Here is a 57238-nt window from a genome sequence, read left to right as displayed (position 1 = left end):
AGCTCCTTGCGCCGCCAGGCGTACGCCGCACCCTCCACGATCGACCGCAGCGACGGCTTGGCCGCCTCCTGAGAGGCGGGGGAGGTGCCGAGCCGCGCGACCAGCAGCACCGACACGGCGAACGTCGCCAGGTCCACCGCGTACGCCCAGCCCAGCCCCGCGTACACGACGACCACGCCGGCCAGCGCCGGCCCCGCGATGCCGCCGACCTGCCAGCGCAGGGCGTTCAGGGCGGTGGCCGCCGGCAGATGCTCGTGCGGCACGATCCGGGGGATCAGCGAGTCCAGGGCGGGGCGCTGGATCGACACCAGCGCCGAACTGAGCGCGGCGATCACGTACAGCGGCCACACCGCGGGGTCCGGCAGCAGCGCGTTGGCCAGCAGCGCCGCGCACAGCACGCCGAGGCCGGCCTCCGTCCACAGGATCAGCCGGCGCTTGTCCAGGGCGTCGGCGAGCGCACCGCCGTACAGCCCGAACACCACCAGCGGCACCAGCTCCACGGCCCCGATCGCGCCCACCGCCGCGGCGGACCCCGTCTCCTCCTTGATCTGCACCGGCAGCGCGACGAACGTCAGAAAGCTGCCGAAGTTGGTGATCAGCCCCGACACCCACAGCCGGCGGAAGTCGCGGGAGACCCGCCAGGGCGCGAGATCGGGCAGCAGGGCGCGCAGCCCGGAGGGCGTGGCGGGGTCGTCGTCCTTCACGAGGGCTCATGCTGGGGCGCACCGGCTGCAGTGGGCAACCAGTTTTCCGGGCGAGGGCTGCCGTGGCGGCCCACGGGCCGGACCGGCGGCGCGGACCGGCGTCGCCCGCCCACCGCCCGGTGGTGCTCGGCGCAGTCACCCACCCGCCGCCGCTCACCACCGCCCCGGTGGCGGGGCCGTCAGGTGGTCGGCCAGGCGGGCCAGGCGGTCGCGCAGGGTGGGGCGGCGTCTCGGGGACGGCAGGGGGTTCTCGCCGGCCGCCGCGCTCACCAGGTGCTGGACCGTGTCCAGGTCCAGCTCGGCGCCCTCCCGCACGGCCAGCGCCTCGTGGGACAGCGAGGCGAGGTCACGGCCGGCCGAGCCGAGGGCGAGGATCGTGGCGCCGGCCCGGCGGGCGTCGTGGACCCGCTCCAGCAGGCCCGCGTCCGGGTCGTCCGGCGACACCACGAGCAGGGTCTCGCCGCGCCGGGCCGCCTCGATGCGGCCGAGGCCCACCGCGAGGTGCGCCGGGTCCGAGGGACGCGCACTGTGGCGGACCAGGGTCGGGGACAGCTCGGGCGTCCCCGACCAGGCGGCCTCGTCCGTGAGGTGGGCCGCCAGATGCCAGGGCTCGTACTCGGGGGTGCCGACCAGCAGGAGCCCGCCGCCGTGCGACACCACCGACCCGCGCAGCGCCCCGGCGAACCTGCGCGTGGCCCCCAGCCACTCCGTCCCGGCGAGGACCTCGCGCAACAGGGCGACCCGTACCGCGTCCATACGGCCGCATCCTGCCGTGAACGGGACACTCGTGACAGGAGTTCGCCGTCGGATTCCCCCGACCGGGTAAGGAGCCGCCATGAGCACCGCCGCCGAGGCCGACCCCGCCGCCGGGACCCACCCCGCCGCGGGGACCGATCCCGCCGCGGGGACCCACCCGGCCGCGGGGACCCACCCTGCTGCGGGGACCGATCCCGCCGCGCGGACCCACCCCGCCGCGGGGACCCACCCCGCCGCGGGGACCGATCCCGCCGCGGGGACCCACCCTGCCGCGGGGACCGATCCTGCCGCGGGGACCGATCCCGCCGCCGGGGCCCACCCTGCCACCGGGACCGATCCCGCCGTCCCCTTCGCCGCGGGCAGCGAGGGACACGCCAGTTACCGCATCCCCGCCGTCGTGCGGACCGCGTCCGGAGCGCTGCTCGCCTTCTGCGAGGGGCGGCTGGAGTCCGCGCGGGACTGGGGGCGCATCCACATCGTGATGAAGCGGTCCACCGACGGCGGGCGCACCTGGGGGCCGCTGAGCGTCGTCGCCGCGAACGGCCTCGACCTCGCCGGCAACCCCGCCCCGGTCGTCCTGGACACCGGCCGCGTCCTGCTCGTCCACGTCCGCTCCGCCGCGAGCGCCGCCGAGCACCTCATCGTGCGGGGCGAGGTGAGCGAGGCCGACGGACGCCGGGTGTGGGTGCAGCACAGCGACGACGAGGGGCACACCTGGTCGGAGCCGCGCGAGATCACCGAACGGGTCAAGGAGCCGGGCTGGCGCTGGTACGCCACCACCCCCGGGCACGGCATCCAGCTGACCGGCGGCCGGGTCGTCGTCCCCGGCAACCACACCCTGCCGCCCGCCGCCGGGGACCTCGGCGACGAGCCGCGGTACAACAACGCCCACTGCCTGCTCAGCGACGACCGGGGCGAGAGCTGGTACCTCGGCCACGTCGACCGGGACACCAGCGGCCACGTCAACGGCAACGAGACCACCGCCGCCGAACTCCCCGACGGCCGCGTCTACTTCAACACCCGCACCGACTCCCTCCGCCCCGGCAACCGCGCCGACGCCCACTCCGCCGACGGCGGCCGCACCCTGCTCGCCCCCTTCCACCCGCAGCCCGGCCTCGCCGGACCCGTCTGCCAGGGCAGCCTCCTGCACCTCGGCGACCCCGACGTGCTGCTCTTCTCCGGGCCCGCCCACCCCACCGGACGCGCCCGGATGACCCTCCGCGCCTCCACCGACGGCGGCGCCACCTGGCACGATGCCCACACCGTCGACGACCGGCCCGCCGCCTACTCCGACCTGGTCCGCGTCGACGCCGACACGGTCGGACTGCTGTACGAGACCGGCGACGCCGGCGCGTACGAGCGGATCGTCTTCCGGCGGATCCCCGTGAGCCGGCTCACCCGACGGGGCGCGGTCGGCGAGGGTCCCGTACCCGGACGTAAAGTCGGCCCATGACCTCTAGCGACAGTTCTCCCGGCACCGCGACCGGCAGCACGACCGGCACCGCGACCGACAGCGCGACAGGCACCGCGACCGACGGCGCGCACAAGCCCGCGAAGGCGCCCGCCAAGGACCCCTGGGACCTGCCCGACGTCTCCGGACTGGTCGTCGGCGTGCTCGGCGGGACCGGACCGCAGGGCAAGGGCCTGGCCTACCGGCTCGCCAAGGCCGGCCAGAAGGTGATCCTCGGTTCGCGGGCCGCCGACCGTGCGCGGGCCGCCGCCGACGAACTCGGGCACGGCGTCGAGGGCGCCGACAACGCCGAGACCGCCCGGCGCAGCGACATCGTGATCGTCGCCGTCCCGTGGGAGGGGCACGGCAAGACGCTGGAGTCGCTGCGCGAGGAGCTGACCGGCAAGCTCGTCGTCGACTGCGTCAACCCGCTCGGCTTCGACAAGAAGGGCGCCTACGCCCTCAAGCCCGAGGAGGGCAGCGCCGCCGAGCAGGCCGCCGCCCTGCTGCCCGGCTCGCGCGTCACCGCCGCCTTCCACCACCTGTCGGCGGTGCTGCTCCAGGACCCGGAGATCGACGAGATCGACACCGATGTGATGGTCCTCGGCGAGGAGCGCGCCGACGTGGAGATCGTGCAGGCCCTCGCCGGCCGCATTCCCGGGATGCGCGGCATCTTCGCCGGGCGGCTGCGCAACGCCCACCAGGTGGAGTCCCTGGTCGCCAACCTGATCTCCGTGAACCGCCGCTACAAGGCGCATGCGGGCCTCCGCGTCACGGACGTATGACCGCATGGGGGACACTGGTGGACGTCAGCCCAGCAGTGTCCCCGACAGGAGCCGACCGACATGCCCCGCCTCGCCCTCTACACCCTCGTCGTGTGTCTGCTCGCCACCGCCGCGGCCGTGGTCTCCTTCGTCCAGGGCAGCTGGCTGGGGATCGTCTGGGTGCTGATCGCGGGGCTCTCGTCCAACATGACCTGGTACTACATCAAGCGCGGCAAGGCCGGCTCGGCCGCCCGCGACTGACGTCAGGGGCTCGTCTCGCAGTACTCGTTCGCGCCCTGCCAGAACCGGTACAGCTCGTAGCCGCAGTAGGTGTCGGCGTCGGTGATGCCGAGGCCCCGCAGCACGGCGTCGACCATGTCGAAGAACGCGCCGTTCACGGCGGGCACCCACAGCAGCGCGAACACGAACAGCAGGCCGAACGGCGCGAACGGCTCCACCTGCCGGCGCACGCCGTACGACAGCCAGGGCTCGATCACCCCGTAGCCGTCCAGGCCCGGCACCGGGAGGAAGTTCAGGATCGCCGCCGTCACCTGGAGCAGCGCCAGGAACGCCAGCGCGTACCGGAAGTCGCGCGGCACCCCGTCCAGCGCGTCCAGCCAGAACGGGGCCGTGCACACGACGGCGAACAGGACGTTCGTCAGCGGACCGGCCGCCGAGATCAGGCTGTGCTTCCAGCGGCCCCGGATCCGGCCCCGCTCGATGAAGACCGCGCCGCCCGGCAGACCGATCCCGCCCATGATCACGAACAGCACCGGCAGCACGATGCTCAGCAGGGCGTGCGTGTACTTCAGGGGGTTGAGCGTGAGGTAGCCCTTCGCGCCGACCGTGATGTCGCCGCCGTGCAGCGCGGTGCGCGCGTGCGCGTACTCGTGCAGGCACAGGGAGACGATCCACGCCGCCGTCACGAACAGGAACACCGCGACGCCCGGCTGCGCGGCGAACCCGGTCCAGGTGGCCCAGCCCGTGACGGCCGTCACGGCGAGGATGCCGAGGAAGACGGGGCTGACCCGCCGTTCGCCGCGGAGGATGCCGGCAGTGGTCATGGAACGCTCCGGGTGGTGGTGGGCGGCGGCTGGACGGCCCGACCGTACCGGGCGCATGCGGAAAACGTCTCGCGGCGGACGCCGGTTCCTAAGAGGGTGGGCACGCATGTCCGAACACCCGTGGGGCGGCCCCGCGAACACGAAGACCCGCAGAGCCCCCGCGAACACGAAGACCCGCAGAGCCCCCCGCGAACACGAAAGACCCGCGTAGAGCCCCCCGCACAGACCCCGCGAAGGACCCTCGCAGACCCCGCGCAGAGCCCTCTCGCAGACCCCCGGAGACAATGAATCCCGTGCGTTACCGCATCCTCGGCACCGCCCAGGCGTTCCGTCCCGACGGCTCCCCCGTTCCGGTCGGCGGGGCACGGCTGCGCGCCCTGCTCACCGTGCTGGCGCTGCGTCCGGGCCGTGCCGTGCCCGCCGGGCTGCTGACCGAGGAGGTCTGGGGCGACGAGCCGCCCGCCGACGCGCCGGGCGCGCTCCAGGCCCTGGTGGGGCGGCTGCGCCGGGCGCTGGGCGCGGACGCCGTGCGTTCCGTGGCGGGCGGCTACCGGCTCGACGCCGGCCCCGACGACGTCGACCTGCACCGCTTCGAGCGGCTCGCCGACGAGGGCGCGCGAGCCCTGGCCGACGGCGACCCCGCCAAGGCCGCCGTCCTGCTCGACGACGCCCTCGCCCTGTGGCACGGGCCCGCCCTCGCCGACCTGCCCGACCGCACCGTCGAGGCCGCCCGCTGCGAGGCCCGCCGGCTGGAGGCGCGGCGTGCCCGGCTCGCGGCCGCGCTCGCGCTGGGCCACGCCGAGCAGGCGCTGCCCGAGCTGACCGCGCTGTGCGACGGGCATCCGCTGGACGAGCCCCTCCAGGCGCTGCGGCTGAGGGCGCTGCGCGAGGCGGGCCGCACCGCCGAGGCGCTGGCCGCCTACGACGCCGTACGGCGGCTGCTCGCCGACCGGCTGGGCTCCGACCCGGGGCCGGAACTGCGCGCGCTGCACGCCGAGTTGCTGCGACCGCCGGAGCCGGGTCTTGAGCCGGAACCGGAGCCGGGTCTTGAGCCGTCACCGGCGGCGGGTCTTGAGCCGTCACCGGGTCCGGACCCGCGGTCGGTGTCCGCCGCCGCACCGCCGCCGCCCGCCCGGCCGCCGGGGAACCTGCGGGCCCGGCTCACCTCCTTCGTCGGCCGTGTCGCCGACATCGACGCCATCCGCGCCGACCTCGCCGCCGCCCGGCTGGTCACCCTGCTCGGGCCCGGCGGCGCGGGCAAGACCCGGCTGTCGCAGGAGGCCGCCGAGACCGTGACGGACGCCGCCCGCGACGGGGTGTGGCTGGCCGAACTCGCCCCGGTGGACGACCCGGCGACCGTCCCCGAGGCCGTGCTCACCGCCATCGGCGCCCGCGGAACCGTGTTGCACGGCGCCGGCGCCGAGGAACTGCGCGCCGTCGCCGACCGGCACGACGACCCCGTGGAACGGCTCGTGGAGCACTGCGCCCGCCGCCGGATGCTGATCGTCCTCGACAACTGCGAGCACGTCGTCGCCGCAGCAGCCCGGCTGGTGGAGGAACTCCTCGCCCGCTGCCCCGAGTTGACCGTGCTGGCCACCAGCCGGGAGCCGCTCGGCGTGCCGGGGGAGGTGCTGCGGCCGGTGGAGCCGCTGGAGGAGCCCTACGCGCTCAGGCTGTTCGCCGACCGCGGGGCCGCGGCCCGGCCGGGCTTCCGGGTGGACGACGACCCGGAGGCGTGCGCGGAGATCTGCCGCCGCCTGGACGGCCTGCCGCTGGCCATCGAACTGGCCGCCGCCCGGCTGCGGATGCTCACCCCGCGGCAGATCGCCGACCGGCTGGACGACCGCTTCCGGCTGCTCACCTCGGGCAGCCGCACCGTCCTGCCCCGCCAGCAGACGCTCCGGGCCGTGGTCGACTGGTCCTGGGACCTGCTCGACGCCGGCGAACGCGACGTGCTGAGCCGGCTCTCGGTGTTCGCCGGCGGCTGCGACCTGGCCGCCGCCGAGGCCGTCTGCGGCCCGGCCGCGCTGGAGGCGCTCGGCTCGCTGGTCGACAAGTCGCTGGTGGTGGCCGCTCCGGCGGGCGACGGCACGATGCGCTACCGGCTGCTGGAGACCGTCGCCGAGTACGCGGGCGAACGGCTCGACGAAGCCGGCGGGCGCGAGGAGACCGAGCGCCGGCATCTGACGTACTACCGCGAACTCGCCCGCACCACCGACTCCGCGCTGCGCGGCCCCGGCCAGCTCGCCGCCGTGGAACGCCTGGAACGCGAGTACGAGAACCTGCGCACCGCCCTGCGCCACGCCCTCGCCGCCCGCGACGAGCAGGAGGCGCTGTGCCTGGTGCTGTCGCTGAACTGGTACTGGCGGGTGCGCGACCTGCGCATCGAGTGCCGCACCTGGTGCCGCGAGGTGATGGCGCTCGGCCCCGACCCGTTCGCCGACCCGGTCCGCCGGGCCGCCCCGGTGTGGCAGCGCTGCACCGACGCCCCGCCGCCGATGACCGGCGAGATCCTCGCCGAGGCCCGGCGCGGCGTCCACCTGATGCATCTGGCCTGCATGGACACCGAACTGGACGCCTGGCAGACCCCGCAGGCCCAGCGCAAACTCCGCAACGTCACCGAGGTCTACGAGCCCGGACTGCCGCAGACCTGCCGCAGCCCCGGCATGCTGTGGTTCTACGCCGTGATGCTGACCGGCGACATGGACCGCGTCCGGGCGGTGCTGGACGCGGCCGTCGACACCTGCCGGCGCACCCCCGGCTACGAGTGGGAGCTGGCCGGCAGCCTCCAGATGCGGGTCAACCTCGTCGCCGGCCGGCCCGACTGGGCGGCCGACGCGGCCCGCGACGCCGACGAGTCGCTGGAGATCTACCGGCGGCTCGGCGACTCCTGGGGCGTTGCCGAGGCCCTGATGGCGCGCGGCGAGGCCCGTGAGCAGGAGGGGCACTTCCTGCATGCGGCCGCCGACTACGAGGAGGCCATGGAGTACGCCGAGCGGCTCGGGGCGCGCGCCCAGCTCGCGGTCCTCGCGGCCCGGCTCGGCAAGGCGCTGCTGGAGTCCGGGGACCCCGCCGAGTCCGAGCGCGGGGAGCGCGTCCTGCGCGGGGTGATCGACGGGCAGGAGGAGCACGGGCACCTCAATGAGGCGATGCCGGCCGCCCGGGTCTTCCTCGCCGGCTGGCTCGGCGTCACCGGCCGCATCGCCGAGGCGCGCGAGCAGATGCGGCGGCTGCGCGAGGAGTTCACCATCGCGCACTTCGTCGTCTTCGACGCCTTCATCCTCGCCCAGGAGGCCTGGCTGGACACCGTCGACGGCCGGCACGCCGAGGCCCTCGGCAAGGTCCGGCTGGGCCTGGAGCGGTCCGAGGACCCGATGTCGCTGGCCATGGCGCCGACGCTGCGCTCCTCGTTCCTGTCCGTCGCCGCCCACGCCCTGGCCGCCGGCGGCACCGCCCCACGCGACGCCGCCCGTCTGCTGGGCGCGTCCGAGGCCCTGCTGCCACCGGGGCACCGTCCCGCCGGGGTGGAGCGCGAGTGCCGGGCGCAGGTGACGGCGACGGTCCGCGCGTCTTTGGACGCGCCCGCCTTCGAGGCGGCGTACCGGGAAGGGGCCGGGCTGACCTTCCGGGAGGCGGCGGCTCTGGTGTGAGCGGCGGGTGCGGGGCGGCGAGGGGGGCGGTGAGTGCGGGGCGGTGAGTGTGCGGTGGGTGCGGCGGCGGCGGGCGCCGGCGATCGGTGGCGCGGTGCGGTCGTGGCCGGCGCCCCCGGCGCCCCGCTGCCGGGGTGAGCCCGCCCGTCGCCCGTCGCTGACGGTAGGGCCCGCCGAGGCCGACGACGGGGCGACGGTGCCGGTGGGGCTGACGGTGCCGACGGGGCTGACGTGCCGATGGGGCTGGTGCCGACGGTGGGAAGCCTGCGGCTTCGGCCCGCGCGAGGCCGCCGGGCCGAAGCGGGCGGGCTTCGCTGGACGACGGTGGGTGCGGGGCGGCTGCGGGACGGCGGTCGGCGTGCACCGACCGCCGGGGGCCGTGCCGTGCCGTGCCGGACCGGACCGGGCCGTGCCGGACCGGACCGGGCCGTGCCGTGCCGTGCCGCGCTGGGCTGTGTCGCGCCGGGCCGGGCCGGGCCGCGCTTGTGCCGGGCCGCGCTGTGCCGGGTCGGGCTGGGCCGGGCCGGGTCGGGCCGCGCTGGGCCGGGTCGGGCTGGGCCGGGCTGGGCCGGGCCGTGCCGGGCTGCGTCGGGCCGTGCCGGGCGGGCTGTGCGGCGCCCGGCTGCGACCGACGGGGCGGGGCGCGTCTTGCGCCGCCGCCCCGGTCCGCGTCAGGTCTTCGTGCGGAACTTGTGGATCGCGATCGGCGCCATCACCGCCGTCAGCAGTGCCGACCAGCCCAGGGTGAGCCAGACGTCGTCCGCCACCGGCCCGCTGTCCGTCATCAGGCCGCGCGCCGCGTCGGCCAGGGCGGACAGCGGGTTGTACTCGGTGAAGCCCTGGAGCCAGCCCGGCATCGAGCCGGTCGGGGCGAAGATGGACGAGCCGAACTGGAGCGGCATCAGCACCAGGAAGGCCATCCCCTGCACGGACTGGGCGTCCTTCATGACCACGCCGAGGGTGAGGAACACCCACATCAGCGCCGAGCCGAACACGGCCGACAGCGCCACCGCGGCCAGCAGTCCGAGCCAGTTCGTGACCTCGAAGCCGACCAGCACGCCCACGATCAGCAGGATCGCGGTGGCGACCATCATCCGCGCCAGCTCCACCACTATCTTGGCGAACAGCACCGAGCCGCGGCCTATCGGCAGCGACCGGAACCGGTCCATGACGCCGGAGTTGAAGTCCTGGTTGAACCCGGTGCCCACGCCCTGGGCCATCGTCATGCCCATCATCGCCAGCAGACCCGGCACGACGTACTGCACGTACGCCTCCTGCCCGCCGCCGAGCGCCTGCCCGATCGAGCCGCCGAAGACGTACACGAACAGCAGCGTGAAGACGACCGGGAACAGCACGGCGTCGAACATCGACTGCGGGTCCTGGCGGATCCACAGCAGGTTGCGGCGGATCAGCGCGCCGGTGTGGCGCAGATGACCGCTCAGCGGGATACGGGCGTCGGCCTCGACGCCGGGGGAGGGGACGGTGGCGGCGCTCATACGGCGACCTCCTCGCGGGTGTCGGAAGCGGTGTCGGACCCGGCGCCGGCGCCGGGGTCGTGCTGCGGGCCGCTGGCCCGGTGGCCGGTGAGGGACAGGAACACCTCGTCCAGGCTGGGCAGTTCGGTGGTGACCGAGGCCAGCGTGACGTCCTGCGCCGCCGCCGCGCCCACCACCGCGGTGAGCTGCTCGTCACTGAGGATCGGCACCAGCACGGCCCCGCCCTCGGTGTCCACGGTCGTCGTGGCGATCCCGGTGATGCCCAGCTCGTCCAGTGCCCGGGCCAGCGGCCTCAGCTGCGCCGGGTCGGCCGGCTTCACCCGCAGGGTGCGCCCGCCCACCTTGGCCTTCAGCTCCTCGATCCGGCCGCCCGCGACGACCTTGCCGCGGTCGACCACGGTCAGCTCGGACGCCAGCTGCTCGGCCTCCTCCATGTACTGCGTGGTCAGCAGCACGGTCACCCCGTCGCCGACCATCCGCTGGACCTCCTCCCAGACCTCGTTGCGGGTCCGCGGGTCCAGTCCGGTGGTGGGCTCGTCCAGGTAGAGCACCTTGGGCCGGCCGGTCATCGACGCGGCCAGGTCGAGCCGCCGCCGCATGCCGCCGGAGTAGGTGGACGCGGGCCGCCTGGCCGCCTCGGTCAGCGAGAACCGCTCCAGCAGCTCGTCCGCCCGCGCCCGCGCCTCCTTGCGGGACAGGTCGAGCAGCCGCCCGATCATGTACAGGTTCTCCCAGCCCGGAAGCTTCTCGTCGACGGAGGCGTACTGCCCGGTCAGCCCGATCACCCGGCGCAGCTGCCGGGGCTGCCGTACGACGTCGTACCCGGCGACGACCGCGTGGCCGGCGTCGGGGGCGAGCAGGGTGGACAGAATCCGGACCAGGGTCGTCTTCCCCGCGCCGTTCGGCCCGAGCACCCCCATCACGGTGCCCTCGCGCACATCCAGGTCGACCCCGTCCAGCGCCTTGGTCTCGCCGTAGTGCTTGACCAGCCCCCGCACGGTGACCGCCGTGCCGCTGGTTTCCTTGTCGATGCGTGTCATGAGGGGCACTGTGCCAGCCCCCACCGACAAACCGCCGACAGGGCGCCGACAGCCCCATGAACGCCGACAGGGCCCCGACGGGCCCACACGGGTGCGCCCCGCGAAGAACACCGGCCCCGCCGACGGGGGATGATCGGCGGGACCGGTGTCGTATCCACAGTGGCTCTGGCGCGAGCGCGCGATGCGGCTCGCGGCGGCTCGGGACGGCCGGGAAGCCGGGACGGCTCAGTGGACGGAGTGCTCCTCCAGCGGGAACGTTCCGCCGACGACGTCCTCGGCGAACGCCTGCACCGCGTCGCCCATGACCCGGCGCAGATCGGCGTACTGCTTCACGAACTTCGGCACCCGGCCACCGGTCAGCCCGAGCATGTCGGTCCACACCAGCACCTGCGCGTCCGTCTCCGGGCCCGCGCCGATGCCGACGGTCGGGATGTGCAGGGTGCGGGTCACCTCGGCCGCGAGCTCCGCCGGCACCAGCTCCAGCACCACCGCGAACGCGCCCGCGTCCTGCACGGCCTTGGCGTCGCGCAGCAGCTGCTGGGCCGCCTCCTCGCCGCGGCCCTGGACGCGGTAGCCCATGGCGTTGACGGACTGCGGGGTCAGGCCGATGTGCGCCATCACCGGGATGCCGGACTCCACCAGCAGCCGGATCTGCTCGTGCGAGCGCTCGCCGCCCTCCAGCTTGACGGCCTGCACGCCCGCCTCCTTCACCAGCCGGGTCGCCGAGCGCAGCGCCTGCACCGGCCCCTCCTGGTAGGAACCGAACGGCAGGTCGCCGACGATGAGGGCGCGCCGGGTGCCGCGGACGACCGCCGCGGACAGGAGGGTCATCTCGTCGAGGGTGACGGGCACGGTCGTCTCGTACCCGAGGTGGCAGTTGCCCGCCGAGTCGCCGACGAGCAGCACCGGAATGCCGGCCTCGTCGAACACGGACGCGGTCATGGCGTCGTAGGCGGTGAGCATGGGCCACTTCTCGCCGCGCTCCTTGGCGGCGGCGATGTCGCGGACCGTGACACGCCGGGTGCTCTTGCCTCCGTACAGCGCCCTGCTGCCGTCGGAGGGACCCGTTCGCCCGGTCTGGGCAGCCGAAAGCTGCGTCATTGCAACGGCTCCTAACGTCATCTCGAGGCGCCCTGACGGCGTCCCCGGATCCCTTCCATGGTGGCACCTCGTGCCAGGGAGGGCCAGGGGGGCCATTCGGACAGTGTCCGCGGGGCGGTCGGTCGGTGTCCGCAGTGGCCGTCGGTCGGTGTCCCCAAGGGCCGCCGGCAGTGCCCCGGGGCCGTCGGGCAGTTTCCGGAAGGGCCGTCGGACGGTAAGAAGCCAGCAAAGGAGTTCCGATACGGTTCCGTCTCGTATCGTAATTCTTCTACGCTGGCGGACATGACCACACCACCGGCCACCGCCGCTCGTCGCACGCCCGAATCGGTGCACCGCCGCCGCTGGGCCATCCTCGGCGTGCTCATGCTGAGCCTGCTGATCGTGGTGCTCGACAACTCGATCCTGAACGTCGCCGTCAAGACGATCGCCACCCCGGCCCCCACCGGCATCGGCGCCACCCAGGGCGAGCTGGAGTGGGCGATCAACTCGTACACCCTGGTCTTCGCCGGCCTGCTGTTCAGCGCCGGCCTCCTCGGCGACCGGCTCGGCCGCAAGAAGGTGCTGCTCGGCGGGCTCGTCGTGTTCGGCGCCGGCTCCGCGCTCGCCGCCTTCTCCGGCTCGCCGGGCGAGCTGATCGCCTTCCGCGCGGTGATGGGTCTCGGCGCGGCGTTCGTGATGCCGGCCACCCTCGCCGTGCTGATGCACGTCTTCGAACGCGACGAGCAGCCCAAGGCCATCGGCATCTGGGCCGGCGGCGTCGGCCTCGCCATCGCCATCGGCCCGATCACCGGCGGCGTACTGCTGGACCACTTCTGGTGGGGCTCGGTCTTCCTCGTCAACGTGCCGATCGTGGTTATCGCCGTCGCGCTGATGGTGTGGCTGGTTCCCGACTCCCGCGACCCGAATCCCGGCCGCGTCGACCCCGTCGGCGTGCTGCTCTCCGTCGCCGGGCTCGTCCTGCTCGTCTACGGGGTGATCGAGGGCGGCCGGCTCGCCGACTTCGGCGACCCGACGGTGCTCGGCACGATCGGCGCCGGGCTCGCCGTCCTCACGGCCTTCGTCCTGTTCGAGAAGCGCAGCGACCATCCGTCCCTGGACGTCACCCACTTCCGCGACAAGGTGTTCTCCGCCGCCGTCTGCGCCATCGCCCTGGTCTTCTTCGCCCTCATGGGCGTGACGTTCTTCGCCGTCTTCTACACCCAGAGCGTGCGCGGCTTCTCCCCTTTGAAGACGGGCCTGCTCCTGCTGCCGCTGGCCGTCGCCCAGTTGATCTTCGCCCCGCGCGCCCGGCTCGTGGTCGACCGCTTCGGCAACCGGGCCACCACCACCGCCGGCATGCTGACCGTCGCCGCGGCACTGGCCGCGTTCGCCACGCTCGACGCGGACACCCCGCTGTGGATCCTGGAACTGATCTTCTTCCTGATGGGCGCCGGCATGGCGCACATCATGACCCCCACCAGCGTCGTCATCATGCAGTCCCTGCCCCGCGAGAAGGCCGGCTCCGCCTCCGCCCTCAGCAACACCTTCCGCCAGGTCGGCGGCGCGCTCGGCATCGCGGTCCTCGGCTCGGTCCTCTCCGCCGCCTACCGCACCGCCGTCGAGGACGACCTCGGCCCCGTGCCGGCCGGACTGCGCCACTCCGCGGGCGAGTCCATCGAGGCCACCCTCGCCGCCGCCGCGCGGCTCGGCCCCGAGGGCCGCGCCCTCGTCGCCCCCGCCCACGACGCCTTCCTGCACGCCATGCACCTCACGGCCCTGTGCGGGGCGGGCGTCGCGCTGGCCGGATCGGTCGTCGTGGCCCTCTTCCTGCCGAGCCGCCGGACGGCCGGACAGTCGCGACCGGAAGGGGAGTTGGCGGACGCCACGGCGACGGCCCCGGAAAAGTGACGGGAAGCGCCCGCGCCGGCCCGGCGCCTGCGAAAATCACCGACAAGCACATCAGTGACACCCGAAGCCATCGGTACACCGGAAACCCATCGGTCACACCGAAAAGCCCATGGTCACACCGGAAAGCCCATCGGTAACGCCGCCCACCGCACCGGCAACACCGAAAACCGAGCCACAGCGCGGGAGAAGAAGGAGGAGGTCGCCGTGAGCCGCCTCGCCGAGACGGGACCCGGGCCGGAAGCCGCCGCTCCCACCCGTGGCCGCCCTCGCAGCGAGGCCGTCGAACGGGCCATCGTGGAGGGCACGATGAGACTCCTGGAAGAGGGCGTCCCGCTCGCCGAACTCTCCATCGAGCGCATCGCCCGTACCGCCGGCGTCGGCAAGGCCGCCATCTACCGCCGCTGGAGAGGCAAGGAGGAACTCTTCGTCGACGTCGTCCGCACCGCCGAACCCCCCGACCCGCAGCTCCCCGGCACCTCCCTGCGCGACGACCTCGTCGTCCTGCTCGACACCCAGCGCCGCCGCGGCCTGGCCAACCGCTCCTCCACGATCCTGCACAACGTCCACGCACAGATGAAGAGCAGCCCGAAGATATGGGCCGCCTACCACGGCACCGTCATCGCCCCGCGCCGCCGACGCTGCCTGGAGGTGCTGCGACGCGGCCAGGAGAACGGCGAACTGCGCGCCGACGTCGACCCGGAGCTGATCCACGACATGGTCATGGGCCCCATGCTGGTGCGCACCCTGCTGCGCCCCGACGCCGACCTCCCCGAGGACCTCGCCGAGCAGCTGGTCGACACCCTCCTCGCCGGCCTACGCCCCGTCAGCCGGCCGGAGGGATCGGCGCGATGAGCGCGGACGGAGGATGCGGGCGGAGTGTGCAGGCGGAGTGCGGGCGGAGTGTGCGTCTTTCGTCACAGACACCGTGGCCGCCGCCGGGAGCAGGAACTGCGGGCGTGGCCGAGTTCGTCCTCGTGCCCGTACGGCCGTCCCCGGACGGCAGGAACGGAACCGATCATCCCCTAGGGTCGTACCCAGGCACGGGGGGACGACGGTATGCACGGCAGGTAGCGAGGCGACGGTATGGCGCAACAGGCGTACGTGACGGAGACGGACAACGGCGGCTCGGAGCACGAGCGGCGCGATTCCGGGCTTCGGCAGCGGGCGGCCCGCCTCGTCGGGCGCGTGAGCGACGCCTGGCGCGGCGACCCGCGGATCTGGCGGCGCGGTCTGATCCTGGCCGCGGTCGCGGTGCTGCTGGCCCTGGTGATGCTGGTCCACGCGCACATCCCGAACCGGTTCGGCAACCTCGGCAGCCTCACCGAGACCTTCCTGCCCTGGCTCGGCCTGTTCGTCCCGCTGCTGCTCCTGCTCGCCCTGGTGCGCCGGTCCGCCACCGCCCTCGTCGCGGTCCTGATCCCGGCCGTGGTGTGGCTGAACCTCTTCGGCGGGCTGCTCACCGACAAGGCGGCCACCGGCGGCGACCTCACCGTCGTCACGCACAACGTCAACGCCGACAACCCCGACCCGTCCGGCACCGCCCGCGACGTGGCCGCCTCCGGCGCGGACGTGCTGGCGCTGGAGGAGCTGACCGCCGGGGCGGTGCCGGTGTACGAGCAGGCGCTGAAGCCGGCGTACCGGTACCACGCGGTGCAGGGGACGGTCGGGCTGTGGAGCAAGTACCCGGTCAGCGACGTGCGGTCCGTCGACATCAAGCTCGGCTGGACCCGCGCCATGCGGGCCACGGTCACCACGCCGCAGGGCCGGATCGCCGTCTACGTCGCCCATCTGCCGTCGGTCCGGGTGAAGCTGAAGGCCGGCTTCACCGCCCGGCAACGCGACACCAGCGCCGACGCGCTCGGCGAGGCCATCGCCGACGAGCGGATCGACCGGGTCGTGCTGCTCGGCGACCTCAACGGCACCATGAACGACCGCGCGCTCAACGCCGTGACCGCCCAGATGCGTTCCACGCAGGGCGCGGCGGGAAGCGGCTTCGGCTTCAGCTGGCCGGCGTCGTTCCCGATGGCCCGCATCGACCAGATCATGGTCCGCGACGTCGAGCCGCTCAGCTCCTGGACGCTGCCGCAGACCCCGAGCGACCACCTGCCGGTGGCGGCGCGGGTGGATCTGGGCGACGGTTCCTGACCCGAGGGGATCACTGAGCTGCAGGGGCCGAGGGATCCGAACGGGGCCAGGCAGCTGCAGGGTGTCGTGGGAATCCGCACGGAGCTGCGGGGATTCTCGAGCTGCACGGCATTTCTTCACCTGCCGGAATACGGGAGGTGGGGGCTTTGTTCCGTCGGTGAACATATGCTGGGCGGAACCGCTCCACGTCTCGAAAGGCCCCCTCATGCCCCTGGCCCTGCTCGCCCTGGCCGTAGGCGCCTTCGGCATCGGCACCACCGAGTTCGTCATGATGGGGCTGCTCCCCGACGTCGCGGACGACCTCGGCGTCTCCGTCCCGTCCGCCGGCCACCTCGTCTCCGCCTACGCGCTCGGCGTCGTCATCGGCGCCCCGCTGCTGGCCGCGGCCACCGCCCGGCTGTCGCGGCGCACCGTCCTGATCGGCCTGATGGTCCTGTTCGTGGCCGGAAACTGCCTGTCGGCCCTCGCGCCGGACCACCACTGGCTGCTGGCGGCCCGGCTCCTCAGCGGCCTGCCGCACGGCGCCTTCTTCGGCGTGGGCGCCGTCGTGGCCGCGAGCATGGTCGCGCCCGAGCGCAGGGCCCGCTCCGTCTCCCTGATGTTCCTCGGGCTCACCGTCGCCAACATCGCGGGCGTGCCCGCCGCCACGCTCATGGGCCAGCACTTCGGCTGGCGGGCGACCTTCCTCGCCGTCGGCGTCATCGGCCTCGCGGCGATCGCGTCGCTCGCCGCCCTGATCCCGCACGACCGCCCCGACGCCGCGACGGTCGGCCTGCGCGGCGAACTGGCCACCCTGAAGTCCCTGCCGATGTGGCTGGCGCTCGGCACGACGATCGCCGGCTTCGGCGCGCTGTTCTCGGCGTACAGCTACATCACGCCGATGCTCACCGACTCCGCCGGGTACGCCGAGAGCAGCGTGACCCTGCTGCTCGCGCTGTTCGGCGTCGGCGCGACGATCGGCAACCTGCTGGGCGGCAGGCTCACCGACCGCTCCCTGCGCGGCACCCTCTTCGGCGGCCTCGTCTCGCTGATGGCCGTACTGGTCCTGTTCCCGGTGCTGATGTCGGCCCAGTGGAGCGCCGCCCTCGCGGTCACTCTCCTCGGTGTGGCCGCCTTCGTCACCGGCTCTCCCCTCCAGCTGATGGTGATGGAGAAGGCCGCCGCGGCCCCGTCCCTGGCCTCCTCCGCCAACCAGGCCGCCTTCAACCTCGCCAACGCCGGCGGGGCCTGGATCGGCGGCGTCACCCTCGCCGCGGGTCACGGCCCGACGTCCCCGGCGACGGCGGGCGCGGGCCTGGCGGCGCTGGGCCTGGCGGTTGCGGGAGTGGCGTGGGCGGTGGACGGACGCCGGTCGGCCGCTACGGCGGGGCAGGAGCGGGTGGTGGCGGGGCGGAAGCCGGGTGGCGTGGCGGCGGAGGTGGAGGCGGAGACGGCGCGGGGGTGAGACGTACGGCGCGAGGGGGCGTACGGCGTCGGGGGCGGGGTGGGACGTGCGGTGTCGACGGGGATGGCTTTCGCCTCCTGCGCGACGGTGCGATTGCGCGACGGTGGTGCGACCCCGTGCCCGGCCCGAACATGTGCGGCCCGCGGAGTGTGTCAAAACCTCATAAGGGGCGACTCGGGGTGAGACGGACGGCTGTGTGCCGCCCCGGCGTACGACTCCCGTACGTGCGGGGGCGGGGCCGTTCGCAGGACATCCGATGGAGGGAAGTCGCCGATGAGTGAGTCCGTACACACCCCATCCGGGAGCACCGGAGAGAAGGTCAAGGCAGAGACCTCCGCGACGGCCGGCCAGGCCAGGCAGGCGGCGACCCAGGTCGCCGGAACCGCTGCGGACCAGGCGCGGACCGTGGTCGGCGAGGCGCGGAAGCAGACCGGCACGGTCGTCGAGGACCTGCGCGGCCGAGTGAAGGACGAGGCGGAAGGACAGGCCAAGCGCGCGGCCGACGCGCTGCGCCAGTGGGCCGGGGACCTCTCCGACCTGGCCGCGCACGCCGAGAAGGACTCGCCCGCCCGCAGCCTCGCGGCCCAGGCGGGCGACCGGGGACAGCGCGCGGCCGACTACCTGGAGAGCAAGGGCGTGGAGGGACTCCTCTCCGACCTTCAGGGCTTCGCCCGACGCCGTCCCGGCGCCTTCCTCGGCGGCGCGCTGGTGGCCGGCATGGCCGTCGGCCGACTGACCAAGGCCGCGAAGACCGCATCCCAGGGGAATGGATCAGGAGGGAACGGATCCGGCCAAGGACGGCAGCAGGTTCCCGTCGCCCCGGCGCCGGGCGAGGGCGCGCTGACGCCGCCGGCCCCGCCGCCCGCCGCGCCGCCCACCGTCGGCACCCCGCCGGCCGGAACCGTGGGCCGCCCGTTCCCGGAGGCGTGAGATGGCGACGATGACACCCAGGACGTCGACGTCACCCGGGCCGGCGGCGTCCCGGCCGGTCGAACCGCAGCAGGTGGAGCAGGAAAGGTCCGTCGGCGAGCTGCTCTCCACGGTGACCTCGGACCTCCAGGACCTCTTCCGCCAGGAGGTCGCCCTGGCCAAGGCCGAGATCAAGGAGGAGGGATCCCGGGCGGGCAAGGCCGCCGGAATGCTGGGCGGCGCGGGATTCGCCGGCTATCTGGTGCTCCTGTTCCTGTCCCTGGCGCTGATGTTCGGCCTGGCCAACGTGATGGACGAGGCATGGGCCGCCCTGATCGTCGCCGCGCTGTGGGGCATCGCCGCCGCCGTGCTGTACACGCAGGGCCGCACCCGGATGCGCAGCGTCTCCCCGAAGCCCGAGCGAACCGTCGAGACCATGAAGGAGAACGCGGAATGGGCACGTCACCCGACCAAATGAGGGCCGAGATAGAGGCCACGCGGCACCGGCTGTCCGAGGACGTGGACCGGCTCGCCGACCGGACCAGCCCCCGCCGCATGGTCCACCGTCGCAAGGCGCGGGTGCGCGGCGCGGTGTCGGGCCTGCGGGAGCGCGTGATGGGCACGACCTCGCACACCGCGCACGGCATGGCCGAAACCGCTCGCTCGGCGTCCGACTCGGTGCAGGAAGGCACCGGACGCGCGGCCGACTCGGCGCGCGAGACCGCCGGGCAGGTGGCCGACTCGACCCGTGAGGCCGTCGGCCAGGCGGGGCAGGCCGTGCAGCAGGCGCCCGAGATGGCACGCCGGCAGACCCAGGGCAACCCGCTGGCCGCCGGTCTGGTCGCCTTCGGCACCGGCCTGCTGGTCTCGTCCCTCCTGCCCGCCTCCAAGGTCGAGCAGGAGAAGGCGTCCCAGCTGATGGAGCGCGGCGGAGAGGCGCTTGAGCCGGTGAAGCAGGCCGCCGCCGAGTCCGCGCAGCACCTGAAGGAGGGCGCCAAGGAGGCCGCCCAGAGCGCGGCCGCCGAGGTGAAGGACACCGCTCAGCAGGCCGCCCGGACCACGCAGGACGAGGCGCGCGACCGGGCCGGCCAGGTCACCGACCAGGCTCGCGACTCCGGCCGCAACCTCGCGGACGAGGCCCGCGACCGCTCACCCGGACCGGGCTGAGGCGGGCGCCCCGGACGGCTCCGGACCGGGCCGAGGCGGGATGCCTCCGACCGCTCCGGACCGGGCCGAGGCGGCACGCCCTGCCCCACCCCGATTGGCGAGAAAGAGCCTTGTCCCCGGCCCAACACGGGCCGGGGACAAGGCTTTTCCCGTGCGTCGGGGCGAGGTGTCCTCGACAGGGGCGTACGGGACGCCGTTGCAGTCCGGCCTCCCGGCCGCCGTCCGGGCTGTCATGCCCTCGTCCATCGAATGCGTCCGTCGAATGCCTATACGCGCCTCCGCACACCGGTGTACGGTCTCGGACCGATGGGCCTTGGGAGCGCTCCCATCGCGTGTTTCCGCTTCGCACGAGGAGGAACGCTTTGAAACGCTTTTTGGCTTTGCTGGCGACCGGCGCGACAGGTCTCGGCCTCATGACCGTCGCCAGCACCGAGGCGTCGGCCGCCGCCGGATGCCGGGTCGACTACACCGTCACCAGCCAGTGGCAGGGCGGTTTCCAGGCCGGGGTGAAGGTCACCAACCTGGGCGACCCCGTCTCCGGATGGACGCTGAAGTTCACCATGCCTGACTCCGGGCAGAAGATGGTCCAGGGCTGGAACGCCACCTGGTCCCAGTCCGGGGCCACGGTCAGTGCCGCCAACGTCGACTGGAACCGCACGCTCGCCACCGGGGCGTCGGCCGACCTGGGCTTCGTGGGGTCGTTCACAGGCGCCAACCCGAAGCCCACGTCCTTCACGCTCAACGGCGTGACCTGCACGGGCTCGGTCACCGACCCGCCCACGGACCCGCCGACCGACCCGCCCACGACCGGCACCCCGGTGGGCATCAACGGGCAGCTGAAGGTCTGCGGGGTCAACCTCTGCAACCAGTACGGCAAGCCCATCCAGCTGCGCGGCATGAGCACGCACGGCATCCAGTGGTTCAGCAAGTGCTACAACAACGCGTCCCTGGACGCGTTGGCGAAGGACTGGAAGTCGGACCTGTTCCGCATCGCCATGTACGTGCAGGAGCAGGGCTACGAGACCGACCCGGCCGGCTTCACCGCCCGGGTGAACAGCCTGGTCGACATGGCCGAGGCCCGCGGCATGTACGCGATGATCGACTTCCACACGCTGACGCCGGGCGACCCGAACTACAACCTCGACCGCGCGAAGACCTTCTTCGCGTCCGTCGCCGCCCGCAACGCCAACAAGAAGAACGTCATCTACGAGATCGCCAACGAGCCCAACGGCGTGAGCTGGACGGCCATCAAGAACTACGCCGAGCAGGTCATCCCGGTCATCCGCGCCGCCGACCCGGACGCCGTGATCATCGTCGGCACCCGCGGCTGGTCCTCGCTGGGCGTCTCCGACGGCTCCAACGAGAGCGAGGTCATCAACAACCCGGTGAACGCGACCAACATCATGTACGCGTTCCACTTCTACGCCGCGAGCCACCAGGACAACTACCGTGCCGCGGTGAGCCGGGCGGCGTCGAAGCTGCCGCTGTTCGTCACCGAGTTCGGCACGGTGAGCTACACCGGTGGCGGCGCGGTGGACCGCGCGAGCAGCACCGCGTGGCTCGACCTGCTCGACCAGCTGAAGATCGGCTACGCGAACTGGACGTACTCGGACGCCAATGAGGGCAGCGCGGCGTTCAAGCCGGGCACCTGCAACGGCACCGACTACAGCAGCAGCGGCGTGCTGACCGAGTCGGGCGCGCTGATCAAGAGCCGGATCAGCACGGCGGACAACTTCCCCACCAGCTGACACAACGACGGGGCTCCGGCGCTGCTGGAGCCCCGTCTCTCCGACCGTGATTGGGAGCGCTCCCAAACTCCCGACATTCCGCATGTCCCACACTTCCCCCCACGGCGCCTGCCGCCGCTCAACCTCCCACCTCCACCTCCACCCCCACCCCCCCACCCCCCCACCCCCCCACCCCCCCACCCCCTCACCCCCACCCCGGAGGCACACGTGAGCGTCTCTCTCCCGCGATTACTGGCCAGGCCCTGGACGGCGGTCCTGACCGCCGCCGTGGTGCTGGCATCCGGCTTCACGGCGATGTCCGCGAGCGGCGCGGAGTCCGGCTGCCGCGTCGACTACAGCGTGAACAAGTGGACCGGCGGCTACACGGCCCAGATCAAGGTCACCAACCTCGGCCCGTCGGTCAGCAACTGGCGTCTGACCTGGACGTACACCGGCGACCAGAAGGTGACGTCGGCGTGGAACGCGACCGTCACCCAGACCGGCGGTTCCGTCGTCGCGACCGACGCGGGCTGGAACGGCGCGCTGGCCACGGGCGGTTCCGCGGAGTTCGGCGTGCAGGGAACCTGGCGGTCGTCCGACCCGGCGCCGACCGACTTCGCCCTCAACGGCGTCTCCTGCGGCGGCACCGGCACCCCGCCGCCGACCACGCCGCCCCCCACGACCCCGCCTCCCACCACTCCGCCGCCCAGCCCCGAGTGCGGCACCGCGGTGATCTGCTCGGACTTCGAGAACCAGACCGGCACCACGCCCTCCGGCGACTGGCGCTTCACCGCCCCCGACTGCCAGGGCACCGGCAAGGCCTCGGTGGACACCACGGTCGCGCACAGCGGCGGCAAGTCGCTGCGGGTCGACGGCGGGGTCGGCTACTGCAACCACGCCTTCGTCGCCTCGACCGCGGACCTGTCCTCGGTCGGCCCGGTCCTGCACGTCCGCATGTGGGTACGGCACACCACCGCACTCCCCGCCGCCCACGTCACGTTCGTCACCCTGCCCGACTCCTCGCAGAACGGCCGCACCCTGCGCGTCGGGGGCCAGAACGGCGCCCTCCAGTGGAACCGCGAGGTCGACGACGCCACCCTGCCCGCGCAGAGTCCGGCCGGCGTGGCCCTGAGCCGCCCGCTGCCGACGGGAACGTGGCAGTGCCTGCGCTTCGCGATCGACACGACGGCCCCGAAGCTCGACACCTGGCTCGGCGACGAACAGATCCCGGGCCTGCACGCCGACGGCGTCCCCACCCACGACATCGACCAGCAGTGGCTGGCCCGCACCACCCCGCCCCGCCCCACGGCCCTGCGCCTGGGCTGGGAGAGCTACGGCACGGGGGCGGACACCCTGTGGTTCGACGACGTGGCGGTGGGCTCGTCCCCGATCGGCTGCTGACCGGCCCTCACCTCGTGACCGTATCCACTCCCGTCCGGTCGGATACGGTCACGGGGTGACCGAGAGCCTGCCCGCCGACGTGACGGACGTCCTCACGGCGCTCCTGAACACGAACAGCCCGGTGCACGCAGCGCTCCGCGCCCAGGTACCGCACCTCGGCGTGCGCGTCCCGCCGCCGACGACGCGCACGGGCGGGGACTGCTCCTGGTCGACTCCCTCGCCGAGTCCTGGCACACGGGGCCCAGCCGCTTCGGTGGAACCGTCGTCTCCTTCCAGATGGCCGATGAGTGGCCGACCGGGTGAGGGGAGCGGGGTGACATGGCGGCCGTACCGGTCTACGAGTAGGGCCGGATGGCCACCGTGACATCCATGTCGAAGACGTTCTCTCCGGCTGCGGACGGCAGACCCAGGACCCGGTCGAGCGCGCGGCCCAGGCGGCCGCAGCCACTGGTGGCCGGTGCGGCGAACTCCGCGTCGTGGGCGCCGAAGACGGCGACCAGGGGGTCCTGGGATATCAGCCTGGTGGGCTCGGTGTCCTTGAGCACCAGGTGGACCGCGTTCTCATCGCTGCCCACAGAACAGTCCGACGGCAGCAGGGGCAGCCCGTGCGCCGAACCTATGGCGAACCTGATGTCGAACTCGCCTCGCCGGCGGTCGTCGGACAGGAAGTCCGAGTAGCCGCCGTACTGCGGAGTCAGGGACAGCGGGGTGCTTCCCACCCGGATCGGCTCAGCGGTCATCTCCCCGAAGATCTGCCGGAATTCACCGCCCACCCGGCCTTCGGCAAAGGTGATCTTCATGGGTTCGGCGAGCGGCTCGTCGATGGCTCCCATGCGCAGATGCCCCGTGGCATGCATGACCTCGCAGCGCCAGGTCCCAGGGTCCCCGGCGGCGGGCAGCTCATCGGCGGTCGGGCAGGCGGAGAAGTCGAACTCGGGCAGATCCGCGGCCCGTTCTGCTCCGTACGCGGGTGCGGCGCCCAGGGTGAGTCCGGCAAGCAGGATCCCGGCAGTGGCAGTTGTGAAGCACCGGACTGCGCGACCCAAGGTCATTCGGTTCGTCGTCATGCCGTCAGCATTGCAGAGATTTCTCTGCAGAGGAAGCTCTGCAGAGAAAATTCCGCCTTCTGGATAGACTGCCCCCATGACGCAAGAGCGGAGAACGGACGACACAGGGCGGCGCACGGTCGACAGCCCCGAGGTGCTCAAGGCCCTTTCGCACCCACTGCGCCTGCGCATCCTGCGCCACCTCGGCACGGCGGGCCCCGCCACCTCGACCACGCTGGCTGCCGCCCTCGGAGAGAACACCGGAACGCTGAGCTACCACCTGCGCATGCTGGAGCGCAGTGGCCTCATCGAGGACATCCCCGAGCGCTCCGCCGGGCGCGAGCGGTGGTGGCGCGGGGTGCGCGGCCTCGACATCCGCAGACCGCCGCAGGACGAGCTGACGGACGCCGAGCGCGTCATGTCGGCCGAGCTGGACCGCCTGAGGCTGGAGGAGGACATCGAACTCGCCCGGCGGTTCACCGCCGACCAGGCGGATTCCGCAGGCTGGATGCGGGGTTCACGCAGCCTTGTCCACCTCACGAAGAGCGAGCTGGACGCGTTCCACGACGACTATCTGGCCCTGCTCGCGCGCTACGCCCGCGGGCCCGAGGACGCTCCCGACGACGCGCGCCCCGTGCTCCTCCGCTGGTTCGGCGTGCCCGCTGACTGACCGGCGGTCGGCCGGCGAACTGCCCGGTCGGCCGACTCGCCGGACGGGCGAGTGGACAGAAGGGCTCTCCGCGGCCACCCCGTCGACCCGGTCATGGCGCTTCCCGGCCCTCAGAACGCGCCGAGGCCGACGGTTCCCGACCGTCGGCCTCCAGCTCTCACGAAGCGTCTCGGCGAAGCCCTCGCCGCGCCCCGTTTCCCGGCCCCTACAGCACCGGCAGGTTCTTCCGCAGCTCGAACGCCGTCACCTCGGAGCGGTACTCGTACCACTCCTGGCGCTTGTTGCGGAGGAAGTGACCTCGGCCCTGAGCGACCTCACGTGATCGACGTCAGCGCGGCGCTGACCTGCGGTTGAACGGTCATCATTGGTCGCTGTTGGTCGGTGCCGGCCATCCGCCGACGGCCCACAGACGGCCCAACGTGCACGCGCTCATGGATCGCTCCGGCCGTAGGCACGTGTCTCTCACTGAAACCCAGCACTCTCAGTGGGGGCGAGGCGCAACAATGAGGCTGTCACGCGACGGTCTATCGCACACCTAGGGAGCGGACACCGGTGAGCAGGATTCTTCTGGGCGGATTTGGTGTTTCTAATTTTCGCAGCTTCGGCTCGAATATGCAGCACGCAGGACCATTCGGAGAAGTTAATCTACTTGCCGGACAGAACAACTCCGGAAAGTCGAACTTCCTGCGAGCTGTTGCCAAAGTCCTAAAGGGACCAGGGAGGATTCCATTTGATGAACTGGACACACCAGAGAGTGCAGGAAGGGACGAATACTTCACTTACTCAATCCCTCTTGAAGTCACGCGCGAGCACATCAGAAGGGTGTTCCCTGGCCTGCCTGAGCAGCTCAACCAATCACATGCCGGAGCTTTTCTCCTAAAACTTCTCGAACATGATTCCCTCCACCCCGACGGCCGCAATGAAGCGTGGTTTCGATTCACGGCTGACCGGGTGCTCGATTCACGGCAATTGACAGAAATTGCCTCGCCTGATCTGTATGGGCAATCTGTCAGGGCCTCACGGGAATTGACCTCGGGGTGCACTGAAGGAAATCCTGTAACCGCGACCATCGAAAACATCAAGAATCTACTCCAAAGGCTCACAAGTCTACAGCAATCACAGTTTCCACCATGCGTGACAATCGAGGCTTTTAGGAAGATCACGCCTGCGGATGCGATGGATTCGTACGACGGAACGGGACTCTTGAGTAAGCTTCAGCAACTTCAAAACCCACCTGCAGCGTCGTACAGAGCCGACTCTGCCCGTTTTGCCGCCATCAATGATTTCTTGAGAAGTATTTTGGGGGACCCTGGCGCGAGGCTCGAAGTTCCATACGGAGCCCAGACAGTCAACGTCCACCACGATGGAAAAGTCCTGCCGCTTGAGCACCTTGGGACTGGAATCCACCAGGTCGTGATTCTGGCTGTTGCAGCTATGGTCCTAGAGAGAACCGTCATGTGCATCGAGGAGCCAGAGGTGCACATGCATCCCGAGTATCAGAGAAAGCTCATCAGGTACTTGTTTAGTCAAACCACAAACCAGTATCTGATCGCAACTCACTCTGCTCATCTCTTGGATTACAAGCGGTCCACCATTGTTCACGTAACTCACGACGGAAAACAGACCACACTGGAGCCGGCTACTACGCCGGCCGAGCTATCTGAAGTGTGCGCTGACCTCGGATACAGACCCTCGGACATCTTGCAAACAAACGCAATTATCTGGGTCGAGGGGCCATCTGATCGGATCTACCTGCGGCATTGGATTTCACAGGTAAAGCCTGATCTCATTGAAGGTCTACACTATTCGATCATGTTCTATGGAGGCCGACTACTGAATCACCTGACAGCTACTGATCATGAGGTGACAGACTTCATCGAGCTACGGAGACTTAACCGATATACTTCGATTGTCATCGACAGCGATAAAACGTCGTCACGGGCCAAGATTTCGGCCACGAAAAAACGTGTGATTGACGAGTTCGATAGAGACTCGACGACCGGATTTGCGTGGGTCACCGAGGGGTACACCATCGAAAACTATGTCTCGCCCGAGCGCATCGCCATGGCAGTAATCGAGATGCACCCTGGCGCTCCAAAACCCACATGGGATGGTGATCGGTGGTCTAACCCCCTTCTCCTTCGTAAGAGAACAGGAGAAGTGTTTCATCCCGACAAAAACAAGGTCGCGCGCTTCGTAGTCAGTGGCTGGAAAGAGCTTCCTGACCCCAAGTCCCATCTAGCGAAGCAGGTCGCTAAGATCATCAAATTCATCGAATCGGCAAACAACACTGCGTGACGCCCACCGTGGGACGTTAGGGACCCGGACAGTGTGTCCGGGTCCCTACTTCGTTAGTGCCCCAAGCTGTCGAGAACGAGTAAGAGCAGGCTAACTACCGGCCAGGCCAGGGGGCTCGGTACCGTGAACCGGGCCCCTACAACCAGCAGGAGGCAGCACGTAATGCGTGGTCTTGGAGATCACCTCAGCATCGGTGAGCGGATCGCGTTCTACCGGAAGCGTCGCGGCTACACGCAAGAGGTGCTGGCCGGACTGGTCGGCCGTAGCACTGACTGGCTGGCGAAAATCGAGACGGGGCGACGGAAGCCCCCACGCATCGACATGCTGGCCGAGCTCTCACGCATCCTGCGTGTGCCGCTAGGGGACTTGCTGGGCCAGACCGTTCTCATGGAGGACGAGAAGCAGCAGGACGACGTACCGGCCGTGCGCGACGCGCTCATGAGCCCGCGCCGGTTGTCTCGTCTGCTCTTCGGCCCTGAGGCTGAGGCGCAGCTCCCCATGCCGGCACCCGTAGCCGTGCGTGTGGAGCAGGCATGGAACGACTACCAGGGTGGGCGGCTCGGCAACGTCATCGCCGCACTCCCCGCGCTCCTCCAGACTGCGCAGGAGCTAGAGGAGCGAGCAGCGCGGCGTGGTGAGGACCGTAGCGACTGCTGGGCAGTGTCGGCCCGTACCCACCACCTCGCAGCAACGACCCTCGCAAAGATCGGCGAATCGGATATCTCATGGCTCGCTGCCGAGCGCGCTATGCGTGCCGCAGACGAGTCCGACGACCCACTCGTGCTGGCGTCCGCCGCACGGTCCGGCACACACGCTCTGCTGGCCAACGGCAGGTACGACGACGCGTTGGAGCTGGGCAACACGGCCGCCGCATGGCTCTCGTCTCAGGTGACCGACAACGACCCTGCGGCACTGAGTCTGCTGGGAATGATCCACCTGCGGGCCGCTGTCGCTGCGGCCCGCCACCAGGACCGGCCCACCGCTACCAACCTGTTGGATCGAGCCGAGGCACTCGCGGATGATCTCGGCTCGGATGAGAACTACTGGCAGACCGGCTTCGGACCCACGAACGTCCTTCTACACCGTCTGTCGGTTGAGCTGGATCTCGACAACGTGGCGTATGTGGTGGAACACGGCCGGATTGACGTCGACCACATGCCGCAGGAACGCAGCGTGTCGCACCGCATCGACTTCGCACGGGCCCTGTCGCTCAGCGGACGGGGTGATGAGGCGTTCGCGGAGCTACGCACGGCTGAGCGCACGTCGCCGCAGCTGGTACGCAACAATCCGAGGGTGCGTGAGACGCTGCGGGATCTGATCAAGCAATCTCCGGTGACCGGCGGCTCGCGATCGTCCGAGGTGTTCGTGATGGCGCAACGGTGCAGGGCGGTGCAGTGAGTTCAGGCAAGCGTGGGGTGCTTGGAGTCGTCGGGTCGGCGGCCGGAGGGGTAGAGGTGCTGCGCACCGGTCTGGTTGGGCCAGCGATGGAGCGCGGATGGAAGGTGGCCGTCACTTTGACGCCGACCGCAGGTCAGTGGCTGCGGATGAGCGGCGAGGTCAAGCATTTGGAGGAGTTGACCGGCCTTCCCGTACGCGATGAGCCGCGGCTACCTGGCGAGGCGAGACCGCACCCGCCGGTTGACTGCTACGCGGTAGCCCCCGCGTCGGCCAACATGGTGGCCAAGCTCGCCACGGGCCTGATGGACAACCAGGCGTTGACTCAGGTGGGCGAGGCGATTGGCACCATCGGGTTGCCTGTCGTCGTCTTCCCTCGGGTGAATGCGGCGCACGCCCGGCACCCGTCATGGCAGCACCACATCGACACGCTTCGGGCGGGGGGCGTGCACATCATCTACGGCCCGGATGTATGGCCGTTGTACGAGCCGCGCGAAGCGCCGGCGGCGCGTGAGCTCCCATGGGGGGCAGTGCTGGACGCTGTGGACGAAGTCACCACATGACGAGTGGGCAACCCTTCTGACTGCAAGAAAGAGGACCCGGACACTGTGTCCGGGTCCTCTGCTGTTCAGGGCTACATGCTCATTGGCATGCCAGGGATCAATGAGCGAAGCGGCGAGCTGGAAGGCATGACTCCTGCTGAACTCGCTTTCATCGAAGCGAGTTTGCGGGATGCGCGCCTCAAGGTCGAACGACTGCTGAGGCGCGCAGACGAACTCACGGCGACGGTGGAGTCTCGCTACCCACAAGCTGCTCAAGCCGGTCAAGCCGCTCCCCGAGCGAGCGGAGAGCGTCATGAATTGTGCTGAGCTCTGCGGCCAGAGCCGCGAAAGCGGGGCTGCTGCCCGGCTCGGTGCCAAGGGGCACCGCAGGATCACGGACGAACGTCCCACGTCCCTGCTGGGTAAGGACCAGCCCTTCGTCACGGAGTTGACCGTACGCGCTCTGGACGGTCATGAGCTGCACGCCAAGTTCCTTAGCGAGCGAGCGGGCAGCCGGGAGTCGGTCCCCCGGGTCGTACTCACGATTGCGGCCCGTCATCTTCTCGCGGAACTGCGCCGCGATCTCCTTGGCCGTCGGCGTGGGCTTGCGCGCTTCGGGGCTCTGATCCATACCCCGAGAGTAACCGGACCTAGGTCAATCTCTCACTCTTCTGTCGCACTCCCTTGACAGCCAGATTGACCTAGGTCAATCTGATGTCGGCACCGCGAGGCCCGAAGGGGCTGCACCGGCCGTGTCAGTGCCCGGATGCAAGGCCTGGATTCCGCACTGCGAAGAACTCAACAGAGTGCCGACCCAGCCACCTGAACACGGGTGGTCGATGGGTGCGGGTCACCACCCCGACGACCCATGTTGGGCCGGGTGACCTGCCCGGACCTGTCCTGCGGGGCAGATCCGGCCTCGCTTGATCCCACTTCCGACAGAACCTTCGCGGGGCAATCGTCGTCCCGCCTGAGCACCAGTGCTCACGGTCCCCGGCACCTGCGCAGTACGCGGCGTGCTGTGCCGGGGAGCCGTGGCCGCTCGTGCAGATCGAGAGGCTTTGTCCTAGACAGCGGGCGGCCCCGGGTCTAGCCACCCGGGGCCGCTGTTGGGGCCGTACCTACTGCTAGGGAGACACGACCCAATGAGCCACATCGTCACTGTTCAGGAAGCTGTTACCGCCTTCGCCGACTGGAAGGAGCCGACGGACGCGGAGCTGGACGCGATCGAGCTGGAGATGCCCGCGATCCTCGCGGACGTCGACCTGGTCGACGCGGAGATCGCCGCGCTGGAGACCCGGCCGGCCGAGCTGGACGCCCGCCGGATCCGCCGGGCCCGCCGCAAGGCGCTGGCCACGCGCGTGGTGCTGGCCAACCGCGCCGGCCGCGGGGAGGCGGCGTGATCCGCATTATCACCGCCGGCCGTATCTCCCGGCTGGAGCAGGACGCCGACCAGGCCCGCGACCGTGCGCGGGACGTACAGGCGCAGGCGGATGCAGCGTGGGGCCGCCACGTGCGGGAGCTGTACGCCGTCACCGACCGCGCCGAGCGGGCGGAGGCGGCCACGTCCGAGGTGGGCGCGATCCTCGCACGGGCCATGGAGGAGCTGTCCGTCGCGCAGCAGGAGCTGCTGCTGAAGGACATCGAGATTCGCCGACTGCGTCAGGAGCTGCAGCGCGGGCCGGTGGAGGGCGACACGCTGACGGTGCTGTTGCACTACGGCGAGCCGCACACCGTCTACGTCTCCCGCGAGGACGCCTACGCCGACACGGCCACGCACGGGGTGCCCGCCGGCACCGCGTGGGTGCCCGCGGGTGAACGTCCCGCGTCGGCGTCCAAGTGGTGCATCGCGGCGTTCATCTACGACGCCGACTGCAAGGGGTTCCACCGGGCGTTCACGCCCGCTCCGGAGCCGGTTGGGGGTGCGGCGTGAACAGTGTTCAGACGCGTTCAGCGGAGCGCGCCCTGTCGGGCGGCACATGGCTGATCGTGTGCGGGGCCATGCTCTACTCCATCCTCACCGTCACGCCGTTGATGGCCGCGCACACGGCAGAGGAGTGGGACTGGACGGCGCCGATCCTGCCGCTCGTGGTGGACGCCGCCGTGGTCATCGTGGTCAAACTCGATGACGTACTGGCCCGCCTCGGAGGGCACGGCGGCCGATGGCCCGTCGTACTGCGGTGGATGACCGGGCTCATGACCCTCGCCCTCAACACCGCCGACTCCGCACTGAAGAAGGACCTGGTCGGCGTAGCTGTCCATGCGGTGGCGCCGCTGCTGCTGATCGTCACCGCAGAGACCAGCCTCGCCTACCGCCGTGCCATCGCCGCCGCTGTGACGGCGCTGGAGGAGCAGCAGCGGGCCGAGCGGGAGCGGCGCGAGCAGGCGGCGCGCGAGCGTGCCGCGCAGGCCCGTGCAGAAGCCCGGGAGGAGCGCGAGCACGCCGCGCAGTTGGAGCGTGAACGGCGTGAGCACGAGGCGGCTCTCGCCCGCGAGCAGGCCGAGCGGGAGGAGCGGCAGCGGCGCGAGGAGCGGGAAGCGCGGGAGCGGGCGGAGGCCGTGGCGCGGGCCGAGCGTGAACGCCGTGAACGCGAGCGTGAACAGCGTGAGCAGGAGCGTGAACGGGCCGAGCGGGAAGCCGCTGAGCGCCGTGCCCGCGAGCGGGCCGAGCGGGAAGCGCGTGAACGCCGTGAACACCAGGAGCGTCAGGAGCGGGCCGAGCGTGAACGCGCTGCCCTGCTGGCGCGTGGGCCGGCCACCGGCAAGCTTCCCGAGGACGAAGCCCGGCAGATTGTGGCCGCCGCGTTCGGCGCGGAGTTGTCCGTGCGCTCGGCTGCGGAGCTGTGCGGCTGGTCGGTGGGGTGGGTGTCCGCCCGCTACGCCGAGCACCGCGACCCCGGTGCCGGTGGTGCCCAACTGGCCATTGCGAGCAACTGATGGCTGCGATCCCCGTCTACCGGTGGCGGCTCGCCCCGGACGGTTTGGCCACGCGCCGCCAGCTGCGCGCGCTCGGGCTGCGGCCCGGTGGTCAGGACGTCGTCGCGCAGGTCGAACGCCCCCGCCGACGGCGTGAACCGCTGGTCGCCTACCTCTACTCGATCGAGCAGGCCAAGCCCGTTCGGCCGATGACCCCTGCGAAGCGGGCGGCGCTGGCCAAGGCGAATGCCGCCCGGCGGATCTGCCCCGAGTGCGGGCGGGATGCCGGATACGTGATCCCGCCGTCGCTCGGGATGTGCGCCCCGTGTGCCTTCCCCGAGGAACAGCGCGCCGCATAAGCCCTGTTGGCAGGCCCGGCCAGATCGCCTCCTACAGCCCTGGCCGGGCCCTACTCCCCTGAAGGAGTGCTCACAGCATGACGGAACTCAGCACCGAGCCGGTAGCCATCCCGGCCCCCGCACCGCCCCCGCCGCCCGCACCCGCGCCGGTTGAGCAGGCCCCGGCCGAGACGGGACTCGGGCACACGCCCGGCGGCTGGCCGGTTGTCCCGCTCGCCCTGGCCGGGGCGAACAGCACCGTGGGCATGGTCGCCACCGCCGCCCTGGCCGGCGGCCCGATCGCCGCGATGGTGGCCGCGACCGGCGCCGTGGTCCTCGGCACCGTGGCCGGCACCCGCAGCCGCAAGACCAACGCGCGCAAGGAAGCCCGCCGCGCCGCCGCCCGCACGGCCGGCCGGTCCGCCGCCCGCAGCGCGGGGCCGCGCCGCACCGGAGCAGGAACGGCCGGCAGCAGCCGAGCCGGGAGCAGCCGTTCGGCCGGCTCGCGCTCCGGTCGCGTCGGTGGCAAGTCGGGCCACGGGCCCGGCCAGCACCGCCGCGGAGCAGGCACGACCGCCCGCCACAGCGGCACCGCCGCCAGCACAGCCGGGAAGACTCGCAGCAAGGCCGGTGAGGGCACGTCCAAGCACGCGTCCGGTGCCGTGGGGAAGGCTGCGGGCAAGGTGGGGCAGGTCAAGGCCCTGCGCCGGTCCGCGCAGCAGGCCGCGCCCGGTTCCCGGGCCGGACAGCGGGCGCAGACCACCGCGGCACGCCGCGCGGTCGCGGACGCCCGCCGCAACGCCAAGGCCCGCACCACCGCCAGCGGCGCCGGGCAAACCAACCGCGCCGGACGCCGCGGCGGACTGGGTGGGCGGATGCTCGGTGGTGCCGTCCGTAAGGCCCGCGCCGTGCGGGATGCGGCGGTCGCCAAGAACCGTGCTCAGCGCGACGCCAAGACCGCCGGCACCGTCACCGCCCAGCGCGCCGCGGTCCGTAAGGCGCCGGCCCGGCGGGCGGCGCGGCAGGCGTTGCGCAGGTCTGCGGCCCGATTTCACGGCCGGCGCCTGCTTGCTGCCTTGCTCGCCCTCCCGCTCGGGCTGCTTGGCCTGGTCACCACGCCTATCGGGCGCAAGTTCGATATTCCGTGGCTGATGTACCCCGGCCGTCGCCTGTTCTGGCGCATCGTCCGCGCCGCCACCGAGCAGCGCGCCCACCGCGACGCGGCGATCCGCCAGGAGCAGGCCGAGCAGGAAGCCGCCGCCGACGCGGAGGCCACCGCGGACGGGGCCGACGGCATCACCGACAGCGTCGAGCGTCCCGCATCCACCGTCCCCACCAGCACGAACACCCCGTCGACCGAGGGAGAGAACGTGTCCGGTTTCCGTTTTGAAGAGGCCGCTGAGGAAATGGAGCAGGCCGCCAACTCCTACGAGCCCGAGAGCGCCATGGAGATCCTGGCCATGGTCGAGGGACTGCCCGCCGCGCTGACCAGCGTGGCGAACGTGATGAAGATCCTCGCCGAGCGGTCCGACTCGGAGTTCCCGCTGGAGAAGGAAGTCGCGGACGGCTTCAACGACATCTTCGGCGCCCTGATGAGCGCCGTCGCCGTCGCCGAGGACATGGGCCCGCTGTTCCGCCAGGCCCACGAGCAGGACATCGCCCGCCACGAGGACCCCCGCAACGGCCACGAGGCCGAGAAGGGCTGGAACGTCTGAGATGAGTAGCACCGCCACCGCTAAGCAGCAGGCGAGCAGTGGCCCGGTGCTGGACTGGGCGGCCGGTCACGGACCCGTGACCGGCGCCCTGTCCGCCACCACCGGAGCCTTCGCCGTCGCCACCACCGGCGCCGCCACCCACATGCCGCCCGGCTGGGCCCTCGCCGTGGGTGCGGCCGGCGCCCTCGGACACACCGTCGTCGGCCTGCGGGTGCGCAACGCCGGCCGGACGCTTGCCACCCGCGCCGCCTCCTGGCTGGTCGGCGCCGGATGGACCACCTGGGCCATGACCCACGGCCCGCTCACCTGGGCCGCCCTCGGCTCCCTGGCCACCATGGGCGTCGGCATCGGCGCCGCCGCTCGATCGGCCGCCCTGTTCGAGGAAGCCCGCGAGGAGGAAGCCATCGCGGCTGAACAGCGGGAGATTGCGCGGGAGCTGTCTGCGGAGCGGCGGGCGATCGCCGCGGAGTGGGTGGAGCGGATCCAGCGGATCTGCTCGATCAGCGTGCGCGTGATCGGAGTGGAGATGTGGCCGACCGGCGCAGGCTACTCCCTGGACCTGGAACCGCAGGGCGGCATCACCTACGACCGGATCGCGCAGTACTCGGTGGCCCTGTCGGCGGACGCGCGGCTGCCGCACGGCTGCACCGCCAGTGCCGGGCCCGGGATCCACCAGGGCCGCACGATTATGGACGTGACCACGGTCAACGTCCTCAAAGAGGACTGCCCCTACCCGGAGGACTACGGGCCCCTGTCGGTCCTGTCCGGCATCCCGTGGGGGGTGCGCACCAACGGGGAGATCGTCTCCGCCTACCTGCGCGAGCAGTGCGCACTCGTGGTCGGCCCGACGGGGTCGGGCAAGACGAACATGGTGCACACGATCCTCGCCGGGTTCGCCCGCGCGCAGGACGTGCTCACCTGGGTCATCGACCTCAACGCCGGCAGCGCGGGCCTGCCCTGGGTCCTGCCCGCCCTCAACGGCGAGCTGACCAGCCAGGACGGCAAGCCCGTCCGGCCCGGGGTGGACTGGCTCGCCTCCTCCTACGAGGAAGCGGTGCTGATGCTCGATGCCGCGCTGGCCATCGGCCTGCACCGCAAGATGGCGTATCAGGAGCTGCTGGCCAAGGCGAACACGGACCTGCTCCCCATCAGCGCCAGCATTCCGCAGATCGTGCTCGTCATCGACGAGGGCGCGGAGATTCTGGTCAGCACCGACCGGCAGATGAAGCAGCTCGCCAAGAAGATCCTGGAAGTCATCCGGATGCTGCGCGCCATGGGGATCCGTACCGTGCTCACCGCGCTCGGTGCCACCGGCAGCGTGCTGGGCAACCTGATGATCCGCCGGGAGGGCAAGGTCCGCGTCGCCCTGACCGGCGGGGAGACCGAGGGCATGGACCTGGGCAAGATGTTCCCCGGCCGGCGCGGACTGCGCGTCGACCAGGCCCCCTACAAGGGATCCGGGTTCATGGGCACCCCCGAGTCGCCGGCCGCGCTGTTCAAGTCCTGGCGGATCCTGCCCAACCAGATCCGCGACATCACCGTCGCCACCTCCGACCGGCACCCCCGCCTGGACGACGTGTCCGCCAAGGCCGCCGGGCCCGCCTACGCCCGCCGCTGGGACGCCGAACGCACCGCATGGATGCGCGACCTCACCCCCACTGACGCCGACCACGGCAACGACTCCGACATCGGGTCGGGCGGGCTGAACCTGACCGCCCTGCGCGAGAGCCAGGCGGAGCAGGTGACGCCCGAAGACGAGATGCTGCGCAAGTTCCGGGAGCAGATCGACGCCCAGTTCGGCACCGCCCCCGAACCGCAGACCCCCACAGGGAGCGACGGGCCGCCGGCCGCGGGCGGGCTGAACCTGTCGGCGCTGCGAGGCGAGCAGGACAGCCCCGCACAGCAGGCCGCCCTCGCGCTGCTGCTCGCCGCCGGCCGTGAGGGCACCGGAGCCTCCGCGATCGCCCGGGCGCTCGCCGATGAGCACGGCACGTCCCGTCAGACGGTTGTCGGCTGGCTGCGGGACTGGGTGAAGGACGGCACCGCCGTCCGCGTCGGTGAGGGCACCAAGGCCCGCTACGTCCACCGCCAGCACGCCCCCGAACCACCCCCGGAGGGCTGACCGCTTGTCGCTTGTCGCCCCCGCCAGTACACACGCCGCCACCGGCTCTCTGGGGCGTGGAAACGGCTTGTGACCTGCAAGGCGACAAGCGACAAGACAAGACAAGCGACAAGCGCGCGACAAGGCAGACGACAAGCCACGCGACAAGCACACCCATCCATCCGAGCGGACCCGCACCACCTCATGGTGCGGGCCTGCGGCTCACACGAGGGAGCCCCGTCATGGACCACCGCACGCCGCCGGGGAACATCGCCCCGCACATACCCGCCGGCGCCTACCGCCGCGCGCAGGCCACCGGACAGCCCGTCGTCATCGTCGTCCACGACACCCACCCGGCCGGCGTCCCCTGGCGCCGGGTCCTGATCCCGTTCGCGATTGCCGGGGCGGTCGTGGCCGGAGGCTGGGGACTGGTCGCCTGCCTGTGCCTCCTGCTCGACGCCGCGGCCCACACCGCCACCGTCATAGCGGGCGCCGCCGGCCCGATCGGCATCGGCGGCATCACCCTCAAGCTCGCCCGCGGCAAGACCACCTAGATACGCCCGGGGCGACCGCCCCTCTCGCCAAAGATGCGCGGTCGCCCCGGCCAACCAGCCCACTACAGACCCGTTGGAGGTCTCCCAGCATGACGCAACCCACCGCCTTCCGGCGAGTGCGCGGCCGACGCCCGCGCTTACTGGACCTGTACTGCTGCCAGGGCGGCGCCGCTAAGGGCTACGACGACGCCGGGTTCGACGTGACCGGCGTCGACAAGGACCCGCAGCCCCGCTACCCGTACCGGTTCGTGCAGGCGGACGCCATCGCGTTCGTCCTCGAACACGGCGCCGCGTTCGACTTCATCCACGCCTCCCCGCCCTGCCAGCACGACACCGACTGCCAGCGCATCCGGGGCAACGACCACCCCGACCTGATCGCCCCCACCCGCACGGCGCTGGAGGCGACCGGGCGTCCGTGGGTGATGGAGAACGTGGGCGGTGCGGTGCCCAAGCTGCGCAAGCCGGTGATGCTGTGCGGGCAGATGTTCGGCCTGGCCAACTACCGGCACCGGTTCTTCGAGACCGGCGGCGGCTTCACCCTCACCCAGCCGGACCACCCCGCACACACCGTCCCGCAGGCCAAGATGGGCCGCCCCGTCCCGCCCGGCCACTACGGCCAGTTCGTCGGCAACTTCTCCGGTGTCGACCTCGCCCGCCGCGTACTCGGGGTGCCCTGGATGAACCGCGACGGCATCCGCGAATGCATCCCACCCGCCTACACCCGGCACATCGGCCGCGCGGCCCTCACCCAGCTCGTCACGCCCGGTCTGGAGGTGGCGGCATGAGCACGATGCCCGAAGCCCTGCGGACCGCTCTGCCCCTGGCGGCATCCGGTGTGCCGGTGCTGCCGCTGCGGGCGGGCAAGAAGCCGTTCGGCAACTGCCGGCGGTGTGCGGGCAACGTGTGCGGCGGCCGGCCGAACATGAAGACCGCCGGCGCGTGCCGGTGCCCCGGCGTCTGCCACGCGTGGGCCGCCGCCACCACCGACCCGGACGTCCTCACCTCCCCGGCCTGGTCGGCCGCGTGGCGGCGGGCCGTCTGCGTGGCCTACCACCCGGGCGCGGCCGGGCTGACCGTGGTCGACCTGGACGACGTGGCGGCCGTCGACTGGGCCCGCGCCCACCTGCCCGCCACCCGCACCGTGACCACGACGCGCGGACAGCACTGGATCTACCGGGGCACCATGACCTCCCACAACGCCGTGCGGCCCGGTGTCGACGTCAAGTCGTCCATGGCCTACGCCCGCTACCTCGGCCCCGGCACCGGCCCCATGACCGACCTGCCCGACACCGTCCGCGCCCTGGCCGCGAAAACTCTGCCCCCCTCCCGCCCGGTGGCCCCGGCCGCCGTGCCCGCACGGTCCGGGAACGGCGAGTGCCCGCACCGCACGCCCGCCTACCTGGAGCGCGGGATCACGATGGCCGTGCAGCAGATCACCGAGGCGCGCAGCGCGGTGCACGCGACGGTGTACCGGACGTTCCTGGCCGTGCTGTCCCGGCACGGCCGCTGCGGATGCCTCACCGACGCCCATGTCTCCCGGCTGTTCGCCGCCGCTCAGGCCAAGGGCGAGACCGTCCGGCACTGCACGGACGCGTGGACCAACGCACGCACCACGTTGGGACTGTGACCCATGCCGGACGACGACAAGACCCCCGCGCGCGACGTCATCACCGACTACGCGCAATCGCACTTCCGGTACTTCCGCACCGCTGACGGGACCGTGTACGCGCAGCGCAACGGCCACCCCGTCGCCCGCCCGATCCGCTCGCAGGGCACCACGGGAAGCCACCGCCAGGAACTCATGGTCGGCCTCTACCGCGACGGACTCGGCGTCTTCAACGGCACCGCACTGAAGGAAGCACTCGACTTGATCGAAGCACTTGCGCTGACCGAGGACGTGCAGCCCGTCCACATCCGCGTAGCCCTCGGACTGGACGGCGCGACGTGGCTGGACCTGGGCCGCGACGACGGACGCTCCGTCCGCATCCATCCCACCGGCTGGGACATCCGCGTCCCCGACCCGCAGGAAGTGTGCTGGCGGCGCACCCAGCTCACCGGGGAACTGCCCCTGCCGGCCAAGGACACCAACGGCAAGGGCATCGACGCCCTACTGAGGCTGTGCAACTTCGCCAACGCCGAGACCGAATGCCTGGCCATCGCCTGGCTGATCGGCTGTCTGGGGCCCACGGTGCCCGTCCCGGCACCGTTCCTGACCGGGCCGCAGGGTGCGGGCAAGTCGACCGGCGGGCGGATGCTCGTGCGGGTCATCGAGGGGATGAGCGGCGACCTGCGCCGCGCGCCGAAGGACGAGGAGAACCTGATCGCGGCCGTGGCGGCCGGATGGGTCACCGCCCTGGACAACCTCTCCCACCTCGCCCCCGACCTGTCGGACGCGATGTGCTGCATCGTCACCGGAGCCGAGACCGTCAAGCGCGCCCTCTACACCGACGGCGACGTGGTCCGCGCCCGCTACCGCCGCCCTCTGCTCCTGACCGGTATCGACGTGGGAGTGATCCGGCCCGACCTCGCCGAACGGCTCCTTCCGCTGCGGCTCGAGCGGCCCAAGGTCCGCCGCACCGAGGCGGAGTTGTGGGCGGAGTACGCCGAGGCACTCCCCGTCATTCTCGGCTCCCTGCTCGACCTGACCGTGCAGGTGCGCGCAGCGGAGGCGGAGATCCCGACCGATCTGCGCATGGCCGACTTCGCGCGCCTGTGCGCGCAGTTCGACGCGGCCACCGGTCTGGGAGCTCTCGCCGCCTACCGGGCCAGCCTGGACGACCTCAACGACGACGTCATCGAGGGCGATCTGCTGGCACAGACCGTGCTCAAGCATGCCGCCGGCCTCGAACCGGGCACCGAGCAGCGGATGACCTCGACCGAGTGGCTTCACTGCCTCACCGGCCTCTACACGGGCGAGGACTGCCGTCCCCTGCCCAAAGGCTGGCCCACCACCGGCAAGGTCCTCTCGGACCGTCTCAAGCGCCTTCAGCCCACCCTCGCCGCCCGCGGCGTCCTCATCGACTGGGGACGCACCCGCACGGCCCGCTACATCGAAATGACCCGGACGCCCGACGGACCGCCCCCGCCCGAGCAGGAAGCGGCCTTCTGACCGCGCGGCACCGCCGGCCGGACAAGCAAGAGGAGCACCCAGCGGCACCGCGTGCTCCTCTTGCTGTTCGGCGGCCACGCCGCCGCCGATGGACGCGCCGCGAAGCGGCTCCTTCTTCATCCTCTGAGCCGCGCAACACAACAGACACCCCTTTCCTTGTCCGAAGGAAAGAGACGCTGCGTCACCTGTGGCACCCGCCGACCGAAAGCGGTCTGTGACCTGCCGTGACAGGGGTGACGCAGACGGACGGCGGCTGCGTCATCCCGCGTCACCTGCGTCACCCCGTGACGAGGCCCTGTGTCACCCGATGACGCGCCCCGCCCTCTCTGTGTCACACAAAGCAGCAGGTCACAGCCCTAGGTGACAGAGATGGCGCAGTGACGCAGAAATCCGCACCTCGGACAGACACGGCCCTGCTCTCCCGCTTGGAGCTCCCATGGCAAAGCCGACAGATGCGGACCCCCGCGCCACTCTCCGAGGCGGCCTCCCCGACCGGTACCTCACCCCCGACGACATCGCCGAGATGTTCGAAGTGCCCCTGGAGACCGTCTACCAGTGGCGCAAGAAGCGCACCGGCCCCCGCGGCTTCCGCATCGGCAAACACCTGCGCTACGACCCCGCCGACGTACGGGCCTACGTCGACCAGCGCAAGCACGCCGAAACCGCCGCCGCATAACCGAACACCCACCCCACGGCAGGGAGAGCCGCCTCGGGGCGGTACTCCCTGCCGCATGTCGAGAGGACTCACTGCCTGATGGCAGGCCACATCCAAGACCGGTGGTACAAGACTGAACCTGACGTCGCCGGCAAGCCCCGCCGTGTACGCACCGACCGCTACGGCACGGGAATGCGCTACCGCGCCCGCTACATCGGCCCCGACGGAACAGAGAAAAGCAAATCGTTCCCCGACGGACAGAAGCGATTGGCCGATCAATGGCTCGCCCACATTGAGGCGGACATGTCTCGCGGGCAGTACGTGGACCCGGCCGCGAGCCGAGTGACCTTCCGGCAGTACGCCGAGAAGTGGCTGAACACGCAGACCACCGACATGACTACACGAGAGTCGGTGGAGTCTGCGATCCGTGGCCACGCGATCCCCTACCTCGGACCGCGACCGCTCGGCTCGTTCAAACCCGAACACATCCGGGATTGGCTCAGCGAACTGGAACGGGCTGTCCCTGCGTCGTCCTACCGGCGCGTGATCTACAACAACGTTTCCACGATTCTCAACGCGGCCGTGGACGACGGTCACCTGTCGAAGAACCCGTGCCATGCGCAATCCGTGCGTCCGCCTGCTGCGGGCACTGGCCGCGTTGTTCCGTGGACCCCAGAGCGGGTCTTCACCGTGCGAGCAGCGCTCCCGGAGCGATACCGCGCGACGGTCGACCTCGGAGGTGGATGCGGGCTCCGACAAGGGGAAATCTTCGGGTTGCCCGTCGATGCCATCGGATTCGACTCCGGATGGCTGCACATTGCAAACCAGGTGAAGGTGACGAAAGACGGTCTCGTGTTCGGCCCACCGAAGCGGAACAAGATCCGCGACGTTCCGTTGCCGGACCGCGTGGCGCACATCCTCAAGCAACACATGGAGGCGTTTCCCCCAGTAGAGATCACCCTGCCGTGGCTCCGGGCGGACGGTCCGCCCGTGACGAAACGGCTGCTGTTCACTCGCCTCGACGGCGCGGGTGCGGTTCGGCGTACCGACTTCAACGACCGTGTGTGGAAGCCTGCGCTCGTGGCCGCTGGCGTGATTCCCGCGCCGAAGCCGGGCGAGCGTCATCAGGCGGCCCGTGAACACGGCATGCACGCGCTCAGGCACTTCTACGCCTCCGTTCTGCTGGACGCCGGCGAGAACATCAAAGCCCTGAGTCACTACCTCGGCCACAACGATCCGGGGTTCACGCTCCGCGTCTACACGCACCTCATGCCGAGCAGCGATGCCCGCGCCCGGAAGGCCGTGGACGGTATGTATGAGGGCACCGATCCAGCGCCCGACGGCCCAGAGACGGCCCAAGGGGAGTGAGACGCGCCGGGGCCGACGGTCTGTGACCGTCGGCCCCGCCCGCCAACTCGGCGGGAAACAAGCTCTGACCTGCGCCTACAGCACCGGCAGGTTCTTCCGCAGCTCGAACGCCGTCACCTCGGAGCGGTACTCGTACCACTCCTGGCGCTTGTTGCGGAGGAAGAAGTCGAAGACGTGCTCGCCCAGGGTCTCCGCGACCAGGTCGCTGCGCTCCATCAGGGTCAGGGCCTCGCCGAGGTTCTGGGGGAGGGGCTCGATGCCCATCGCGCGGCGTTCGGCGTCGGAGAGGGCCCAGACGTCGTCCTCGGCGCCCGGCGGAAGTTCGTAGCCCTCCTCGATGCCCTTGAGGCCGGCGGCCAGCAGGACGGCGTAGGAGAGGTAGGGGTTGGCGCCGGAGTCCAGCGAGCGGACCTCCACGCGGGCGGAGCCGGTCTTGCCGGGCTTGTACATGGGGACGCGGACCAGGGCCGAGCGGTTGTTGTGGCCCCAGCAGATGTACGACGGGGCCTCGCCGCCCGCGCCGGCCGTGCGCTCGGAGCCGCCCCAGATGCGCTTGTAGGAGTTGACCCACTGGTTGGTGACCGCGGAGATCTCCCCCGCGTGCCGCAGCAGGCCCGCGATGAAGGAGCGGCCGACCTTGGAGAGCTGGTACTCGGCGCCGGACTCGTAGAACGCGTTGCGGTCGCCCTCGAAGAGGGAGAGGTGGGTGTGCATGCCGGAGCCGGGGTGCTCGGAGAACGGTTTCGGCATGAACGTCGCCTGGAGGTTCTGCTCCAGCGCCACCTGCTTCATGACCAGGCGGAACGTCATCACGTTGTCCGCGGTCGACAGCGCGTCGGCGTAGCGCAGATCGATCTCCTGCTGGCCGGGCGCGCCCTCGTGGTGGGAGAACTCGACCGAGATGCCCATCGACTCCAGCATGGTGATCGCCTGGCGGCGGAAGTCCATGCCGACGTTGGTGGGGGTGTGGTCGAAGTAGCCGGAGTTGTCGGCGGGGGTGGGCACCGAGCCGTCGACCGGCTTGTTCTTCAGCAGGAAGAACTCGATCTCGGGGTGGGTGTAGAAGGTGAAGCCCAGGTCGGAGGCGCGGGCCAGAGCGCGCTTGAGGACGTAGCGCGGGTCGGCGAAGGACGGGGAGCCGTCCGGCATGAGGATGTCGCAGAACATACGGGCCGTGCCCGGGGTCTCCGCACGCCACGGCAGTATCTGGAACGTCGACGGATCCGGCTTGGCGATCATGTCCGACTCGTACACGCGGGCGAATCCCTCGATGGCGGAGCCGTCGAAGCCGATGCCCTCGTCGAACGCCTGCTCCAGCTCGGCCGGGGCCACGGCCACCGACTTGAGGAAGCCCAGCACGTCCGTGAACCACAGGCGTACGAACCGGATGTCGCGCTCCTCCAACGTACGGAGCACGAACTCCTGCTGCTTGTCCATCTTCCGCTTCCCCATCCTTGCTGGTCAGGCCGCCTGTCTCCCGCGCGCGGGAGGCGGTCGGGCACCTGAGCATCCCACCACAACACCATTTCACGCGCGTTGCGGACCCCGATCGCCCGGCCGACCCCGGACTGAACGCCTCGCGTACGGCAGGTGTCCCGCTGTCGGCGGCGCCGGCCGCCGCGTCACCGCTGTCACGGCTGTCCTGCCTCCATCTTGCCTGCCGGCACCGGCTTCCGTAATGCCGGGCCGGGCCCCGTGGCAGTGATCGGGCCATTTCAGGGAGGGTTTCATGGTCGGTTCCCGCCGCCTCTCTACGAGATCACCCATCTGCGGCACTACGATCAGCAAACCCGACCGTCCTCCTTCCCCAGAAGGGCCAGCCCCATGGGTTCCGCCAAGAACAAGCAGAGCAGTGCGGCGCGCAAGGCGCGCATAGAGGAGATGCGGCGCGCGGAGCGTGCCCGCGAGCGCCGCAGCAGAATCCTCACCATCACGGCCAGCGCGGTGATCGTCGTCGGCCTCGTCGTCGGCGGCGTGGTGCTGGTGAAGACCCAGTCCGACGACTCCGACACCGCGACCGACTCCAAGACCACCGGCAAGCTGGTGGCCGGAGCGGACGGCGTGAGCAAGTGGGAGGGCGAGCTCTCCCGGACCCACGTCAGCAAGGACGTGAAGTACTCGGTGGAGCCCCCGGTCGGCGGCGACCACAACCAGGTGTGGATGAACTGCAACGGCGACGTCTACACCGACGACATACCGAACGTGAACGCCGTGCACTCCCTGGAGCACGGCGCGGTCTGGGTCACGTACACCGACAAGGCCGACAAGGCCGACGTCGACGCCCTGGCGGAGAAGGTCAAGAAGACTCCGTACACCCTCATGAGCCCCAACGAGGAGCAGAAGGACCCGATCATGCTCACCGCCTGGGGCCACCAGCGCACGGTGACCGGCGCGGACGACCCGAACGTGGACAAGTTCCTGGAGAAGTTCGTCCAGGGCGAGCAGACGCCCGAGAAGGGCGCCGCCTGCACCGGCGGACTGTCCAAGTGAGGCGAGTGGGACAGGTGAGGCAGGCGCAGGCCGGCTGGATCGCGGGCGCCGCGGCGGCGCTGCTGGTGGGCGTCGGCGGGATCACGTACGCCGTCGCCCAGGACGGCGGCGCCGACGACGGCGTGCCGACGGCCGACTCCGCCGACGCCGGCTTCGCCCGCGACATGTCGGTGCACCACCAGCAGGCGGTGGAGATGTCGTACATCGTGCGCGACCGCACCGACGACGAGGAGATACGGCGGCTCGCGTACGACATCGGGCAGACGCAGGCCAACCAGCGCGGCATGATGCTGGGCTGGCTGGACCTGTGGGGTCTGCCGAAGGTGTCCGCCGACCCGCCGATGACCTGGATGGACATGGGCGACGCGCCCACCAAGGGCGACGGCGCGTTCATGCCCGGGATGGCGACCAACGACGAGATGGAGCGGCTGGGCAGGCTCAGCGGGCGGGCCGCCGAGGTGTTCTACCTCCAGCTGATGACCGAGCACCACAAGGGCGGCGTCCACATGGCCGAGGCCTGCGTCGAGAGGTGCGCGGTCCCGGTGCAGAAGCAGCTGGCCCGGGGCATGGTCGAGGGCCAGGAGTCGGAGATCGACCTGATGGCGGGGATGCTCGAGGAGCGCGGCGCAACGGAGCGGCCCTAACGGCGGCGCCGAGGGGCCGTCGCAGGGCCGCTCCCTCCGAGGGGCCGTCGCAGGTCCGCTCCCGCCGCGGCGCGGTGCAACGGCCGCTCCCGCCGCGGCGCGGCCGCACGGCCGCCCCCGGTCGCGTGGTGCGCGCCACATCCCCGCACCCCCATCGCGTCGCTTTGACGATTACACTGATCCCGTGCCTCAACTACGCCTCGCACTGAACCAGATCGACGCGCGCGTCGGCGACCTCGCCGGGAACGCCGAGACGATCCTCCGCTGGACCCGGCACTCCGCCGAGCGGGGAGCGCATCTCGTGGCGTTCCCGGAGATGGCGCTGACCGGGTATCCGGTGGAGGACCTCGCCCTGCGCTCCTCCTTCGTCGAGGCGTCCCGCGCGGCCCTGCGCTCACTCGCCGCCCGGCTCGCCGAGGAGGGCTTCGGGGAGCTGCCGGTGATCGTCGGCTACCTCGACCGCAGCGACCGGGCCCAGCCCCGCTACGGCCAGCCGCCGGGCGCCCCGCAGAACGCGGGCGCGGTGCTGTACCGCGGCGAGGTCGCCCTCACCTACGCCAAGCACCACCTGCCCAACTACGGCGTCTTCGACGAGTTCCGCTACTTCGTCCCCGGCGACACCATGCCCGTGGTGCGGCTGCACGGCGTCGACGTGGCCCTTGCCATCTGTGAGGACCTCTGGCAGGACGGCGGCCGGGTGCCCGCCGCGCGGTCGGCCAGGGCCGGGCTGCTGCTCTCCATCAACGCCTCGCCCTATGAGCGCGACAAGGACGACACCCGGCTGGAACTGGTGCGCAAGCGCGCCCAGGAGGCCGGCTGCACCACCGCCTACCTGGCCATGACGGGCGGCCAGGACGAGCTGGTGTTCGACGGCGACTCGATCGTCGTGGACCCGGACGGCGAGGTCGTCGCGCGGGCGCCGCAGTTCGCCGAGACCTGCCTCGTGCTGGACCTGGACCTGCCGGCCGCACTTCCGGACGCGCCGAAGGGCGTCGTGGACGACGGACTGCGCATCGACCGGCTGGTGCTGTCCGAGGAGCCGCTGCCGGCGTACGAGCCCGAGCACGCCGGCGCGTACGCGGACCGCCTGGACGACGACGAGGAGATGTACTCGGCGCTGGTCGTGGGCCTGCGCGCGTACGTGGCGAAGAACGGTTTCCGCTCCGTGCTGATCGGTCTGTCCGGCGGCATCGACTCGGCGCTGGTCGCGGCGATCGCCTGCGACGCGGTGGGCGCGGAGAACGTGTACGGCGTGTCCATGCCGTCGAAGTACTCCTCGGAGCACTCCCGGAGCGACGCCGCGGAGCTGGCCCGGCGGACCGGGCTGAACTTCCGCACCGTGTCCATCGAGCCGATGTTCGACGCCTACATGGGGTCGCTGGGCCTGACCGGCCTCGCGGAGGAGAACCTCCAGTCCCGGCTGCGCGGCACGCTGCTGATGGCCATCTCCAACCAGGAGGGCCACATCGTCCTGGCTCCCGGCAACAAGTCCGAGCTGGCGGTGGGCTACTCCACGCTGTACGGCGACTCGGTAGGCGCGTACGGCCCGATCAAGGACGTGTACAAGACGTCGGTGTTCCGGCTCGCCCAGTGGCGCAACCGGGCGGCGGCCGAGCGCGGCCAGACCCCGCCGATCCCGGAGAACTCCCTGACCAAGCCGCCGAGCGCCGAGCTGCGCCCGGGCCAGGTGGACACCGACTCCCTGCCGGACTACCCCGTCCTGGACGCCATCCTCGAGCGTTACGTCGACCGCGACGAGGGCGCGGACACCATCGTGGCCGCCGGGTTCGACGCCGCGCTCGTCACGAAGACGCTGCGGATGGTCGACACGGCCGAGTACAAGCGGCGCCAGTACCCGCCGGGGACGAAGATCTCCCCGAAGGGCTTCGGCAAGGACCGGCGGCTGCCGATCACCAACGGGTGGCGGGAGACGGCGTAGAGGGCCTGGTCGGGCGCACAGCCGCCGCCGCGATCGGGCGGCGGCGGTGCGCCGCCCCCGTCGGGTGGGCCGGCCAGGCAGGGCCGGGGCCCGCACTCCAGGCGGTCGGCGTCGAGCGGTCGGCGCAGAGTGCACCGCGTCCCACCGGCAGGGGACCACGGCGCCGTCGCGGGCGGACGGCGCTCCTTCGCGCAGGGGACCTGGCCGAGATCCGGCCCTGAGCCGCCCGGCGGTGGAGGCCCGTCGCCCGCCGATGAGGTCCGGCGGCCGGGCGATGAGGTCCGGCGCCCCGGCGACTTCACCCGGGTGTACCGGGCTGTTCCTCGGGCGATCCGTCTACCTCGGGGTGAAACCGGCCGAAACCGGCTCCGGTCGGGCCGATCATGGTCACCGATCGGCCGCTGAGCGGTAACTTTTTGACCGGTGCACAACAGGCCATCTACATTCCGCTGGCCTGATCCTTTCGGACGGCCCCACCGCTCACTCCCCAGGGGGACCACCCATGCACTGGTACGTAGACGTTCTCAAGAAGTACGCCACCTTCAGCGGCCGCGCCCGCCGCAAGGAATACTGGATGTTCACGCTCATCAACACGGTGATCTACGCCGCGCTGCTGGCGCTGGACTTCGGCCTCCTCGGCCTGGGCTTCATCGCCCCGCTCTACATGGTGGCCGTCCTGGTCCCGACCCTGGCCGTGCTGGTGCGCCGCCTGCACGACACCGGCCGCTCCGGCTGGTGGTTCTTCATCAGCTTCGTCCCGCTGGTCGGCGGCATCGTCCTGCTGGTCTTCACGGTCAGCGACAGCAAGCCGGAGGCCAACGAGTACGGCTTCAACCCCAAGGCCGTCCCCGCCACCGTCTGACGCCGTCCCCGTCCCCGCACCACCCACCGGCCCGACGCCTCCCCAGGCGCCGGGCCGGCGGCGTTCGTGACGGGGCCGCGCTCCGTATCCGGCGGCGTCAGGCGCCGGGCCGCGGGCGACGAACGCCGGTGCCACCCCCAACCTGCGGGCTTCCGCACCGTCCGGCCGGTCGGCTGCGGGCCTGACCGCTTCCGGGGCCGCGCCGTGACGGCTACGGCCGACCGCCCGCCAGGTCCGACAGCACCTTGTACAGCGGCTCCGCAGCCCGGCGGCGGTACTCCTGGATCGCCCAGCCGTTGCCGTCCGGGTCCTTGAAGTAGAGGAACGTCGCTCCGTCGTCGGGGGCGTAGCGGACGGGGTCGGAGACGTCCAGACCGCGCCCCGCCAGTTCCGCGTGGGCCGCCTCGATGTCGGCGACGCACAGCTGGAGGCCCTGGTAGGAGCCCGGTTCGGGGCGGGGAGCGCCGGTCATGTCCCAGATGCCGTCGCCCAGGGCGATCGAGCAGCCCGAGCCGGGAGGGGTCAGCTGGACGATGCGCATGCCCGGCATGACCTCCTGGTCGATGTCCACGTGGAAGCCGACCTTGTCGCGGTAGAAGTCGCGGGCCCGGTCGATGTCGCTCACCGGCAGTGGGATCACTTCGAGCGTGTAGTCCATCGGCTCGGCCTCCGTCGGTCACGGTCACGGTCATGGTCACGGTCACGGTCATGGTCACGGGCAGGAATGCGCACGGGCCATGGGACTCGTACGGGCCCGGCCTGACCGGGCCGGCAGGCCCCGCCCCGCTCGCTTCCACCGAAGCGGAAAACCGCTCCCCGCGCCACCGTGGACACGCCCCGTCCACCCCCTCCGGTTAGGCTCGCTCCGTACCACCGCTGATCCGGACGGGAGGGCGATGATGACGCCGGGGCGCAGGAGCAGTACCTTCACTCGGCTGCTGCGGCACGGATTCACCGACCCCTCCGCGGCCGAGGGGATGCTCGACAGCCCCGACCTCGCGCCCATAAGGAACGACCCCGTCCTCCTGGACGCCCTCGGCGCCACCGCCGACCCCGACCTCGCCCTCGCCGGCCTGGTCCGCCTCCTGGAGGCGCAGCCCTCGTCCGCCGCCCGGCGTGAGCTGCTCGGCACGCTGATCTCCGCCAAGCCCCTGCGCGACCGCCTCCTCGGCGTGCTGGGCGCCTCCGCCGCGCTCGGCGACCATCTCGCCCGGCACGCCGACGACTGGCGGGCGCTGGTCATGTACGAGCCGCGCGACCTGCATCCCGGCGTCGCCGAGTTCGAGCGCGGCCTCGCGGGGGCCGCCGACCCCGTGGCGCTGCGCGTCGCCTACCGCCGCTGCCTGCTCTCCATCGCCGCCCGCGACGTCTGCGGCACCACCGACGTCGCCCAGACCGCCGCCGAGCTGGCCGACCTGGCCACCGCCACCCTGCGCGCCGCCCTCGCCCTCGCCGAGGCCGCCGCGCCCGAGGACGCGGCGCAGTGCCGGCTCGCCGTGATCGCGATGGGCAAGTGCGGCGGCCACGAGCTGAACTACGTCTCCGACGTCGACGTCATCTTCGTGGGCGAGGCCGAGGGCGGCGCCGACGAGGGCAAGGCGCTGCGCGCCGCCACCCGGCTCGCCTCGCACATGATGCGGATCTGCTCCGAGACGACGGTGGAGGGGTCCATCTGGCCCGTCGACGCCAACCTCCGCCCCGAGGGCCGCAACGGCCCGCTGGTGCGCACGCTCAGCAGCCACCTCGCCTACTACCAGCGCTGGGCCAAGACCTGGGAGTTCCAGGCCCTGCTCAAGGCCCGCCCGGTAGCCGGCGACCCGGAGCTGGGCGCGCAGTACACCGAGGCGCTCGGACCACTGGTGTGGCAGGCCGCCGAGCGGGAGAACTTCGTCGCCGACGTGCAGAAGATGCGCCGCCGGGTGGTCGAGAACATCCCCGTCGCCGAGGTCGAGCGGGAGCTGAAGCTCGGGCCGGGCGGACTGCGGGACGTCGAGTTCGCGGTGCAGCTGCTGCAACTCGTGCACGGGCGCGCCGACGCCTCGCTGCGCAGCGGCACGACCCTGGACGCCCTCGCCGCGCTCGCCGCCGGGGGATACGTCGGCCGGTCCGACGCCGCCCAGCTGGAGGAGGCGTACCGCTTCCTGCGCTCCATGGAGCACCGCATCCAGCTCTACCGGCTGCGCCGCACCCACCTCGTCCCCGAGGCCGAGGAGGACCAGCGGCGTCTCGGCCGCTCGCTCGGGCTGCGCGCGGACCCCGTCGCCGAGCTGAACCGCGAGTGGAAGCGGCACGCGGCCGTCGTCCGCCGCCTGCACGAGAAGATCTTCTACCGGCCCCTCCTCGACGCCGTCGCCCAGCTCGCCCCCGGCGAGGCCAGGCTCAGCCCCGAGGCGGCCCGCGAACGCCTGGTCGCCCTCGGCTACGCCGACCCGGCCGCGGCCCTGCGCCATCTGGAGGCGCTGGCCTCCGGCGTCTCCCGCAAGGCGGCGATCCAGCGGACCCTGCTGCCCGTACTGCTGGGCTGGTTCGCCGACTCCGCCGACCCGGACGCCGGCCTGCTCAACTTCCGCAAGGTCTCCGACGCGCTCGGCAACACCCCCTGGTACCTGCGGCTGCTGCGCGACGAGGGCGCCGCGGCGGAGAACCTCGCCCGCGTGCTGTCCGCCGGGCGCCTCGCCCCCGACCTGCTGCTGCGCGCCCCGGAGGCGGTGGCGCTGCTCGGCGACGGCGACGGCGACGGTCTGGCGCCGAGGCCGCGCTCACACCTGGAGCAGGAGATACTCGCCGCGGTCGGCCGCGCGAGCGGCGCGGAGCAGGCGGTCACCGCCGCCCGCGGGGTGCGGCGCAGGGAACTGTTCCGCACGGCCGCCGCCGACATCGTCGGCTCCTACGGCACCGAGACGCAGCCTGCCGAGGCCGACCGGGGCGCGCTGGTCGACCGGGTCGGCGCGGCCGTGTCCGACCTGACCGCGGCGACGCTCTCGGGCACCCTGCGGGCTGTCGTCCGCGAGCACTGGGCCGAGAACCTGCCGACCCGGTTCGCCGTGATCGGCATGGGCCGCTTCGGCGGGCACGAACTGGGTTACGGCTCCGACGCCGACGTGATCTTCGTGCACGAGCCGTGCGACGGCGTGGACGAGCGGGAGGCCGGCGACGCCGCGAACAAGGTCGTCGCCGAGATGCGCCGGCTGCTGCAGGTCCCGAGCGCCGACCCGCCGCTGCTGATCGACGCCGACCTGCGACCCGAGGGCAAGTCCGGCCCGATGGTGCGCAGCCTGAAGTCGTACGAGGCCTACTACCGGCGCTGGTCGCTGGTGTGGGAGTCGCAGGCGCTGCTGCGGGCCGAGCCGGTGGCCGGCGACGAGGACCTCGGACGGCGGTTCACCGAGCTGATCGACCCGCTGCGCTACCCGGAGCACGGGCTGGGGGAGGAGGCCGTACGGGAGATCCGGCGGCTCAAGGCGCGCATGGAGACCGAGCGGCTGCCGCGCGGGGCCGACCCCAAGCTGCACACCAAGATCGGGCCGGGCGGGCTGTCCGACGTGGAGTGGACGGTGCAGCTGCTCCAGCTGCGGCACGGCTGGGAGGTGCCGGGGCTGCGCACCACCCGCACCCGCGAGGCGCTGGCCGCCGCCCGCGAGGCCGGGCTGCTGTCCGCCGAGGACGCGGTGACGCTGGACGAGGCCTGGGTGCTGGCGACCCGGGTGCGCAACGCGGTGATGCTGGTCCGCGGCCGGGCGGGCGACACCTTCCCGTCCGACATCCGCGAGCTGGCCGCGGTGGGGCGCTACTTGGGCTACGGGCCGGGGCACGCGGGCGACATGCTCGACGCGTACCGGCGTACGACGCGCAAGGCGCGGGCCGTGGTGGACGAGCTGTTCTACGGGGCGTAGGCCCTCCTCCGGCCGGGCCTTCCCGCCCTCCCGCCCTGGGGGCCCTACGGGGCGTAGGCCCGCTCCGGCCTGGCCTCCCCGTCCTCCTGCGCGGCCGCCGGGTCTCCCGCCGTGCTCCGCGCGGACGCCGGGCCCACGGCTACCGGCCCCGTCCCGGAACCCGGCCGGGGCCGCGGCAGCGCCGTCACCGACCTGGGCAGGGTGTGAGGCAGGCCGCCGTACCACAGCCACGCCACCCCGTAGCCGAAGGCGAGGCAGAGGATGCCGCCCACCGCGTCCAGCCAGAAGTGGTTGGCGGTGGCGACGATCACGACCAGCGTGGCCGCCGGGTAGAGCAGGCCCAGGACCCGCACCCACGGCACCGAGGCCAGGGCGAAGAGCGTCAGCCCGCACCACAGGGACCAGCCGATGTGCATCGACGGCATGGCGGCGTACTGGTTGGACATGTTCTTCAGGTCGCCGGACGCCATCGAGCCCCAGGTCTGGTGGACCAGGACGGTGTCGATGAAATCGCCGCCGGTCATCAGCCGGGGCGGGGCGAGCGGATACAGGTAGTAGCCGACGAGGGCGACACCGGTCGTCGCGAACAGCACCGTGCGGGTCGCTGCGTACCGGCCGGGATGGCCGCGGTAGAGCCACACCAGCACGCCGAGCGTCACCACGAAGTGCAGCGTGGCGTAGTAGTAGTTCATCCCGACGATGAGCCAGGTCACCGAGTTCACGGCGTGGTTGACCGACTGCTCGACCGCGATGCCCAGCTGCTGCTCGGCCTTCCAGATCCAGTCCGCGTTGCGCAGTGCCTCGGCACGCTGTTCCGGGACGGCGTTGCGGATCAGCGAGTACGTCCAGTAGCTCACCGCGATCAGCAGGATCTCGAACCACAGCCGGGGCCGGCGCGGAGCGCGGAACCTGCGGGGGCGCTCCCGCCCCGTGGCGTCCGCGACGGGGTGCGGAACGGCCTCGGCGCGGCCTTCCGATGTCGTCACGGTCGTGTCACCCATGGGCCAGAGTCTGCCAGAAAAGACGTTCCGGTCCGATCATCCCCCGGTCCCGTCCGGGGTGCACCTCGTACGCCGGACACAGGCGCCCGCCTCGTACCCGCGCAGGAGAGGCGCCCGCTCACTCTCCGACTCAGGGACGATTCCGGTCGCCGGGGGCCGAAGCGGTCGAACCGCGCACCACCAGCTCGGGCATGAACACGAACTCGCTGTGCGGGGCCGGCGTCCCGCCGATCTCCTCCAGCAGCGTGCGCACCGCGGCCTGGCCCATCGCGGGGACCGGCTTGCGGACCGTCGTCAGGGGCGGGTCGGTGAAGGCGATCAGCGGGGAGTCGTCGAAGCCCACCACCGAGATGTCCTTCGGCACGTCCAGGCCCCGCTGGCGGGCGGCCCGTATGGCGCCGAGCGCCATCATGTCGCTGGCGCAGACGACCGCCGTGCAGTCGCGCTCCATCAGCGCCGTGGCGGCGGCCTGGCCGCCCTCCAGGGTGTAGAGGGAGTGCTGGATCAGCTCCGTCTCGACGACCTCCGCGGACAGCCCCAGCTGCTCCTGCATCGTCCGGACGAAACCGTCGATCTTCCGCTGCACCGGCACGAACCGCTTCGGCCCCAGCGCCAGCCCCACCCGGGTGTGCCCCAGCGAGACGAGGTGGGTGACCGCCAGGGCCATCGCGGCCCGGTCGTCGGGGGAGATGAACGGCGCCTGCACCTTCGGGGAGAAGCCGTCCACGAGGACGAAGGGCACTCCCTGTGCGCGCAGCTGTTCATAGCGCTGCATGTCGGCGGTGGTGTCGGCGTGCAGTCCGGAGACGTAGATGATGCCGGCGACGCCGCGGTCGACCAGCATCTCGGTCAGCTCGTCCTCGGTGGAGCCGCCGGGGGTCTGGGTGGCCAGCACCGGGGTGTAGCCCTGCCGGGTCAGCGCCTGTCCGATGACCTGGGCGAGGGCCGGGAATATGGGGTTCTCCAGCTCAGGGGTTATCAGGCCCACCAGGCCGGCGCTGCGCTGGCGCAGCCGTACGGGGCGCTCGTACCCGAGGACGTCGAGCGCGGCCAGTACGGACTGACGGGTGGTGGCGGCGACGCCCGGCTTCCCGTTGAGGACGCGGCTGACGGTCGCTTCGCTCACCCCCGCCTGAGCAGCGATGTCGGCAAGCCGTGTGGTCACGGGATTGGACTGTACCGGGCGTATCTCCCCTTGCCCACCAATCGGACGCCGGCCGCGGGCGGTTGCCCGGCCCGCTGCGGGTTGCTGCTTCATTGCGTCCCCTTGAAGTTCGGTCGGCGTCCGGTCCGCAAGAGGATGGTCCCCCGGCCCGGAACGTGTGGCAAGAGCTTGCAGAGTCTTGCACAACCTGGCCCCGAACCGCTCAGAACCAGCAAGAGGCGGTCTCGGAGCGGTCTCGGACTGACACAGGAGAGGTTACGCGAGGATAACTTCGGTGATGCCTTGCACTTTTTTTCTGCAAGGTCTTTCGGAACGCTTACACGGCTGTTACGTTCCAGTCGCCCGGCGGCGGCAACGGCGCAGTCGGCAAGTCGCAGGGGCGGCGGACGGGACCGCCCCCTGCACCACTCGGGCTTTCACCCTCAAGGAGAACTCATGCGGCGTGGCATAGCGGCCACCGCGCTGGTGGCGTCCCTCGCTCTCGCGGCGACGGCCTGCGGCGGCGACGACAGCGGCAGCGACAGCTCTGACGGTCCGGTCACCATCACCTGGTGGGACACCTCGAACGCCACCAACGAGGCGCCGACCTACCAGGCGTTGATCAAGGACTTCGAGGCCGCGAACAAGGACGTCAAGGTCAAGTACGTCAACGTGCCCTTCGACCAGGCGCAGAACAAGTTCGACACGGCGGCCGGCTCCAAGGGCGCCCCGGACGTGCTGCGCTCCGAGGTCGGCTGGACCCCCGCGTTCGCGAAGAAGGGCTTCTTCCTGCCGCTGGACGGCACCGAGGCCCTCGCCGACCAGGACAAGTTCCAGCCCAACCTGCTCAAGCAGGCCCAGTACGAGGGCAAGACGTACGGCGTCCCCTTCACCACGGACACGCTGGCCCTGGTCTACAACAAGGAGCTGTTCGAGAAGGCCGGCGTCGAGGTCCCCAAGACCTGGGCCGACCTGAAGAAGGCCGCCGCCACGATCAAGGACAAGACCGGCGTCGACGGCTACTGGGGCTCCACCCAGGCCTACTACGCCCAGTCCTTCCTCTACGGCGAGGGCGCCGACACCGTCGACGTCGACGCCAAGAAAATCACGGTCACCTCGCCCGAGGCCAAGAAGGGCTACGAGACCTGGCTGAGCCTGTTCGACGGCAAGGGCCTGCACAAGGCCGACACCACCGCCGACGCCTACGCCCACATCCAGGAGGCGTTCGTCAACGGCAAGGTCGCCTCGATCATCCAGGGCCCGTGGGAGATCACGAACTTCTACAAGGGCTCGGCCTTCAAGGACAAGAAGAACCTCGGCATCGCCACCGTCCCGGCCGGCTCCTCCGGACAGGCGGGCGCCCCGACCGGCGGCCACAACCTGGCGGTCTACGCCGGCTCCGACGAGGCCAAGCAGAAGGCCGCGCTGAAGTTCGTCAACTTCATGACCTCGGCCAAGGCGCAGGAGACCATCGCGCTGAAGAACTCCACGCTGCCCACGCGTGAGGACGCCTACAGCGTCAAGGTCGTCGCCGACCCCGGCATCGCCGGCTACCAGGGCGTCCTGGACGCCGCCCAGCCGCGCCCGGAGCTGCCCGAGTACAGCTCCCTGTGGGGTCCGCTCGACGACGAGCTGCTGAAGGTCGCCGGCGGCAAGGTGTCCCTCGACGAGGGCCTGAGCAACGCCGAGACCGCGATCGCCAAGCTGGTCCCGGACTTCAGCAAGTAAGCCCGCGTGGCCGCCGGATCCTCCAGCAGGAACAGAGGGGGAAGGATCCGGCGGCCATCGGCCTGTGTGCCGTACCCCTTGGTCTTTTGATCTTCCAGAAGGTGTCGAACCATGACAGTCGCCATCGACCGCGCGACCGGCAAGAAGAGCAGAGCGAGCGGTGACCGCGGTCCCCGGTCCGGGCTCGGCCGGCGTCTCAAGAACAGCTACCAGAAGTACTGGTACGCCTATGTGATGATCGCGCCCGTGGCGGTCGTGCTCGGCGTCCTCGTGCTGTACCCCCTGGCCTACGGCTTCTATCTGACGCTCACCGACGCGACCAGCCTGAACACGGCACGGACGATCGGCGTCAACGAGATCGAGGCCACCTACAAGTACATCGGCTTCGACAACTACGCCGACATCCTGTGGGGCGAGACGGCCTACGACCGGTTCTGGTCGCACTTCATCTGGACGATCGTGTGGACGGCCGCCTGCGTCGCCCTGCACTACTCCATCGGCCTCGGCCTCGCCCTGCTGCTCAACCAGAAGCTGCGCGGGCGGACCTTCTACCGGCTGATCCTGGTCCTGCCGTGGGCCGTGCCGACCTTCGTCACCGTCTTCGGCTGGCGCTTCATGCTCGCCGACACCGGCATCATCAACTCCGCCCTGGACGCGCTGCACCTGCCCAGCCCGGCCTGGCTGGAGGACACCCTCTGGCAGCGCTTCGCCGCGATCATGGTCAACACCTGGTGCGGTGTGCCGTTCATGATGGTCTCCCTGCTCGGCGGCTTGCAGTCCATCGACGCCACCCTCTACGAGGCCGCGGAGATGGACGGCGCCACCCCCTGGCAGCAGTTCCGCCACGTCACGCTGCCCGGTCTGAGGGCGGTCAGCTCCACCGTGGTCCTGCTCGGCATCATCTGGACGTTCAACCAGTTCGCGATCATCTTCCTGCTGTTCGGCAACACCGCGCCGGACGCGCAGATCCTCGTGACCTGGGCCTACCAGCTCGGCTTCGGCCAGCAGCCGCGCGACTTCGCGCAGTCCGCCGCCTACGGCATCCTGCTGCTGGGCATCCTGATCGTCTTCACCTCCTTCTACCGCCGCTGGCTGAACCGCGATGAGCAGCAGCTCGCGATCTGAGGCAGGAGTCCCCATGAGCACCACGACCGTCCAGAAGACCGACGCCGACGGCCCGGTCCCCGTCGTCCCCGCGCCCGGCAAGGTGCGCCGGCGCGGGCAGCGCGGCCTCGCCGCGAGCCTGACCTCCCACGGCCTGCTGATCGTCGCCAGCCTGATCGCGCTGTTCCCGATCGCCTGGCTGGTCTTCCTGTCCCTCGGCCCGGACAAGGACGACTACCTGTACCCCGGGCGCATCTGGTCGACGATGACGCTGGACAACTACACGCACGTCCTGCAGAACACCAACTTCTTCGACTGGCTGTGGAGCACGCTGATCGTGTCGCTGGGCACCACGGTCATCGGCGTGTGCATCGCCGCGACCACCGGCTACGCGGTCTCCCGGATGCGCTTCCCCGGGTACAAGAAGTTCATGTGGGTCCTGTTGTGCACCCAGATGTTCCCGATCGCCGTGCTGATCGTGCCGATGTTCCAGATCCTGTCGGAGCTGCGGCTCATCGACACCTACTTCGGCCTGGTCCTGGTGTACTGCTCGACCGCGGTGCCCTACTGCGCGTGGCTGCTGAAGGGGTACTTCGACACCATCCCGTTCGAGATCGACGAGGCCGGACGCGTCGACGGGCTCTCCCCGTTCGGCACCTTCTTCCGGCTGATCCTGCCGCTCGCCCGGCCGGGCCTGGCGGTGGCCGCGTTCTACAGCTTCATCACCGCCTTCGGCGAGGTCGCGTTCGCCTCCACCTTCATGCTGGACGACGAGAAGTACACCTTCGCCGTCGGTCTGCAGAGCTTCGTCAGCGAGCACGACGCGCAGCGCAACCTCATGGCCGCGACCGCGGTCCTGATCGCCATTCCGGTGTCCGCCTTCTTCTACCTCGTGCAGAAGAACCTGGTCACCGGCCTCACCGCGGGCGGCACCAAGGGCTGAGCGCCCTGCCGCCCCGAGGGCTCCCGCGCTCCTGACCGGCGCGGGTGGCGGCCGCGACGCCCTTCCGCCCCGCCGGGC

Annotated in this window: 49 protein-coding genes and 2 pseudogenes (1 of these 51 cut by a window edge); 38 read left to right on the top strand and 13 right to left on the bottom strand. The window is 71.2% G+C overall.

Annotation, left to right across the window (positions count from 1 at the left end; genetic code table 11):
* Together ACZ6KF_RS00750 and ACZ6KF_RS00745 are read right to left on the bottom strand one after the other, a co-directional pair.
* A protein-coding gene (locus ACZ6KF_RS00750; protein ID WP_469236623.1) for an MFS transporter crosses the window boundary here: on the bottom strand, window positions 1-704 show its 5' portion. The gene continues 631 nt to the left of window position 1, outside the view; 704 of the gene's 1335 nt are visible here — the first part of the coding sequence; the start codon lies at window positions 702-704; its stop codon lies beyond the left edge, outside the window.
* A gap of 153 nt (window positions 705-857) precedes the next feature.
* Window positions 858-1460 (bottom strand): hypothetical protein, encoded by a 603-nt coding sequence (locus ACZ6KF_RS00745; RefSeq protein ID WP_356632093.1) that lies wholly within the window; start codon window positions 1458-1460, stop codon window positions 858-860.
* Between the two features lie 79 nt (window positions 1461-1539).
* Here ACZ6KF_RS00745 and ACZ6KF_RS00740 point away from each other — a divergent pair, with 79 nt between their 5' ends.
* The 3 genes from ACZ6KF_RS00740 to ACZ6KF_RS00730 are packed head-to-tail and all read left to right on the top strand — an operon-like array spanning window position 1540 to window position 3935.
* Window positions 1540-2913: a sialidase family protein gene (locus tag ACZ6KF_RS00740; protein ID WP_469236620.1), complete on the top strand. Its 1374-nt coding sequence runs from the start codon at window positions 1540-1542 to the stop codon at window positions 2911-2913.
* Complete coding sequence (gene npdG, locus ACZ6KF_RS00735; RefSeq protein WP_469236617.1) at window positions 2910-3695, top strand: NADPH-dependent F420 reductase; 786 nt, start codon at window positions 2910-2912, stop codon at window positions 3693-3695. The genes ACZ6KF_RS00740 and npdG overlap by 4 nt, the downstream gene beginning before the upstream one ends.
* A 60-nt stretch (window positions 3696-3755) precedes the next feature.
* Complete coding sequence (locus tag ACZ6KF_RS00730) at window positions 3756-3935, top strand: hypothetical protein (RefSeq protein WP_469174327.1); 180 nt, start codon at window positions 3756-3758, stop codon at window positions 3933-3935.
* Between the two features lie 2 nt (window positions 3936-3937).
* Here the strand turns inward: ACZ6KF_RS00730 and ACZ6KF_RS00725 are convergent, their stop codons facing one another.
* The gene (locus tag ACZ6KF_RS00725) at window positions 3938-4738 is read right to left on the bottom strand and encodes a site-2 protease family protein (protein WP_356632085.1); all 801 of its coding nucleotides are present in this window, start codon (window positions 4736-4738) and stop codon (window positions 3938-3940) included.
* A 284-nt stretch (window positions 4739-5022) separates the two neighbouring features.
* Between ACZ6KF_RS00725 and ACZ6KF_RS00720 the strand changes: the two genes are divergently transcribed.
* Entirely contained in the window at window positions 5023-8388 is a 3366-nt protein-coding gene (locus ACZ6KF_RS00720) for an AfsR/SARP family transcriptional regulator (RefSeq protein ID WP_356632083.1), read from the top strand.
* 671 nt (window positions 8389-9059) lie between these two features.
* Here the strand turns inward: ACZ6KF_RS00720 and ACZ6KF_RS00715 are convergent.
* From ACZ6KF_RS00715 to panB, 3 genes are all read right to left on the bottom strand, one after another.
* Entirely contained in the window at window positions 9060-9884 is an 825-nt protein-coding gene (locus tag ACZ6KF_RS00715) for an ABC transporter permease (RefSeq protein WP_469236614.1), read from the bottom strand.
* Entirely contained in the window at window positions 9881-10924 is a 1044-nt protein-coding gene (locus tag ACZ6KF_RS00710; RefSeq protein ID WP_469236612.1) for an ATP-binding cassette domain-containing protein, read from the bottom strand. The genes ACZ6KF_RS00715 and ACZ6KF_RS00710 overlap by 4 nt, the downstream gene beginning before the upstream one ends.
* A gap of 225 nt (window positions 10925-11149) precedes the next feature.
* Window positions 11150-12025: a 3-methyl-2-oxobutanoate hydroxymethyltransferase gene (gene panB, locus ACZ6KF_RS00705; protein ID WP_356632077.1), complete on the bottom strand. Its 876-nt coding sequence runs from the start codon at window positions 12023-12025 to the stop codon at window positions 11150-11152.
* 282 nt (window positions 12026-12307) lie between these two features.
* Between panB and ACZ6KF_RS00700 the strand changes: the two genes are divergently transcribed.
* The 10 genes and pseudogenes from ACZ6KF_RS00700 to ACZ6KF_RS00655 all read left to right on the top strand — a co-directional run.
* Window positions 12308-13912, top strand: a complete 1605-nt coding sequence (locus ACZ6KF_RS00700; protein ID WP_469236610.1) for an MFS transporter — start codon at window positions 12308-12310, stop codon at window positions 13910-13912.
* Window positions 13913-14116: 204 nt separating this feature from the next.
* A complete protein-coding gene (locus ACZ6KF_RS00695) occupies window positions 14117-14764 on the top strand; it encodes a TetR/AcrR family transcriptional regulator (RefSeq protein ID WP_356632073.1) in 648 nt (215 codons plus the stop codon).
* A gap of 231 nt (window positions 14765-14995) precedes the next feature.
* Window positions 14996-16057 carry an endonuclease/exonuclease/phosphatase family protein gene (locus ACZ6KF_RS00690; protein ID WP_356632071.1) on the top strand — a complete coding sequence of 354 codons (1062 nt, stop codon included), beginning with the start codon at window positions 14996-14998 and terminating at the stop codon, window positions 16055-16057.
* A gap of 205 nt (window positions 16058-16262) precedes the next feature.
* On the top strand, window positions 16263-17501 hold the full coding sequence (locus tag ACZ6KF_RS00685; RefSeq protein ID WP_356632069.1) for an MFS transporter: 1239 nt from the start codon (window positions 16263-16265) through the stop codon (window positions 17499-17501).
* 273 nt (window positions 17502-17774) lie between these two features.
* On the top strand, window positions 17775-18431 hold the full coding sequence (locus tag ACZ6KF_RS00680) for a hypothetical protein (RefSeq protein ID WP_356632067.1): 657 nt from the start codon (window positions 17775-17777) through the stop codon (window positions 18429-18431).
* Between the two features lies 1 nt (window position 18432).
* Complete coding sequence (locus ACZ6KF_RS00675; RefSeq protein WP_356632065.1) at window positions 18433-18888, top strand: phage holin family protein; 456 nt, start codon at window positions 18433-18435, stop codon at window positions 18886-18888.
* Window positions 18864-19577: a DUF3618 domain-containing protein gene (locus ACZ6KF_RS00670; RefSeq protein ID WP_356632063.1), complete on the top strand. Its 714-nt coding sequence runs from the start codon at window positions 18864-18866 to the stop codon at window positions 19575-19577. The genes ACZ6KF_RS00675 and ACZ6KF_RS00670 overlap by 25 nt, the downstream gene beginning before the upstream one ends.
* A 362-nt stretch (window positions 19578-19939) precedes the next feature.
* Window positions 19940-21325, top strand: a complete 1386-nt coding sequence (locus ACZ6KF_RS00665) for a cellulase family glycosylhydrolase (RefSeq protein ID WP_469236607.1) — start codon at window positions 19940-19942, stop codon at window positions 21323-21325.
* Between the two features lie 294 nt (window positions 21326-21619).
* On the top strand, window positions 21620-22705 hold the full coding sequence (locus ACZ6KF_RS00660; protein ID WP_469158175.1) for a cellulose-binding domain-containing protein: 1086 nt from the start codon (window positions 21620-21622) through the stop codon (window positions 22703-22705).
* 168 nt (window positions 22706-22873) lie between these two features.
* Window positions 22874-23008 (top strand): annotated as a pseudogene (locus ACZ6KF_RS00655) (ATP-binding protein); the annotation flags it as partial.
* 32 nt (window positions 23009-23040) lie between these two features.
* Here the strand turns inward: ACZ6KF_RS00655 and ACZ6KF_RS00650 are convergent.
* Window positions 23041-23772: a hypothetical protein gene (locus ACZ6KF_RS00650; protein WP_469236604.1), complete on the bottom strand. Its 732-nt coding sequence runs from the start codon at window positions 23770-23772 to the stop codon at window positions 23041-23043.
* 76 nt (window positions 23773-23848) lie between these two features.
* Between ACZ6KF_RS00650 and ACZ6KF_RS00645 the strand changes: the two genes are divergently transcribed.
* On the top strand, window positions 23849-24421 hold the full coding sequence (locus tag ACZ6KF_RS00645; protein WP_469158063.1) for an ArsR/SmtB family transcription factor: 573 nt from the start codon (window positions 23849-23851) through the stop codon (window positions 24419-24421).
* 205 nt (window positions 24422-24626) lie between these two features.
* On the opposite strand, the pseudogene ACZ6KF_RS00640 reads toward ACZ6KF_RS00645, so the two are convergent.
* Window positions 24627-24713: pseudogene (locus ACZ6KF_RS00640) on the bottom strand (glutamine synthetase); the annotation flags it as partial.
* A gap of 260 nt (window positions 24714-24973) precedes the next feature.
* On the opposite strand from ACZ6KF_RS00640, the gene ACZ6KF_RS00635 reads away from it, so the two are divergent.
* From ACZ6KF_RS00635 to ACZ6KF_RS00625, 3 genes are all read left to right on the top strand, one after another.
* Window positions 24974-26719, top strand: a complete 1746-nt coding sequence (locus ACZ6KF_RS00635) for an ATP-dependent nuclease (RefSeq protein ID WP_469236601.1) — start codon at window positions 24974-24976, stop codon at window positions 26717-26719.
* A 162-nt stretch (window positions 26720-26881) separates the two neighbouring features.
* Entirely contained in the window at window positions 26882-28117 is a 1236-nt protein-coding gene (locus ACZ6KF_RS00630; RefSeq protein ID WP_469236599.1) for a helix-turn-helix domain-containing protein, read from the top strand.
* Between the two features lie 56 nt (window positions 28118-28173).
* A complete protein-coding gene (locus ACZ6KF_RS00625; RefSeq protein ID WP_469236596.1) occupies window positions 28174-28677 on the top strand; it encodes a flavoprotein in 504 nt (167 codons plus the stop codon).
* Window positions 28678-28891: 214 nt separating this feature from the next.
* Here ACZ6KF_RS00625 and ACZ6KF_RS00620 read toward each other — a convergent pair whose 3' ends face one another.
* On the bottom strand, window positions 28892-29287 hold the full coding sequence (locus ACZ6KF_RS00620) for a GntR family transcriptional regulator (protein WP_469236593.1): 396 nt from the start codon (window positions 29285-29287) through the stop codon (window positions 28892-28894).
* A 514-nt stretch (window positions 29288-29801) separates the two neighbouring features.
* Here ACZ6KF_RS00620 and ACZ6KF_RS00615 point away from each other — a divergent pair.
* From ACZ6KF_RS00615 to ACZ6KF_RS00560, 12 genes are all read left to right on the top strand, one after another.
* Complete coding sequence (locus tag ACZ6KF_RS00615; RefSeq protein ID WP_469236591.1) at window positions 29802-30059, top strand: DUF6284 family protein; 258 nt, start codon at window positions 29802-29804, stop codon at window positions 30057-30059.
* The gene (locus ACZ6KF_RS00610; protein WP_469236589.1) at window positions 30056-30589 is read left to right on the top strand and encodes a hypothetical protein; all 534 of its coding nucleotides are present in this window, start codon (window positions 30056-30058) and stop codon (window positions 30587-30589) included. The genes ACZ6KF_RS00615 and ACZ6KF_RS00610 overlap by 4 nt, the downstream gene beginning before the upstream one ends.
* Complete coding sequence (locus tag ACZ6KF_RS00605; protein ID WP_469236586.1) at window positions 30586-31593, top strand: DUF2637 domain-containing protein; 1008 nt, start codon at window positions 30586-30588, stop codon at window positions 31591-31593. Before ACZ6KF_RS00610 ends, ACZ6KF_RS00605 begins: the two co-directional genes overlap by 4 nt.
* Entirely contained in the window at window positions 31593-31931 is a 339-nt protein-coding gene (locus ACZ6KF_RS00600; protein ID WP_469236584.1) for an RRQRL motif-containing zinc-binding protein, read from the top strand. The genes ACZ6KF_RS00605 and ACZ6KF_RS00600 overlap by 1 nt, the downstream gene beginning before the upstream one ends.
* A 77-nt stretch (window positions 31932-32008) precedes the next feature.
* The gene (locus ACZ6KF_RS00595; protein ID WP_469236582.1) at window positions 32009-33625 is read left to right on the top strand and encodes a hypothetical protein; all 1617 of its coding nucleotides are present in this window, start codon (window positions 32009-32011) and stop codon (window positions 33623-33625) included.
* A gap of 1 nt (window position 33626) precedes the next feature.
* Window positions 33627-35747, top strand: a complete 2121-nt coding sequence (locus ACZ6KF_RS00590; RefSeq protein WP_469236580.1) for a hypothetical protein — start codon at window positions 33627-33629, stop codon at window positions 35745-35747.
* Window positions 35748-35968: 221 nt separating this feature from the next.
* Complete coding sequence (locus ACZ6KF_RS00585) at window positions 35969-36280, top strand: hypothetical protein (protein WP_469236577.1); 312 nt, start codon at window positions 35969-35971, stop codon at window positions 36278-36280.
* Between the two features lie 89 nt (window positions 36281-36369).
* Window positions 36370-37065 carry a class I SAM-dependent methyltransferase gene (locus tag ACZ6KF_RS00580; RefSeq protein ID WP_469236575.1) on the top strand — a complete coding sequence of 232 codons (696 nt, stop codon included), beginning with the start codon at window positions 36370-36372 and terminating at the stop codon, window positions 37063-37065.
* Entirely contained in the window at window positions 37062-37907 is an 846-nt protein-coding gene (locus tag ACZ6KF_RS00575) for a bifunctional DNA primase/polymerase (protein WP_469236573.1), read from the top strand. The genes ACZ6KF_RS00580 and ACZ6KF_RS00575 overlap by 4 nt, the downstream gene beginning before the upstream one ends.
* A gap of 3 nt (window positions 37908-37910) precedes the next feature.
* Complete coding sequence (locus ACZ6KF_RS00570; protein ID WP_469236571.1) at window positions 37911-39389, top strand: ATP-binding protein; 1479 nt, start codon at window positions 37911-37913, stop codon at window positions 39387-39389.
* Window positions 39390-39825: 436 nt separating this feature from the next.
* Window positions 39826-40065, top strand: a complete 240-nt coding sequence (locus ACZ6KF_RS00565) for a helix-turn-helix transcriptional regulator (RefSeq protein ID WP_469236568.1) — start codon at window positions 39826-39828, stop codon at window positions 40063-40065.
* A 78-nt stretch (window positions 40066-40143) separates the two neighbouring features.
* A complete protein-coding gene (locus ACZ6KF_RS00560; protein ID WP_469236566.1) occupies window positions 40144-41412 on the top strand; it encodes a tyrosine-type recombinase/integrase in 1269 nt (422 codons plus the stop codon).
* Between the two features lie 75 nt (window positions 41413-41487).
* On the opposite strand, the gene ACZ6KF_RS00555 is transcribed toward ACZ6KF_RS00560, so the two are convergent.
* Window positions 41488-42849 carry a glutamine synthetase family protein gene (locus ACZ6KF_RS00555; protein ID WP_356631860.1) on the bottom strand — a complete coding sequence of 454 codons (1362 nt, stop codon included), beginning with the start codon at window positions 42847-42849 and terminating at the stop codon, window positions 41488-41490.
* A gap of 387 nt (window positions 42850-43236) precedes the next feature.
* On the opposite strand from ACZ6KF_RS00555, the gene ACZ6KF_RS00550 reads away from it, so the two are divergent.
* The 4 genes from ACZ6KF_RS00550 (at window position 43237) to ACZ6KF_RS00535 (ending at window position 47347) form a co-directional block, all read left to right on the top strand.
* On the top strand, window positions 43237-43902 hold the full coding sequence (locus tag ACZ6KF_RS00550) for a DUF3105 domain-containing protein (RefSeq protein WP_356631858.1): 666 nt from the start codon (window positions 43237-43239) through the stop codon (window positions 43900-43902).
* Between the two features lie 14 nt (window positions 43903-43916).
* Window positions 43917-44546, top strand: a complete 630-nt coding sequence (locus ACZ6KF_RS00545; protein ID WP_356631856.1) for a DUF305 domain-containing protein — start codon at window positions 43917-43919, stop codon at window positions 44544-44546.
* A gap of 184 nt (window positions 44547-44730) precedes the next feature.
* Window positions 44731-46485 carry an NAD+ synthase gene (locus ACZ6KF_RS00540; protein WP_469158065.1) on the top strand — a complete coding sequence of 585 codons (1755 nt, stop codon included), beginning with the start codon at window positions 44731-44733 and terminating at the stop codon, window positions 46483-46485.
* A 502-nt stretch (window positions 46486-46987) separates the two neighbouring features.
* The gene (locus ACZ6KF_RS00535) at window positions 46988-47347 is read left to right on the top strand and encodes a DUF805 domain-containing protein (protein WP_356631852.1); all 360 of its coding nucleotides are present in this window, start codon (window positions 46988-46990) and stop codon (window positions 47345-47347) included.
* A gap of 211 nt (window positions 47348-47558) precedes the next feature.
* Here the strand turns inward: ACZ6KF_RS00535 and ACZ6KF_RS00530 are convergent, their stop codons facing one another.
* Window positions 47559-48005, bottom strand: a complete 447-nt coding sequence (locus tag ACZ6KF_RS00530; protein ID WP_469158066.1) for a VOC family protein — start codon at window positions 48003-48005, stop codon at window positions 47559-47561.
* Between the two features lie 238 nt (window positions 48006-48243).
* On the opposite strand from ACZ6KF_RS00530, the gene ACZ6KF_RS00525 reads away from it, so the two are divergent.
* Complete coding sequence (locus ACZ6KF_RS00525; protein ID WP_469236564.1) at window positions 48244-51240, top strand: bifunctional [glutamine synthetase] adenylyltransferase/[glutamine synthetase]-adenylyl-L-tyrosine phosphorylase; 2997 nt, start codon at window positions 48244-48246, stop codon at window positions 51238-51240.
* Window positions 51241-51284: 44 nt separating this feature from the next.
* Here ACZ6KF_RS00525 and ACZ6KF_RS00520 read toward each other — a convergent pair whose 3' ends face one another.
* Window positions 51285-52241, bottom strand: coding sequence for a phosphatase PAP2 family protein (locus ACZ6KF_RS00520; RefSeq protein ID WP_469236562.1), 957 nt, complete (start codon window positions 52239-52241; stop codon window positions 51285-51287).
* A 130-nt stretch (window positions 52242-52371) separates the two neighbouring features.
* Window positions 52372-53406, bottom strand: a complete 1035-nt coding sequence (locus ACZ6KF_RS00515; RefSeq protein ID WP_469158069.1) for a LacI family DNA-binding transcriptional regulator — start codon at window positions 53404-53406, stop codon at window positions 52372-52374.
* Window positions 53407-53841: 435 nt separating this feature from the next.
* Between ACZ6KF_RS00515 and ACZ6KF_RS00510 the strand changes: the two genes are divergently transcribed.
* The 3 genes from ACZ6KF_RS00510 (at window position 53842) to ACZ6KF_RS00500 (ending at window position 57160) form a co-directional block, all read left to right on the top strand.
* Window positions 53842-55113, top strand: coding sequence for an extracellular solute-binding protein (locus ACZ6KF_RS00510; RefSeq protein WP_356631844.1), 1272 nt, complete (start codon window positions 53842-53844; stop codon window positions 55111-55113).
* Window positions 55114-55224: 111 nt separating this feature from the next.
* A complete protein-coding gene (locus ACZ6KF_RS00505) occupies window positions 55225-56238 on the top strand; it encodes a carbohydrate ABC transporter permease (protein WP_469236559.1) in 1014 nt (337 codons plus the stop codon).
* A 13-nt stretch (window positions 56239-56251) separates the two neighbouring features.
* A complete protein-coding gene (locus tag ACZ6KF_RS00500) occupies window positions 56252-57160 on the top strand; it encodes a sugar ABC transporter permease (RefSeq protein WP_356631840.1) in 909 nt (302 codons plus the stop codon).
* Window positions 57161-57238: the final 78 nt, after the last annotated feature.

It is taken from the genome of Streptomyces sp. NPDC046379, assembly GCF_055587785.1.
The sequence above is the reverse complement of the archived record's forward strand: the minus strand, read 5'-3'. Positions and strand labels throughout refer to the sequence as shown.

Excerpts from the sequence above, each read along its gene's own strand:
- ACZ6KF_RS00710 (WP_469236612.1), bottom strand. The coding sequence starts at position 10,924 with ATGACACGCATCGACAAGGAAACCAGCGGCACGGCGGTCACCGTGCGG.
- ACZ6KF_RS00715 (WP_469236614.1), bottom strand. The coding sequence starts at position 9,884 with ATGAGCGCCGCCACCGTCCCCTCCCCCGGCGTCGAGGCCGACGCCCGT.
- ACZ6KF_RS00680 (WP_356632067.1), top strand. The coding sequence starts at position 17,775 with ATGAGTGAGTCCGTACACACCCCATCCGGGAGCACCGGAGAGAAGGTC.
- ACZ6KF_RS00585 (WP_469236577.1), top strand. The coding sequence starts at position 35,969 with ATGGACCACCGCACGCCGCCGGGGAACATCGCCCCGCACATACCCGCC.
- ACZ6KF_RS00725 (WP_356632085.1), bottom strand. The coding sequence starts at position 4,738 with ATGACCACTGCCGGCATCCTCCGCGGCGAACGGCGGGTCAGCCCCGTC.
- ACZ6KF_RS00510 (WP_356631844.1), top strand. The coding sequence starts at position 53,842 with ATGCGGCGTGGCATAGCGGCCACCGCGCTGGTGGCGTCCCTCGCTCTC.
- ACZ6KF_RS00570 (WP_469236571.1), top strand. The coding sequence starts at position 37,911 with ATGCCGGACGACGACAAGACCCCCGCGCGCGACGTCATCACCGACTAC.
- ACZ6KF_RS00745 (WP_356632093.1), bottom strand. The coding sequence starts at position 1,460 with ATGGACGCGGTACGGGTCGCCCTGTTGCGCGAGGTCCTCGCCGGGACG.
- ACZ6KF_RS00685 (WP_356632069.1), top strand. The coding sequence starts at position 16,263 with ATGCCCCTGGCCCTGCTCGCCCTGGCCGTAGGCGCCTTCGGCATCGGC.
- ACZ6KF_RS00630 (WP_469236599.1), top strand. The coding sequence starts at position 26,882 with ATGCGTGGTCTTGGAGATCACCTCAGCATCGGTGAGCGGATCGCGTTC.
- ACZ6KF_RS00740 (WP_469236620.1), top strand. The coding sequence starts at position 1,540 with ATGAGCACCGCCGCCGAGGCCGACCCCGCCGCCGGGACCCACCCCGCC.
- ACZ6KF_RS00720 (WP_356632083.1), top strand. The coding sequence starts at position 5,023 with ATGAATCCCGTGCGTTACCGCATCCTCGGCACCGCCCAGGCGTTCCGT.
- ACZ6KF_RS00650 (WP_469236604.1), bottom strand. The coding sequence starts at position 23,772 with ATGACGACGAACCGAATGACCTTGGGTCGCGCAGTCCGGTGCTTCACA.
- ACZ6KF_RS00615 (WP_469236591.1), top strand. The coding sequence starts at position 29,802 with ATGAGCCACATCGTCACTGTTCAGGAAGCTGTTACCGCCTTCGCCGAC.
- npdG (WP_469236617.1), top strand. The coding sequence starts at position 2,910 with ATGACCTCTAGCGACAGTTCTCCCGGCACCGCGACCGGCAGCACGACC.
- ACZ6KF_RS00690 (WP_356632071.1), top strand. The coding sequence starts at position 14,996 with ATGGCGCAACAGGCGTACGTGACGGAGACGGACAACGGCGGCTCGGAG.
- ACZ6KF_RS00595 (WP_469236582.1), top strand. The coding sequence starts at position 32,009 with ATGACGGAACTCAGCACCGAGCCGGTAGCCATCCCGGCCCCCGCACCG.
- ACZ6KF_RS00525 (WP_469236564.1), top strand. The coding sequence starts at position 48,244 with ATGATGACGCCGGGGCGCAGGAGCAGTACCTTCACTCGGCTGCTGCGG.
- ACZ6KF_RS00555 (WP_356631860.1), bottom strand. The coding sequence starts at position 42,849 with ATGGACAAGCAGCAGGAGTTCGTGCTCCGTACGTTGGAGGAGCGCGAC.
- ACZ6KF_RS00520 (WP_469236562.1), bottom strand. The coding sequence starts at position 52,241 with ATGGGTGACACGACCGTGACGACATCGGAAGGCCGCGCCGAGGCCGTT.
- ACZ6KF_RS00670 (WP_356632063.1), top strand. The coding sequence starts at position 18,864 with ATGGGCACGTCACCCGACCAAATGAGGGCCGAGATAGAGGCCACGCGG.
- panB (WP_356632077.1), bottom strand. The coding sequence starts at position 12,025 with ATGACGCAGCTTTCGGCTGCCCAGACCGGGCGAACGGGTCCCTCCGAC.
- ACZ6KF_RS00620 (WP_469236593.1), bottom strand. The coding sequence starts at position 29,287 with ATGGATCAGAGCCCCGAAGCGCGCAAGCCCACGCCGACGGCCAAGGAG.
- ACZ6KF_RS00505 (WP_469236559.1), top strand. The coding sequence starts at position 55,225 with ATGACAGTCGCCATCGACCGCGCGACCGGCAAGAAGAGCAGAGCGAGC.
- ACZ6KF_RS00550 (WP_356631858.1), top strand. The coding sequence starts at position 43,237 with ATGGGTTCCGCCAAGAACAAGCAGAGCAGTGCGGCGCGCAAGGCGCGC.
- ACZ6KF_RS00600 (WP_469236584.1), top strand. The coding sequence starts at position 31,593 with ATGGCTGCGATCCCCGTCTACCGGTGGCGGCTCGCCCCGGACGGTTTG.
- ACZ6KF_RS00580 (WP_469236575.1), top strand. The coding sequence starts at position 36,370 with ATGACGCAACCCACCGCCTTCCGGCGAGTGCGCGGCCGACGCCCGCGC.
- ACZ6KF_RS00500 (WP_356631840.1), top strand. The coding sequence starts at position 56,252 with ATGAGCACCACGACCGTCCAGAAGACCGACGCCGACGGCCCGGTCCCC.
- ACZ6KF_RS00645 (WP_469158063.1), top strand. The coding sequence starts at position 23,849 with ATGACGCAAGAGCGGAGAACGGACGACACAGGGCGGCGCACGGTCGAC.
- ACZ6KF_RS00575 (WP_469236573.1), top strand. The coding sequence starts at position 37,062 with ATGAGCACGATGCCCGAAGCCCTGCGGACCGCTCTGCCCCTGGCGGCA.
- ACZ6KF_RS00700 (WP_469236610.1), top strand. The coding sequence starts at position 12,308 with ATGACCACACCACCGGCCACCGCCGCTCGTCGCACGCCCGAATCGGTG.
- ACZ6KF_RS00530 (WP_469158066.1), bottom strand. The coding sequence starts at position 48,005 with ATGGACTACACGCTCGAAGTGATCCCACTGCCGGTGAGCGACATCGAC.
- ACZ6KF_RS00660 (WP_469158175.1), top strand. The coding sequence starts at position 21,620 with ATGTCCGCGAGCGGCGCGGAGTCCGGCTGCCGCGTCGACTACAGCGTG.
- ACZ6KF_RS00730 (WP_469174327.1), top strand. The coding sequence starts at position 3,756 with ATGCCCCGCCTCGCCCTCTACACCCTCGTCGTGTGTCTGCTCGCCACC.
- ACZ6KF_RS00560 (WP_469236566.1), top strand. The coding sequence starts at position 40,144 with ATGGCAGGCCACATCCAAGACCGGTGGTACAAGACTGAACCTGACGTC.
- ACZ6KF_RS00675 (WP_356632065.1), top strand. The coding sequence starts at position 18,433 with ATGGCGACGATGACACCCAGGACGTCGACGTCACCCGGGCCGGCGGCG.
- ACZ6KF_RS00590 (WP_469236580.1), top strand. The coding sequence starts at position 33,627 with ATGAGTAGCACCGCCACCGCTAAGCAGCAGGCGAGCAGTGGCCCGGTG.
- ACZ6KF_RS00535 (WP_356631852.1), top strand. The coding sequence starts at position 46,988 with ATGCACTGGTACGTAGACGTTCTCAAGAAGTACGCCACCTTCAGCGGC.
- ACZ6KF_RS00565 (WP_469236568.1), top strand. The coding sequence starts at position 39,826 with ATGGCAAAGCCGACAGATGCGGACCCCCGCGCCACTCTCCGAGGCGGC.